Annotated in this window: 45 protein-coding genes, 4 tRNA genes and 3 other annotated features; of the genes, 47 read left to right on the top strand and 2 right to left on the bottom strand. The window is 50.0% G+C overall.

Going from position 1 to position 50954, the window contains the following annotated elements:
• Positions 1–473: 473 nt before the first annotated feature.
• From HPY81_07210 to HPY81_07165, 10 genes are all read left to right on the top strand, one after another.
• Positions 474–550 (top strand) — tRNA-Arg (locus tag HPY81_07210).
• A gap of 175 nt (positions 551–725) precedes the next feature.
• Positions 726–801, top strand: a tRNA-Gln gene (locus HPY81_07205).
• Between the two features lie 206 nt (positions 802–1007).
• Positions 1008–1090, top strand: a tRNA-Leu gene (locus HPY81_07200).
• Positions 1091–1136: 46 nt separating this feature from the next.
• Positions 1137–1211 (top strand) — tRNA-Gly (locus HPY81_07195).
• A 192-nt stretch (positions 1212–1403) separates the two neighbouring features.
• Positions 1404–2762 carry a trigger factor gene (locus tag HPY81_07190; protein NPV27221.1) on the top strand — a complete coding sequence of 453 codons (1359 nt, stop codon included), beginning with the start codon at positions 1404–1406 and terminating at the stop codon, positions 2760–2762.
• Positions 2763–2866: 104 nt separating this feature from the next.
• Positions 2867–3469: an ATP-dependent Clp endopeptidase proteolytic subunit ClpP gene (gene clpP, locus HPY81_07185; protein ID NPV27220.1), complete on the top strand. Its 603-nt coding sequence runs from the start codon at positions 2867–2869 to the stop codon at positions 3467–3469.
• Positions 3470–3486: 17 nt separating this feature from the next.
• A complete protein-coding gene (gene clpX, locus HPY81_07180; GenBank protein NPV27219.1) occupies positions 3487–4746 on the top strand; it encodes an ATP-dependent Clp protease ATP-binding subunit ClpX in 1260 nt (419 codons plus the stop codon).
• 141 nt (positions 4747–4887) lie between these two features.
• Complete coding sequence (gene lonB, locus HPY81_07175) at positions 4888–6579, top strand: ATP-dependent protease LonB (GenBank protein NPV27218.1); 1692 nt, start codon at positions 4888–4890, stop codon at positions 6577–6579.
• Between the two features lie 209 nt (positions 6580–6788).
• On the top strand, positions 6789–9146 hold the full coding sequence (lon, locus tag HPY81_07170) for an endopeptidase La (protein NPV27217.1): 2358 nt from the start codon (positions 6789–6791) through the stop codon (positions 9144–9146).
• Positions 9127–9717, top strand: coding sequence for a YihA family ribosome biogenesis GTP-binding protein (locus HPY81_07165; protein ID NPV27216.1), 591 nt, complete (start codon positions 9127–9129; stop codon positions 9715–9717). Before lon ends, HPY81_07165 begins: the two co-directional genes overlap by 20 nt.
• A gap of 74 nt (positions 9718–9791) precedes the next feature.
• Here HPY81_07165 and HPY81_07160 read toward each other — a convergent pair whose 3' ends face one another.
• Positions 9792–10736, bottom strand: a complete 945-nt coding sequence (locus HPY81_07160) for a DMT family transporter (protein ID NPV27215.1) — start codon at positions 10734–10736, stop codon at positions 9792–9794.
• A gap of 107 nt (positions 10737–10843) precedes the next feature.
• Between HPY81_07160 and HPY81_07155 the strand changes: the two genes are divergently transcribed.
• The 37 genes from HPY81_07155 (at position 10844) to holA (ending at position 50418) form a co-directional block, all read left to right on the top strand.
• Positions 10844–11308, top strand: coding sequence for a hypothetical protein (locus tag HPY81_07155; GenBank protein ID NPV27214.1), 465 nt, complete (start codon positions 10844–10846; stop codon positions 11306–11308).
• Between the two features lie 201 nt (positions 11309–11509).
• Positions 11510–11734, top strand: a binding site (T-box leader).
• Positions 11735–11788: 54 nt separating this feature from the next.
• Positions 11789–14437 (top strand): valine--tRNA ligase, encoded by a 2649-nt coding sequence (locus HPY81_07150; GenBank protein NPV27213.1) that lies wholly within the window; start codon positions 11789–11791, stop codon positions 14435–14437.
• Positions 14438–14541: 104 nt separating this feature from the next.
• Entirely contained in the window at positions 14542–15858 is a 1317-nt protein-coding gene (locus tag HPY81_07145; GenBank protein ID NPV27212.1) for a bifunctional folylpolyglutamate synthase/dihydrofolate synthase, read from the top strand.
• A 93-nt stretch (positions 15859–15951) separates the two neighbouring features.
• Positions 15952–16581, top strand: coding sequence for a DUF47 domain-containing protein (locus HPY81_07140; protein NPV27211.1), 630 nt, complete (start codon positions 15952–15954; stop codon positions 16579–16581).
• Positions 16574–17569 (top strand): inorganic phosphate transporter, encoded by a 996-nt coding sequence (locus HPY81_07135; GenBank protein ID NPV27210.1) that lies wholly within the window; start codon positions 16574–16576, stop codon positions 17567–17569. The genes HPY81_07140 and HPY81_07135 overlap by 8 nt, the downstream gene beginning before the upstream one ends.
• Positions 17570–17788: 219 nt before the next feature.
• Positions 17789–18424: a redox-sensing transcriptional repressor Rex gene (locus HPY81_07130; GenBank protein ID NPV27209.1), complete on the top strand. Its 636-nt coding sequence runs from the start codon at positions 17789–17791 to the stop codon at positions 18422–18424.
• A 163-nt stretch (positions 18425–18587) separates the two neighbouring features.
• Complete coding sequence (locus HPY81_07125) at positions 18588–18848, top strand: DUF4321 domain-containing protein (GenBank protein ID NPV27208.1); 261 nt, start codon at positions 18588–18590, stop codon at positions 18846–18848.
• Positions 18849–18906: 58 nt separating this feature from the next.
• Positions 18907–19446, top strand: coding sequence for a septum formation inhibitor Maf (maf, locus tag HPY81_07120; GenBank protein ID NPV27207.1), 540 nt, complete (start codon positions 18907–18909; stop codon positions 19444–19446).
• A 38-nt stretch (positions 19447–19484) separates the two neighbouring features.
• Positions 19485–20174, top strand: coding sequence for a DNA repair protein RadC (gene radC, locus HPY81_07115; protein NPV27206.1), 690 nt, complete (start codon positions 19485–19487; stop codon positions 20172–20174).
• 85 nt (positions 20175–20259) lie between these two features.
• The gene (locus HPY81_07110) at positions 20260–21282 is read left to right on the top strand and encodes a rod shape-determining protein (GenBank protein NPV27205.1); all 1023 of its coding nucleotides are present in this window, start codon (positions 20260–20262) and stop codon (positions 21280–21282) included.
• Between the two features lie 6 nt (positions 21283–21288).
• Positions 21289–22149, top strand: a complete 861-nt coding sequence (gene mreC / locus HPY81_07105; GenBank protein NPV27204.1) for a rod shape-determining protein MreC — start codon at positions 21289–21291, stop codon at positions 22147–22149.
• Entirely contained in the window at positions 22149–22700 is a 552-nt protein-coding gene (mreD, locus tag HPY81_07100) for a rod shape-determining protein MreD (GenBank protein ID NPV27203.1), read from the top strand. Before mreC ends, mreD begins: the two co-directional genes overlap by 1 nt.
• A 72-nt stretch (positions 22701–22772) precedes the next feature.
• Complete coding sequence (gene mrdA, locus HPY81_07095) at positions 22773–25025, top strand: penicillin-binding protein 2 (protein NPV27202.1); 2253 nt, start codon at positions 22773–22775, stop codon at positions 25023–25025.
• A gap of 250 nt (positions 25026–25275) precedes the next feature.
• Positions 25276–26097 carry a septum site-determining protein MinC gene (gene minC / locus HPY81_07090; GenBank protein NPV27201.1) on the top strand — a complete coding sequence of 274 codons (822 nt, stop codon included), beginning with the start codon at positions 25276–25278 and terminating at the stop codon, positions 26095–26097.
• A 38-nt stretch (positions 26098–26135) separates the two neighbouring features.
• Entirely contained in the window at positions 26136–26939 is an 804-nt protein-coding gene (gene minD / locus HPY81_07085; GenBank protein NPV27200.1) for a septum site-determining protein MinD, read from the top strand.
• A 22-nt stretch (positions 26940–26961) separates the two neighbouring features.
• Positions 26962–27237 (top strand): cell division topological specificity factor MinE, encoded by a 276-nt coding sequence (gene minE, locus HPY81_07080; GenBank protein ID NPV27199.1) that lies wholly within the window; start codon positions 26962–26964, stop codon positions 27235–27237.
• 110 nt (positions 27238–27347) lie between these two features.
• The gene (locus tag HPY81_07075; protein NPV27198.1) at positions 27348–28088 is read left to right on the top strand and encodes a M23 family metallopeptidase; all 741 of its coding nucleotides are present in this window, start codon (positions 27348–27350) and stop codon (positions 28086–28088) included.
• A 98-nt stretch (positions 28089–28186) separates the two neighbouring features.
• Positions 28187–29077, top strand: a complete 891-nt coding sequence (locus tag HPY81_07070; protein NPV27197.1) for a peptidase M50 — start codon at positions 28187–28189, stop codon at positions 29075–29077.
• A 101-nt stretch (positions 29078–29178) separates the two neighbouring features.
• A complete protein-coding gene (locus HPY81_07065; protein ID NPV27196.1) occupies positions 29179–31089 on the top strand; it encodes a TIGR03960 family B12-binding radical SAM protein in 1911 nt (636 codons plus the stop codon).
• On the top strand, positions 31061–31768 hold the full coding sequence (locus HPY81_07060) for a DUF2344 domain-containing protein (protein ID NPV27195.1): 708 nt from the start codon (positions 31061–31063) through the stop codon (positions 31766–31768). The genes HPY81_07065 and HPY81_07060 overlap by 29 nt, the downstream gene beginning before the upstream one ends.
• 30 nt (positions 31769–31798) lie before the next feature.
• The gene (locus tag HPY81_07055; GenBank protein ID NPV27194.1) at positions 31799–33499 is read left to right on the top strand and encodes an Rne/Rng family ribonuclease; all 1701 of its coding nucleotides are present in this window, start codon (positions 31799–31801) and stop codon (positions 33497–33499) included.
• 77 nt (positions 33500–33576) lie between these two features.
• Positions 33577–33651, top strand: a sequence feature (ribosomal protein L21 leader region).
• A gap of 9 nt (positions 33652–33660) precedes the next feature.
• Positions 33661–33972 carry a 50S ribosomal protein L21 gene (gene rplU / locus HPY81_07050; protein NPV27193.1) on the top strand — a complete coding sequence of 104 codons (312 nt, stop codon included), beginning with the start codon at positions 33661–33663 and terminating at the stop codon, positions 33970–33972.
• A gap of 6 nt (positions 33973–33978) precedes the next feature.
• Complete coding sequence (locus HPY81_07045; protein ID NPV27192.1) at positions 33979–34317, top strand: ribosomal-processing cysteine protease Prp; 339 nt, start codon at positions 33979–33981, stop codon at positions 34315–34317.
• Positions 34317–34607: a 50S ribosomal protein L27 gene (rpmA, locus tag HPY81_07040; protein ID NPV27191.1), complete on the top strand. Its 291-nt coding sequence runs from the start codon at positions 34317–34319 to the stop codon at positions 34605–34607. The genes HPY81_07045 and rpmA overlap by 1 nt, the downstream gene beginning before the upstream one ends.
• Before the next feature lie 89 nt (positions 34608–34696).
• A complete protein-coding gene (locus HPY81_07035; GenBank protein ID NPV27190.1) occupies positions 34697–35257 on the top strand; it encodes a hypothetical protein in 561 nt (186 codons plus the stop codon).
• A gap of 148 nt (positions 35258–35405) precedes the next feature.
• Positions 35406–36680, top strand: a complete 1275-nt coding sequence (obgE, locus tag HPY81_07030; protein NPV27189.1) for a GTPase ObgE — start codon at positions 35406–35408, stop codon at positions 36678–36680.
• A 102-nt stretch (positions 36681–36782) separates the two neighbouring features.
• Positions 36783–37931, top strand: a complete 1149-nt coding sequence (proB, locus tag HPY81_07025) for a glutamate 5-kinase (GenBank protein ID NPV27188.1) — start codon at positions 36783–36785, stop codon at positions 37929–37931.
• A 72-nt stretch (positions 37932–38003) separates the two neighbouring features.
• Complete coding sequence (locus tag HPY81_07020) at positions 38004–39278, top strand: glutamate-5-semialdehyde dehydrogenase (protein ID NPV27187.1); 1275 nt, start codon at positions 38004–38006, stop codon at positions 39276–39278.
• A 104-nt stretch (positions 39279–39382) separates the two neighbouring features.
• Positions 39383–39994, top strand: coding sequence for a nicotinate (nicotinamide) nucleotide adenylyltransferase (gene nadD / locus HPY81_07015; protein NPV27186.1), 612 nt, complete (start codon positions 39383–39385; stop codon positions 39992–39994).
• A gap of 98 nt (positions 39995–40092) precedes the next feature.
• Positions 40093–40359, top strand: coding sequence for an RNA-binding protein (locus HPY81_07010; GenBank protein NPV27185.1), 267 nt, complete (start codon positions 40093–40095; stop codon positions 40357–40359).
• Between the two features lie 77 nt (positions 40360–40436).
• Positions 40437–41021: an HD domain-containing protein gene (locus tag HPY81_07005; protein ID NPV27184.1), complete on the top strand. Its 585-nt coding sequence runs from the start codon at positions 40437–40439 to the stop codon at positions 41019–41021.
• A gap of 136 nt (positions 41022–41157) precedes the next feature.
• A complete protein-coding gene (gene rsfS, locus HPY81_07000; GenBank protein ID NPV27183.1) occupies positions 41158–41493 on the top strand; it encodes a ribosome silencing factor in 336 nt (111 codons plus the stop codon).
• Positions 41494–41550: 57 nt separating this feature from the next.
• Positions 41551–41776: a binding site (T-box leader), on the top strand.
• Between the two features lie 56 nt (positions 41777–41832).
• Positions 41833–44319, top strand: coding sequence for a leucine--tRNA ligase (locus HPY81_06995; protein NPV27182.1), 2487 nt, complete (start codon positions 41833–41835; stop codon positions 44317–44319).
• A gap of 134 nt (positions 44320–44453) precedes the next feature.
• Positions 44454–45083, top strand: a complete 630-nt coding sequence (locus HPY81_06990) for a hypothetical protein (protein NPV27181.1) — start codon at positions 44454–44456, stop codon at positions 45081–45083.
• A 173-nt stretch (positions 45084–45256) separates the two neighbouring features.
• On the top strand, positions 45257–46888 hold the full coding sequence (locus HPY81_06985; GenBank protein ID NPV27180.1) for a hypothetical protein: 1632 nt from the start codon (positions 45257–45259) through the stop codon (positions 46886–46888).
• 65 nt (positions 46889–46953) lie between these two features.
• Entirely contained in the window at positions 46954–49326 is a 2373-nt protein-coding gene (locus tag HPY81_06980) for a DNA internalization-related competence protein ComEC/Rec2 (protein NPV27179.1), read from the top strand.
• A 48-nt stretch (positions 49327–49374) separates the two neighbouring features.
• Positions 49375–50418 carry a DNA polymerase III subunit delta gene (gene holA / locus HPY81_06975; GenBank protein ID NPV27178.1) on the top strand — a complete coding sequence of 348 codons (1044 nt, stop codon included), beginning with the start codon at positions 49375–49377 and terminating at the stop codon, positions 50416–50418.
• 48 nt (positions 50419–50466) lie between these two features.
• Here holA and rpsT read toward each other — a convergent pair whose 3' ends face one another.
• Complete coding sequence (rpsT, locus tag HPY81_06970) at positions 50467–50730, bottom strand: 30S ribosomal protein S20 (GenBank protein ID NPV27177.1); 264 nt, start codon at positions 50728–50730, stop codon at positions 50467–50469.
• Positions 50731–50954: the final 224 nt, after the last annotated feature.

Raw genomic sequence — 50954 nt, 5'->3', positions numbered from 1 at the left:
AAAAAGAAGTAAGTGGCCTGGTCAAAAAAGCGATGGAACGTGCACAGAAAGCATTCTATGGAGTCGGTATGGAAACATTGAGAAACGTTACGGCAAAAAACATAGGAAAGGTAACCCCATTGTTTAGAATATTGCGTTCCATCCAGCATGAGGGCTTGATTACGCAATAAAATGGCTGTCAAGGGCCGTCAGAGACGGGGAGCGAAGCGACCTTGCCCTTGACAGCCCAGAAAAAACACCCTATTGCTAAACGGGCGGGCAAAGCCTGACCGTCTGCCTCCCGGCGAGGGCGGGGGTGCGGGGGCGGCGCCCCCGCTAATCCAAAGAGGGGAATTTTTTAATTAAAAAATCCTACAACAAGTTGACACCGTCTTTACTTACAACAACCTTGCCAAGTCCCTGATTTTTCAGTATAATATTCACCGTAATAAGGAACACCATAAGGTGGAGGTGCCTTACCTTATTCATGATCGGCGCCCGTAGCTCAGCTGGATAGAGTGATGGACTTCGAATCCAGAGGTCGCAGGTTCGAATCCTGCCGGGCGCGCCAGCCTTAATTATCAAGGCTTGAAAGATACTGAACAAGATCCGTAGGACTTATCATGGGTGAGTCCAAAGGATTTAGGCTTCTTATAAGTGTTTCCAGAGATTGAAGGGACCTTGACAGAACGTGAAGATTTTTGTATAATATCTCTTGTCATTGCTCTGGTTAAGTTAAAGCTTATTGGGGCGTAGCCAAGTCGGTAAGGCACGGGACTTTGACTCCCGCATTCGTAGGTTCGAGTCCTGCCGCCCCAGCCAATTTAGTAAATCTGGTGTGAAGGAGCTTATTCCGGCACACCTTTTTTGTTTCCAGGAAATGATAAAACCCCAGGATTATATGGTTAATTTTCCTGTTTGCTTAGTCTTGACACCGATTGATAATTTTGTTAGTATAATCCTTGCGGCAGATGAGTAGGTACCTGGGAACGAGATTACTCGTCATAACTCGCATTGGGTCTAAACTGGCGGGAGTGGCGGAATTGGCAGACGCACCAGACTTAGGATCTGGCGGGAAACCGTGGGGGTTCAAGTCCCTTCTCCCGCACCAGCTCGAAATTTAGTCTACTATGATGATAAATAACAACCATTATCTTGCGGAAGTAGCTCAGTGGTAGAGCATCGCCTTGCCAAGGCGAGGGTCGCGGGTTCGAATCCCGTTTTCCGCTCCACTTTTAGACATAGTGGCTGCCCAGAGGGGGGCGGCTTTTCCTTTATTCTTTTTAGTTAGCAGAAGGAAATAATGAATGATTGTAGAATAACTGTAAAAAACAGTTATTTTTTCGAAACTGGCTGGAAAAACTATGGTGGTACGATTCATTTACTTCTGTCATAAAATAAACCAAGAACAAGGGGGAGCATAAATGAAAACAACCGTGGAAAGAATACAGAAGAATCAGGTGGCCTTAGAAGTTGAAGTAGATGAAGCGAAATTAGAGCAGGCACTGGAGCAAGCTTACCGAAAAGTAGTGAAGAAAGTCAATATTCCGGGTTTTCGCAAAGGTAAGGTGCCGCGACCGATTCTGGAGGCTAGACTTGGCAAAGAAGTCCTGTATGAGGATGCGATAGAACTTATTATCCCGGAAGCCTATTCCCAGGCGGTTAAAGAAGCGGCGATCGACCCGGTTGACCAGCCCGACATCAGCATTGTCCAGCTTGAATCAGGCCGGCCTTTTATTTTTAAGGCGACAGTGACTGTTAAGCCGGAAGTTGAATTGGGGCAGTATAAGGAGATCGAAGCCGAGAAACTAGACATTGCGGTTACTGATGAGGATGTGCAAAATTACCTCGAGAGACTGCAACAGCGGCATGCCAAGCTGGTCGCTTTAGAAGAAGGGACGGTTGAAAAGGGCGATCAGGTGACAATTGATTTTGTCGGGACAATCAATGGTGAACCTTTTGCGGGCGGAAAGGCTAATGAATATAATCTGGAAATTGGTTCGGGGACATTTATTCCTGGGTTTGAGGAACAGCTAATCGGGGCAGCCATCGGGGAAGAAAGAGAGGTCAAGGCGACTTTTCCCACGGATTATTACGTTCAGGATCTGGCCGGCCAGGATGCGGTATTCCAGGTGACGGTCAAAGGAATTAAGCGCAAGGAACTGAGTCCAATTGACGATGAGTTTGCCAAGGATGTCAGCGAGTTTTCCACCCTGGAAGAACTCAAGGCCGATGTGGCTAAATCCTTGCAGCAGGGGGCAGAAGCCAGGGCCAAGCGGGCGTATGAGGAAGAAGTGGTTCGCAAGGTGGTTGAAGCAGCTCAGGTGGACATTCCAACGGTGATGATTGACCAGAAAGCAGAGAGCATGGTCGATGAGTTTGGCCAGCGCCTGCGTTTTCAAGGGATCTCGCTGGAACAGTACCTGCAGTTTTCCGATTTGACCAGAGAACAGTTGAAGCAGCAGTTCTGGGCACAGGCCGAACAGGCGGTTAAAACAAATCTGGTGCTTGAACAGATTGCGAAAGTTGAGCAGATCGAAGTATCTGATGAAGACTTCGAACGAGAGGTAGTTCAGATGGCCGAACAGTATCAACGTGACCCGGTGGAAATGCGCAAAACCATGCTGGGGATCCGGGATTCACTTGATTATAGGATCAAATTGGACAAAGTCGTTAAGTTTTTAGTAGAGCAAAGCAAGTCCGTTGTTAAACCGGTAACAATTGAAGGTTTGACCAAAGCAACCGAAGAAGAAAAGGAGATCGAGGCGGGGGCTACCGAATAGAAAAATAGATTAAGAAGTATATTTAACTTCGGACAACGATAGATTTATAGTAATAAATTCAAACTTGAAGTCACTTTTCAGGTGCAAAGGCAGGTGTTTCAAACATGTCATATTTAATTCCAATGGTTGTTGAACAGACTAACCGGGGAGAAAGAGCGTACGATATCTATTCCAGGCTTTTAAAGGACCGGATCATCTTTTTGGGCAGTCCAATTGATGACCATGTAGCTAATTTGGTAATCGCGCAGATGTTGTTTTTAGAAGCGGAAGATCCGGACAAAGATATCCAGCTCTACATTAACAGTCCGGGCGGCTCCATCACCGCCGGGATGGCGATTTATGACACCATGCAGTATGTTCGTTGCGATGTAGCCACGATTTGTGTTGGCTTAGCGGCGAGTATGGGAGCATTTTTGCTCGCGGCTGGAACGAAAGGTAAGCGGTTGGCTTTGGCCAATGCTGAAGTAATGATCCACCAACCACTTGGTGGTACCCAGGGCCAGGCAACTGATATTGAGATTCATGCCAGACGGATCGTGAGAATTAAAGAACGATTAAATCGGATCTTGGCAGAAAGAACAGGGCAACCCTTAGAGAGGATCGAAAAGGATACTGAGAGAGATTTCTTCATGTCGGCAGAAGAAGCGAAAAAATATGGAATTATTGACGAGGTGATGGTCTCGAGGGTTTCTAAAAGTAAAGTTTAGGGCAGAGAGGTGATAACATGTATAAATTTGGTGACGAAAAAAGCCAGCTCAAGTGTTCGTTCTGTGGAAAGCTCCAGGATCAGGTCAAAAAACTCGTTGCCGGGCTAGGTGTGTATATTTGTGATGAATGCATCGAGCTATGCAACGAGATCATCGAAGAAGAATTAAACGAAGAGGTAAGTTTTGAACTCGGTGATATTCCCAAACCGCGTGAGATTAAAGAGATCCTCGACCAGTACGTAATTGGCCAGGAAAAAGCTAAGAAGTCGCTGGCAGTCGCGGTTTATAACCACTATAAGCGTATCAACCTGGGGATGAAAATTGACGACGTTGAGCTGCAAAAAAGCAACATTGTGATGCTTGGCCCAACTGGTAGCGGAAAGACTCTCCTTGCCCAGACTCTAGCGAAAATTCTCAATGTACCATTTGCCATCGCTGACGCTACGTCTTTAACGGAAGCGGGTTATGTTGGGGAAGATGTAGAGAATATCTTGCTCAAGTTAATCCAGGCCGCCGACTATGACGTGGAAAAAGCAGAAAAAGGGATTGTGTATATTGATGAGATCGATAAAATAGCCCGTAAGTCGGAGAATCCTTCAATAACGCGCGACGTTTCCGGCGAGGGTGTGCAGCAGGCGTTGCTGAAAATTCTGGAGGGAACAGTAGCCAGTGTGCCGCCCCAGGGTGGACGAAAGCACCCCCATCAGGAATTCATTCAGTTGGATACCACCAACATTCTTTTCATCTGTGGTGGTGCCTTTGACGGCATCGAGAAAATTATTCAGAACCGGATCGGACAAAAGGGGTTAGGTTTTGGGGCAGAAATTCAGTCCAAGGGTGAAAAGAAAATCGGGGAGATCCTGGAACAAATCCTCCCGGTCGATCTCCTGAAGTACGGCTTAATTCCCGAGTTTGTTGGGCGTTTGCCGATTATCGTTACCCTGGATGCCCTGGATGAGTCGGCTTTGATTCGGATCTTGACTGAGCCCAGAAATGCTCTGGTCAAACAATACCAGAAGCTGTTTGAGCTTGATGGAGTTCAGCTAGAGTTTAAAGAAGATGCTCTGGTTGCGGTGGCAAAAGAGGCAATCAAACGGAACACTGGAGCCAGAGGCTTGCGGGCAATTTTTGAAGACATTATGCTAGATGTCATGTATAACATTCCTTCACGTAGCGATGTAACCAAGTGTGTTATCACGAAGGAAGTTATTTTGAAGAAGGAAGAACCGCTTTTAGTGACGGTCGAGCGGAAGAAAAAGAAAGAAGAATCGGCTTAGGTGGATATCAAGAAGGATATTCAAAAGCAGGCTAAACGGCCTGCTTTTTAACTCCCCCCAATCGATTAAAAATGGCGCGCCTGGTAATACTAACAAAGGTAAAAGGTAGTGAACCCAAACAGTGGGGGGAGTGTGAAGAAGATGGATTTTTTAAGCGGTGTTGGTGGTTTTCTGACTTTTATTCAGATCTTTTTTGGGATTATTATCGGTCTATATTTTTGGAATCTCTTGAAAAGTCAGCAAGGTAACCGGGTAGCTGTGCAGCGTGAGTCTCAGAAGGAAATGGATAAACTCCAGAAGATGCGGCAGATTTCCTTAACAGAACCCCTCTCAGAAAAAACCCGTCCCAGCAAGTTTGAGGAAATCATTGGGCAGGAAGAGGGACTGAAAGCATTGAGGGCGGCTCTCTGTGGCCCTAATCCGCAGCATGTGATTATCTATGGACCCCCGGGCGTAGGTAAGACGGCGGCAGCACGCCTGGTTCTGGAGGAAGCCAAGAATAATCCCTTTTCACCGTTTGGTGAAGAGGCCAAATTTGTGGAGATTGACGCGACAACCGCCAGATTTGACGAAAGAGGAATTGCCGATCCTTTGATTGGTTCCGTGCATGACCCGATCTATCAAGGGGCTGGTCCACTCGGCATGGCGGGGATTCCCCAGCCCAAGCCGGGGGCGGTAACGAAAGCCCACGGCGGGATGCTTTTCATCGATGAAATCGGTGAGTTACACCCTGTGCAAATGAATAAACTTCTTAAAGTTTTGGAAGACCGAAAGGTTTTTCTGGAAAGTGCCTACTACAGTTCGGAGGACACGAATATTCCGAGCCATATTCATGATATCTTTCAGAATGGTTTGCCAGCGGATTTTAGAATGGTGGGGGCGACTACCCGGATGCCGCAGGAGATTCCTCCGGCGATTCGATCCCGCTGTTTGGAGGTATTCTTTCGGGCCCTGTTACCCGACGAGATCGGCCTGATTGCGGCGAATGCGGCTAAGAAGATTGACTTTTGCTTGGGCCAAGAAGCGATCAATGTAATCAAGAAATATGCAACCAATGGCCGGGAGGCAGTCAACATTGTCCAGATTGCGGCGGGGTTGGCGATCACCCGCGGAAGTCGAACCATTTGCGTCGACGAGGTGGAGTGGGTGGTCAACAGCGGCCAGTATTCACCCCGGCCGGAAAAGAAGATTCCTCAACAGCCGCAGGTTGGACTCGTCAATGGGCTGGCGGTGTACGGGCCAAATTTAGGGACACTGGTTGAGGTTGAAGTCAGTGCTATTCCAACTGTGAAAGGGACCGGTCGTGTCACTGTCACCGGGATGATCGAGGAAGAAGAACTGGGCGGACCAGGGAAAACTGTCCGGCGGAAGAGCATGGCCAAGGGTTCGGTTGAGAACGTAATTACCGTTTTAAGACGGTATCTGGAAGTAGACCCCCGAAATTATGACATTCACGTCAACTTTCCCGGGGGAGTGCCGATTGATGGACCATCAGCCGGGGTTACCATTGCTACGGCGATTTGTTCTGCTATTCTGAATAAACCAGTAGACAATCGTTTGGCCATGACGGGTGAGGTCTCTGTGCGGGGAAACATTAAACCAATTGGCGGGGTGGTCGCGAAAATCGAGGCCGCTCGTCAGGCCGGGGTAAGACGGGTGATTATACCGAAAGAAAACTGGCAGGAGATGTTCAAAGGGTACAAGGAAATCGAGGTTATTCCAGTAGAACGGTTGGATGAAGTTTTAGAGTTGGCCTTGTTGCCGGCTGAGAAGAATACCGAACTGGATCTCTTGCCGACTAATGTGGAGTTTCTTAGTGCTTCTCAGTTATAGCATCGTTTAAATATGTAAATATATTTTTGCTGTTGCTCAAACAATTGTGGGTTGGGATTTAACCAGCCCTGTATTATTTATTCTCGGTGAATGCTGCGTCCAATAACTCCCAGGACCGAAGTTGCAGGAATGGTAAGGCCATAGTAGAATATAGTTACTAGTATTCACGAAAAAAGAATTATGATGAGACGAAGGAGGTGCACACCAAGATGATCGAGGAGCGCAGTGAAAGCACCATGACACGCCAGTTACCACTTCTTCCTCTCAGGGGGATCTTGGTATTTCCATATATGGTGATTCATCTTGATGTGGGGCGAGAAAAATCAGTCAACGCGATCGAAGAGGCGATGATTCAGGCGCGCGAGATATTTCTAGTTACCCAAAAGGAGGCGCAGACCGATGACCCGCAGGAAGAAGACATTTACCGAATCGGCACGATTGCCGAAATAAAGCAATTGTTGAAACTACCGGGCGGGACGATTCGGGTTCTCGTTGAGGGATTGTCCCGAGCAGAGATTGTTCGGTACGTTGCCTACGAGCCTTATATAAAAGTGGAAGTGAGAGAATACTCGGAAGAACAGCCCAAGACCTCAGAAATTGAAGCCCTGATGCGAAGCCTGGTCTACCAGTTCGAGCAATATGTGAAGATGAGTAAAAAAATCCCGCCGGAAACCGTTGTATCTGTGATTTCGCTGGAAGAACCGGGACGGTTGGCTGATATTATCGCTTCGCACCTGGCTCTCCGTATTGCTGACAAACAGATGATCCTGGAGGCACTTGATGTTAAGCGGAGACTAGAGGCTCTGTGCGAAATCCTGGCTAAGGAAATGGAGATCCTGGAACTCGAACGGAAAATTAACATCCGCGTGCGAAAGCAGATGGAGAAGACCCAGAAAGAGTATTACCTTCGCGAGCAGATGAAGGCAATCCAGAAGGAACTAGGAGAAAAAGACGAACGAGTTGCTGAGGGAGAGGAACTGCGCGAAAAGATCGCCAAAGCAGAGTTTCCCAAAGAAGTAGAAGAAAAAGCCCTCAAAGAAGTCGAACGCCTGGAAAAGATGCCGCCGATGGTGGCGGAAGCCGTGGTAGTACGTAACTATCTGGATTGGCTACTGAGCTTACCCTGGCAAAAGGAAACCCGCGATCGTTTGAACCTGGACGTAGCAGAAAAGATCTTGGATGAAGATCATTACGGACTGAAGAAGCCTAAAGAAAGAATATTGGAGTATTTGGCTATTCGTAAACTGGCGAATAAAATGAAGGGGCCAATCATTTGTTTTGTGGGCCCACCCGGGGTCGGAAAAACATCGCTGGCTAAATCAATTGCGCGAGCCCTGGAAAGAAAATTCGTCCGTATGTCACTTGGCGGCGTGCGCGATGAGGCGGAAATCCGCGGCCATCGACGGACATACGTTGGGGCGATGCCCGGTCGAATCATTCAGGGGATCAGACAGGCGGGTTCACGTAATCCGGTTTTTTTGCTTGACGAAATTGACAAGATGAGTATGGACTTCCGAGGTGACCCTTCGGCAGCTTTGTTAGAAGTTTTAGATCCGGAACAGAACCATACATTCAGTGACCATTACATTGAAGTTCCCTTCGATCTGTCGAGGGTGATGTTTATTACTACCGCCAATTCTCAATACAATATACCACGTCCACTCCTGGACCGGATGGAGCTCATTTACCTTTCCGGCTATACGGAGGAAGAAAAGGTCCGGATTGGAACGAACTACTTATTGCCGAAGCAACTCAAGGAACACGGGCTAAAACCAGAACAGATCACTTTGTCGGAAAATGTCTTCCGCAAAATTATCCGGGAGTATACTCGCGAAGCCGGGGTACGTAATTTGGAAAGGGAAATTGCGGCAATCTGCCGGAAGGCTGCCCGTCAAATCGTTAAAGACAAGCAGAAAAAGGTTAAGGTAACGGTCCAAAACCTGGAACAATATCTGGGGATACCCCGTTATCGTTATGGTGTTGCCGAGAAGGATAGCCAGGTTGGTGTGGCTACTGGTTTGGCTTGGACCGAAAGCGGCGGGGATGTGATGGCAATTGAGGTAGCTTTGCTGCGCGGGAAAGGACAGCTGACCATGACGGGTAAACTGGGTGAAGTAATGAAGGAATCCGCTCAAGCCAGTTTTAGTTATGTCAGGTCCAAAGCGACTGAGCTGGGTATCGATGAGAAGTTCCACGAAAACTATGATATTCATATCCATGTGCCGGAAGGTGCAATTCCGAAAGATGGCCCATCAGCAGGGATAACCATGGCAACAGCACTGGCTTCAGCCTTAAGCAACCGGCGAGTCAGACCAGATCTGGCGATGACAGGCGAGATTACCCTCCGGGGCCGGGTGTTGCCGGTTGGCGGTATTAAAGAAAAGGTTCTGGCGGCACACCGTGCCGGTATAAAAACTATTCTGCTGCCCCGTGACAATAAAAAGGATCTTGAGGAAATCCCGGTTAATGTTAAACGTAAGTTGCAGTTTGTCTTGGTTGAGCATATGGACGAAGTTTTAGCCAGAGCACTAGAGGAGACTGGTACCAATGAAAATCAAGTCGGCTGAATTTGTGGCTTGTGCCGTTAATCCACAACAATACCCCACCAGCCAGCTTCCAGAACTGGCCTTGGTGGGGCGTTCTAATGTGGGTAAGTCATCCTTAATTAACCGGTTTACCAATCGGCGGTCATTAGCCCGCACCAGTAGCACCCCGGGCAAGACCCAAACGCTTAATTTTTACTTAATCAATGGCCTTTGGTATTTTGTCGACTTACCTGGATACGGTTATGCCCGGGTTGATCCGGGAACAAAAGCCCGCTGGGAGAAGATGATTACCAGCTATTTGACCAAGCGGCCTAATTTACGCGGTGTGCTGCAACTCATTGACTTGCGACACCCGCCAAGTCGGGAGGACCAACAGATGTTTGAATGGTTAGTCCATTATCAGCTTCCACGGATTATTGTCGCCACCAAGGCCGATAAACTTTCACGTGGACGCTGGCTCCAGCACGTCAAGATACTGCGGCAGAACCTGGGTTTATCGGAGCAGGAGGAAGTTGTTGTGTTCTCGGCGGAAACGGGACTCGGCGTCGAGGAGTTGGGTCAGCGAATCGAGCAATTAATAAGTAATAAGTAAGGGGTATGTTCTTTAAGGAACACTTCCCTTAGTTTTGCCGAGCCAATTTGTTCTATTTAGCAGACTCCCGCGTATTATTTACTGTATTGGTCGCTGTGCTGATTTTTTGCCGTCAACCAGCTTGAAGTGCTACTAGAAAGAAGTTTGTTCAATGGAGGAAGTTTGGCTTCGGCCAGCACCATGCCCAGCAGAATTAGACCGCAGCCGACCAGACTTCTCATGGTTAAGACTTCGCCAGCTAGGTAATAAGCGAAGATGGCTGAGAAAACGGGCTCCATCGAAAAAACAATCGCGGTTCGGGTAGCGGTGGTAAACTTTTGCATGGTGTTTTGAATCAAGAAGGCCAAGGAAGTGGCCGGGATAGCCGTAATCAACCAGGCCATCCAGACGTTTTGCGCAATCCGCTCAGGCCAGGTTTCAAAGAAGGTAGCACATAGTCCAGACAGAACGGCGACCGTGGCAATTTGTACGACGGCTAGAGCAACGGTATCCAAGTTGGGCGCGTATCGACCAACAGTCACGATGTGTAGGGCGAAACCAAAAGCACACAGCAGAACCAGTCCGTCACCCACATTTATTTGCCAAGTATCCCCCAGAGATAGCAAGCCCAAGCCAGTAGTGGCGCTGATCACACCCAGGGTGGTTGGCCATGCCGGCATCTGGCGCGTGATTACTGTCATTATCATCGGGACGATCACAACCGAAAGACCAGTGATAAAACCAGCATTTGATGCTGTTGTGTAAACAAGTCCAAAGGTTTGAAACCCGTAGCCCGCGAACAGGAAGACGCCAATTAAAATCCCTGCTCTGAGAGTGCGGCGGTTTAAAGCCTTAACTCGCGAAGGGTAGATGGCGGCCAAGCATACTGCGGCAATCAAAAAACGCACGGCCAGGAAACTGAAGGTTGGGATGTACGGTAAAGCGTTTTTTACCGTAACAAAAGTGGCGCCCCAGATGGCGGTAACTCCCAGCAGACAGAGATCCGCAGTCAGGGGAGAGAATCTCGAATTATTCATCATCTTTTCCTTTCTTGAATCGATAATTTCCATCTTATTGTTTCATATAGGCAGCCGGTCAGTCAAGCCATGGGTAAAATAGGGGCAAACAAAGTTGAGGGGGTGTTTAATTGAAAAGGGTGGGTTTGTTGAGGACCCCGATTAATGATTTTTATGAGGTTATTAATCCCGTTAAAATTACGGTTGGGTTAATCACCGCTGCTTGCGCGTTAGCAGCTGGGCTGATACTGGCCATTGCTTATCTGCTCATCAAGGGAGGGGGGGACTATAACCTGAGTGCCTACTTTCTTGCCTTAGGAACTCTCAGCCCTATCCTGGGAGGATTTGTTGCCGGCAGAGGTATTCTGACAAATTGGCACAATGGATTTCTGGTCGGGTTATTTTTAGGTCTGGCTTTTCTCTGGTTGTTGTCGGTGATAGCGCCGAGGCTGCTGACCATTGCTGAGATGCTTATCGTTGTCGGTTATTGCGGTTTGCTCTCAACCATTGGCGCGATTGCGGCCGGTCAGCTGGACCCCGGCTACCTTTCCAACAAAAAAACTGGCGAGGGCAAAGAGCTCGGGGATAACTCGTGAGTAATAAAAAAGGCATCCTTATGGTTTTAGAAGAGTACGGAATAAGCCAAAAATGTATTGTGTTTTAAGAATTGAATGGTGCAAAAAGTGGACCAAGGGCCAGCTCAATAACAGAAATTGGTATATCCGAGTTGACAAAAGTCAATATTATGCCTAAAATTTTATTAGTTTAGGCTATTATAAGATTTAAAGGGTATAAAGACAAAAACAATGAAGGTAGGAGTAGATTCCTGGCCCCGACAGAGAGGGAAGCCCCTGGCTGAAAGGCTTCTTGCGGGTAGGCGGGAATTGAACGTCAACTGGAGTAAGAAGGTCGAACCTGGTAGGCTTTCTCGGGTCAGCCCGTTACAGCCCAAGAGTGCATATCCCCAGGCTGGGGGTATGAATAAAGGTGGTACCACGGAAGAGGCTCCTTTCGTCCTTTTTGGACAAAGGAGTTTTTGATCTTTTTTCATGATTATCTTGGAAAGGAGCGATTCAATGTCAAAGGGACCAACAATTTCTACAACGTATGATCCTAAACAGGTGGAACAGAAGTGGTATCAATTCTGGTTAGACAAAAACTTTTTTCGGGCTGAGGTTAAACCGGACTGCGAGCCGTTTACGATTGTTATGCCGCCGCCCAATGTAACTGGTTCGCTGCACCTGGGACATGCTCTGGATAACACGATGCAGGACATTCTGATCCGTTTCAAGCGGATGCAGGGGTATAATGCCCTGTGGGTGCCGGGAACCGACCACGCAGGGATTGCTACCCAGGCCAGGGTCGAGGAGCAGCTGGCTTCTGAAGGCTTGAGCAAGTATGATCTGGGGAGAGAGAAATTCCTGGAGCGGGTTTGGGATTGGAAACACCAGTATGGCAACCGGATCACTAATCAACTAAAGACTCTGGGCGCATCCTGCGATTGGTCGCGCGAGCGGTTTACCATGGACGAGGGTTGCTCCCGGGCGGTACAGGAGGTCTTTATCCGGCTGTATGAGCAGGGCCTGATTTACCGAGGTGATTATATTATCAACTGGTGCCCCAAGTGTCAGACGACTATATCAGACATTGAGGTCGAGCACGAGGACAAGCTCGGACATTTATATTACATAAAATACCCGTTGAAAGACCGGGACGAGTTCATTACTGTGGCGACGACCCGACCGGAAACGATGCTTGGTGATACCGCGGTCGCAGTTCACCCTGAGGATGACCGCTACCGGGAGCTGATTGGCCAAACAGTGATTCTGCCGCTGATGAACCGGGAGATTCCCATTATTGCCGACCCCTTTGTGGAAAAAGAGTTCGGAACGGGTGCCGTCAAAGTGACCCCGGCCCATGATCCCGATGATTTTGAAATGGGCCTGCGTCATCAGTTGCCGCAGGTGGTAGTCATTAACAAACAGGGGCAGATGAATGAAAATGCCGGCCGCTATGCGGGACTGGACCGGGACGAGTGCCGCCGTCAGGTTACCCATGACTTGGAACAGCTTGGGTTGCTGGTGAAAGTCGAGGAACACCAGCACGCCGTTGGACAGTGCTACCGGTGTGATACGGTGGTGGAGCGCCTGGTTTCCAAGCAGTGGTTCGTGAAAATGAAGCCGCTGGCTGAACCAGCCATGCGGGTGGTCAGGGAAGGGCGGATTCGCTTTGTGCCGGAACGGTTCACCAAAATCTACCTGGGTTGGTTGGAGAATATTAGAGACTGGTGTATTTCCCGTCAACTGTGGTGGGGGCACCGGATCCCGGTCTGGTACTGTCAGGACTGTGGTGAGATTATTTGTGCCAAAGAAGAGCCCACCTGCTGCCCCAACTGTCAAGGCAAGCATCTGAAGCAGGATCCCGATGTGCTGGATACCTGGTTCAGTTCGGGTCTGTGGCCATTTTCGACCCTGGGCTGGCCGGATCAGACCCCGGAGCTTGAGCATTTCTACCCGACGTCAGTGCTGGTTACGGGTCGCGATATCATTTTTTTCTGGGTTGCCCGGATGATCTTTATGGCCCTGGCGTTTATGAACGATGTACCTTTCCGGAAGGTACTGATCCACGGTCTGATCCTGGATGCACAGGGCCGCAAGATGAGCAAGTCTTTGGGGAACGGAGTTGACCCGATCGAAGTTATTGACCATTACGGGGCTGATACCCTCCGCTTCATGCTGGTGACGGGAAACACGCCCGGGAATGATGTTCGTTTCCACTTCGAGCGTTTGGAACAGACACGTAATTTTGCCAATAAAATCTGGAATGCGGCGCGTTTCGTCATCATGAACTTGACTGACTTTGACCCGGCCAGGAAACCCGACCAGTTGGCTCTGGCGGATCAGTGGATTCTCAGTCGTTACCATCGAACCGTGGCGGAAGTAACCAGCTTCCTGGAGGCTTTTGAACTAGGTGAGGCTGCGCGGGCTCTTTACGAGTTCATTTGGAATGAATACTGCGACTGGTATATTGAGCTAGTTAAGCCGCGTCTCTATGGCCGGGAAACCGCAGAGTCGAAGGCTGCTGCCCAACATGTTTTGTACACAGTCCTGCTGGGGACGATGAAACTGCTGCATCCGTTTATGCCTTTTATTACCGAAGAGATCTACCAGCACCTGCCCCACCAGGAGGAAAGCGTGATGATTTCATCCTGGCCGCAGGCACTACCGGAGCAGATTAATGTGACCGCGGAAGCGGACATGAATCTGATTATGGAAGTGATCCGAGCTATCCGTAACCTGCGGGCTGAACTCAACCTCCCGCCGGGTCGCCAGGCCGAGGTGATCCTGGTTACCGAGGAAGCGGACCTTCACCGGGTACTGGAAACGGGGCGTCCGTACATTGTCAACCTGGCTAACGCCAGCCAGGTTGAGATTCAACACCACTTCTCGACCAAACCGGCCCAGGCCATGACGGCCCTCGTTGATCGCGTGGAGATCTATATGCCGCTCAAGGGTTTGATTGACTTGAATAAAGAGATCGAACGCCTGGAGAAAGAAGTGGTGACTCTGGAGCAGGAACTGGAGCGGGTAAATGTTAAACTAGCTAACGCCGGTTTCCTGGCCAAAGCCCCGGCGGCGGTAGTGGAGAAAGAAAGAGAGAAGCAACGGGAGTTTCAAAAGAAAAAAGAGGCGATCCTGGCCAGATTGGCCATGTTGCGGCCGTAGAACAACAGCTGCATCTCTGCGAGCGGATAATAACCTATCCCCGCTAGATGTTTTAGCTAAATCTGTTGACGAACATGGTCATACTAGACGGGAGGCAACTGCTTTTGGATTATCAAGAAGCCCTGGCTTATTTAAAGCAGCTGAATAAATTTGGTATGAACCTAGGGCTGCGCCGGATTGAGCGTTTACTCGAGCTTCTCGGCCAACCCCACCGGCAATTGCGCGTGATCCATGTGGCCGGCACAAATGGCAAGGGTTCAACCTGTGCCATGATCAGCCAGATCCTGCAGGCCGGGGGTTATCGAGTTGGTTTGTATACTTCCCCTCACCTGCACAGTTATACGGAGCGGATCCGATTGGATGGGCAGCCGGTCAAGGAGGCTGATTTTGCCCGGTTGCTTACCACCATCCAGCCACTGGTGGACCAGATTTTGGCCGAGGGTTACGACCACCCGACGGAGTTTGAGGTTTTGACTGCCGCCGGTTTGCTGTTTTTTTGTCAAGAAAGGGTTGATCTGGCGGTTATTGAGGTTGGCCTGGGCGGGCTCCTTGATTCAACGAATGTAGTCAAACCCCTGGTTAGTGTAATTACCAATGTCTCGTTTGACCACCTGGATCAACTGGGAACAACATTGCCAGAAATTGCCCAGGCCAAGGCGGGCATTATTAAACCTGGGGTACCGGTGGTGGCCGCGGCTGACCAGGTGGAGGTATTGCGGGTGATCGAAAAAAAATGCGCCGCCCAACGGGCTCCCCTGATTCGAATTGGGCAAGACGTTCGGTGGGTAGGTGTGGCCAGCTCAATTAAGGGGCAAACTTTTAATGTGTCAGGACGAGAATTCAATTACGATAATCTTTTTATTCGGCTCCTGGGTAAACACCAGCTTGTCAACGCGACTACCGCGGTTACAGTAGCTCATCTGTTGAATCAGCAAAACATTACCATACCCGAACCAGCGATCCGGCGAGGGTTAGCCGAGGCTACCTGGCCGGGTCGTTTGGAGATCATCAGAACTCACCCCTGGCTGGTGGTGGACGGTGCGCACAATCAGGCCGGTGCTGAAACTCTGGCTGTTAGTTTGCAGGAATATTTTGCTTACACCAAACTGATTCTCGTCATTGGTATGCTTGATGATAAGGAACGAGACAAGGTGTTAGCGATCCTGGGCCCGTTGGCGGACACGGTGGTGGTTACTCGGCCGCCCAGTACGCGAGCGGTAGAGTGGCAGACATTGGGCAGTCTGGCCCGGCGGTACACTGAGCAGATTTATTTAGAAGAAAATGTTGAGAAAGCGGTGCGGCTTGCGCTGCAACTGGCAGGTCCTGACGATCTGGTTTGTTTTACCGGCTCACTCTATTTGATCGCAGAAATCAGAGCGTTACTCCTGAGGGGAGGCAATATGGAGCCCAGTGATAATTAGAATTAACATAGATTTAACATCGGACAGGAATACAGTATGCTATAATAACACTGGTAATAAAGTGATCAGCCACTTCTCTAGGAGGGGTTTAACTTGGGATGGAACTTAAAACCGAAAGAAGATAAGTTTTATGAACTTTTTCGTGATAGCTCGGAAATTGTTTGTTCAGGAGCAACGGTCTTGCTGGACGCGATGGATGAATACGAGCGCATGCCGGAAAAGCTAGTGGAGATCAATCGACTCGAAGATGAGGGGGATAGCGTCATTCAGACGATTCTGGATAAACTGAATCAGACCTTTCTTACTCCCTTTGACCGGGAGGACATTTACACTTTAGCCAGAGAGCTTGACCGTATCCTGGACCATATTCACGGTACCATTGAGAAGATGGTTCTCTATAGAACCGGGCGGCCAACGTCTGATGTTCGGGAATTGGCTGCGGTGTTGCTTAAAGCAACGGAAGAGATCAAGCAGGTTATTTTAAAACTTGAGGATCTCAAAGCGAATTACGATCAGGTCTTACAAAGGTGTGAAATGATTAAACAGTTTGAGAATAAGGGGGATCACCTCTATCGGCTGGGTGTGGCTACTCTCTTCGACCAGGTTAAAGACCCGATTGAAGTGATTAAGTGGAAAGAAGTCTACGAGCACCTGGAGACTGCCCTTGATCACTGTGAAGACGTGGCGAACTTGCTCAAAGGAGTGGCGCTGAAATATGCTTAGCGGTGTTGGCGTGATTCTGGTCATAATAATTTTTCTCGCCCTGCTTTTTGACTACATCAACGGATTTCACGACACCGCTAACGCGATAGCTACTTCTGTTTCCACCAAGGCGATGTCACCGCGTACAGCGGTGACAATGGCAGCGATCTTAAACTTTGTGGGTGCCTTGAGCGGTACCGAAGTGGCGAAAGCAATTGGCAAAGGTATTGTGGAACCCCAACTGGTTACACCTGATGTTTTGGTGGCGGCAATGTTGGGGGCCATCTTCTGGAACATTTTTACCTGGCTGCTTGGTATTCCCAGCAGCTCTTCCCATGCCCTGATCGGCGGGACGGTCGGGGCGGTGGTAGCCGGTCACGGTTTTGGGGCTTTAAATCTTAAGGGCCTCACGAAAATTATTGAGTCTTTGATCTTTTCCCCGATTATCGGTCTGATCAGCGGTTTTCTGGTCATGACGTTCCTGTTCTGGCTGGTTGGCCGGTTGTCTCCGGCTAAGGTTAACCACTTCTTTCGGAAACTTCAGATCTTATCGGCAGCGATGATGTCTTTTTCCCACGGCTCAAATGACGCCCAGAAATCGATGGGTATCATTACCATGGCTTTGGTCAGCGCTGGCGTGCTCAGTGACTTCCGAGTTCCTTTTTGGGTTATTGTCAGTTGCGCGACCGCGATGGCTCTGGGGACTGCAGCAGGGGGCTGGCGGATTATCAAGACCATGGGGGGAAAAATCTTTAAATTGGAGCCAATTAATGGTTTCGCTGCGGACTTAAACTCATCGCTGGTGATCTTGACCGCCACCCACTTCGGCGCTCCGGTCAGTACCACCCACGTTGTGTCTTCTTCAATTATGGGTGTGGGTACGGCTAAGCGGATGAAAGCCGTCCGCTGGGGAACGGCAAAAACAATTGTAACAGCGTGGGTTTTGACTATTCCTTTAAGCGCATTGGTGTCGGCAATTATACACTATCTGACGGGGTTTTTTTTCTAACCTGAATGGTTTTTATAGGAGAAACATGGTTTTCAGTGAAGCGTGTTTACATTAAACCCTGTAAGAGTCTTGGGATGTTCCCAGGGCTTTCGCTATTTTTTTGCAAAAAATTGTGAAACAAGGAAAATTAGAAGGTTTTTTCTCGGCTAAAGTAGTATATATATAAATTTAAATTTTCCTAATCTTTAGGATGAATGACTAAAAAAAGGAGGGAACCTATTGAAAACCCTGAAAATACCAGAAGCGACAATTATACGCCTTTCTGTTTATTCACGCTTTTTAGCTCAGGTTGAACGAAAAGGCATCGTGACGATATCATCAGGTGAAATTGCAAAAGGAGTGGGTGTTGGGTCAGCCCAGGTACGCAAAGATCTAGCCTACTTTGGCGAATTTGGTACCCGGGGTGTAGGATATAATGTTTCTGAACTTTATGGTCATTTGATGAAGATCCTTGGTCTGACTACCCAATGGAATGTGGTGATCGTTGGTGCCGGTAAACTTGGTTCGGCTCTGGCAATGTACGGCGGATTCCTCGAGCGTGGTTTCAAGGTGGTGGGGATCTTTGATAATGACCCCAAGAAGATTGGTCAAAAATTAGCGGACGTGGAGATCATGGGTGTAGACCGACTCCGCGAAGTGGTAAGCAAGCAGAACGCGCATATTGGCATCATCACGGTTCCAGCGGATGAAGCCCAGGAGACAGCAAATGAACTGGTAGCGGCTAATGTGCGGGCGATCTTAAACTTCTCGCCCCGGGTATTAAATGTTCCTGATGATGTGGTTATCCGCCACGTGGATCTTTCAGTTAATCTCGAAATCTTAAGTTTCTACCTTGGCTACCAAAGGAACAGGTAAGTTTAACGGGCTTGTTGATTGATAACGTCTTCTGCTCGGAAGGCGTTATTTGTCATAGATATTTACCCCTCAGTAGTGCTAGAGAATAGGATTAGGGGCGTGGGGAAAGATAAGCATTAGATTTTTGCACTCCTAATCTAACATCAGACAGGAGGCAAGAAGGATGAGCTACAAGAATTATAAAAGTCCCTGGGTATTGTTGATACTTTTTGTTGTTGGTGGCATTGTTGGGACCTGGTTAGGTGAGACTTTTGGAAAACTCCTCCCCAACTGGACCATTCTCAAACAGAGCGAAACTATTGGTTTGCCCTCAGTGACCCTTGACCTCAACGTGTTGAAAATTACCTTCGGGTTTTTGTTGAAATTGAATATTATGACGGTTTTAGGCTTTGTGTTAGCCTTTGTAGTCTACCGTCGCCTTTAGGAGATTGAAAAAAGTGAAGATCATATTAGCTTCAGCATCACCCAGACGGGCACAACTAATGGAACAATTAGGTATAAATTTTCGGATTATGGTCAGTGAAGTTGATGAGCAGATTACCCCGGGCCAGTCACCAGAAACTTTGGTCCAGGAACTGGCTCGGCGGAAAGCTGAGGCTGTTGCCCTGGGAGAAGACGAGGGCCTGGTGATTGCCGCGGATACCCTGGTTATTTCTGATGGGCATATTTTTGGTAAACCAACCTCGCCAGATGAGGCGGTGGCTATGCTTCAGCAGTTAAGCGGTAAAAGCCATACCGTGGTGACTGGTGTGGCGGTAGTTAATGCAGCGACTGGTGAAGTTCTGACCGGGGCGGAAAAAACGGAAGTATATTTTCGTCCCTTGACCGAGGAAGAAATTTGGGCTTATGTACGGTCCGGTGAACCGCTCGATAAAGCAGGCGCTTACGGGATTCAAGGCCTGGGCTCTCTACTGGTGAGCCGGATTGAAGGGTGTTTCTTTAATGTGGTTGGGTTGCCGCTAGCGAAACTGGCCGAGATGTTGCGACACTTTGGGGTGGATTTGCTTAATCGTCCGAACTAGTTGGGGGATGTAGGGGGTTATCCAGTATGATAAGGGAAATGGAGTACCGCTATACACTGAAAGACCTGCCAGCAAACTGTCGACCGCGGGAGCGGCTGGCCCAGTATGGGCCACAATCTTTATCCAATAGTGAATTACTGGCGATTTTGTTACGGACTGGCACCCCGACCGAAACGGTCCTCGAATTAGCTAATCAACTCCTGGCCCAACCAAAAGGTTTACGCTTTCTCGCCGAGGCGAGCGTCGAGGAGCTGAGTGCGTATCGCGGAATCGGGTTGGCCAAGGCGACGCAGATTAAGGCGGCGGTTGAATTGGGACGCCGTGTCGCCTCGGTATCGCCGGAGATCCGACCTGTCATTAAATCGCCTCAGGATGTTAGCCTCCTGGTGATGGACGATATGCGCTTCCTGGATCGCGAGCATTTTCGCACGATTGCTTTAAACAGCAAGAATCAGGTGGTCGGGATTGATACAATTTCTATAGGAAGTCTTAACTCATCCCTGGTCCATCCCCGGGAACTATTTCGTACGGTGATCAGCCGCTCTGCGGCGGCGATTGTGCTTGTGCATAATCACCCCAGTGGGGACCCGTCCCCCAGCCGAGAAGACCTGGAGGTGACCAGACGCATCGTGGAGGTAGGTAAGCTTTTGGGCGTCGAGGTGCTCGACCATATCATTATTGGCGATGGTTGCTTTATTAGCCTGAAAGAGAAGGGAATTATTAGTTGACAAATATTGGTCCGGATAACCTATTCCATATGCGTTGATATATTTAATAAAGTTCAATATAATTAGTTGGGAAGGAGTTGGACCAATGATATTTGCTAAAGATCTCGGCATAGATTTAGGTACGGCCAATACCCTGGTGCACTTACGCGGGAAAGGAATTATTCTCAGGGAACCGTCAGTAGTGGCAATTCAGCGGGATACCGGCCAGGTACTGGCAGTGGGCGAAGAAGCGAAGGAAATGATTGGGCGGACGCCAGGCAACATAGTCGCGATTAGACCGATGAAGGATGGTGTAATCGCAGACTTTGATGTTACTCAGTCCATGCTCAGACACTTTATTACCAAGGCTTTAAAAAAACGAAGTTTTATATTTCGGCCGCGGGTGATTGTCAGCGTGCCTTCAGGAGTTACAGCGGTCGAGGAAAGAGCCGTCCGGGAGGCGGCTCTGCAGGCTGGAGCGAAGGAGGCTTATTTAATCGAGGAACCGATGGCGGCGGCTATTGGCGCCGGTCTTCCCGTACATGAACCAACGGGCAATATGATCGTAGATATTGGGGGTGGGACGACGGAAGTTGCAGTTATTTCCCTGGGGGGGATCGTGAACAGCAAGTCGATCCGCATCGCCGGAGATGAAATGGATGAAGAAATCATTAATCATTTGAAAAAGTACTACAATCTTTTAATCGGTGAACGGACGGCGGAAGATATCAAGATTAAAATCGGTTCGGCTGTTTGGGATGGTCAGCTCGAAACTTACGAAGTTCGTGGTCGGGACCTGGTCACTGGCTTACCGAAGACGGTGCAGATTACAGCCGAGGAAATTCAGAAAGCCCTGGCCGAGCCGGTGGGAGCCATTATCGAGGCGATCAAGATCTGTCTGGAAAAAACCCCCCCTGAGCTCGCGGCTGATATTATGGACCGAGGCATTGTGATGGCCGGTGGTGGTTCCCTCCTGCGTGGCCTGGATCAGGTGGTCGCTGAGGAAACCGGGATGCCCGTGCATATCGCCGAGGAACCGCTCTCGGCGGTAGCCCTGGGGACCGGTAAGGTTTTGGAAAACATCGATTTTTTGAAGCGCGTGTTAATTAACCCCAAGAAAGTTAGTTAGAAGGGCGTGAAAAATTTGAGCCGGGCGCATTGGTCTAAAGCGGTAGTGATCATCGTACTGATTGTGGGTGGATTGCTGGCGATGATGAGATATACTGCCGTAGATCGGCCAGGAGTCGCCGCCTTAAGTAATTTTGTTCGAGGTGCATTTACCCCGCTGCAAGGCGGGGTTAGTGCGGTTATTCGGGGTGTTAACAACCTGACGGGAATATTTATCAGTAAAGAAAAGTTGAAACAACAAAACGATGCGCTAATCGCCGAAAATAATCAATTGCGCCTCGAGAACAACCGGTTACGTGAAGAACAACAGGAATTAAAGCGCTTACGAGATTTGCTGGGGTTTAAAGAGTCCAACGCCGCTCAGTACGAGCTTCTGGCAGCGAGAGTGATTGCCCGCAGCCCCTCCAACTGGTACAGCACCTTAACCATTAACCGGGGAGCCCGGGACGGATTGACCAAAAATATGGTCGTTATAACGGGGGCGGGATTGGTGGGGCGAATTAATGCGGTCAGCCAGAATACAGCGGAAGTCCTGCTTATCACTGATGGTGAGGGAGCCGTTGGCGCAGTTGTTCTCATGCAGGACACGCGAACCCCGGGTATTGTTGAGGGTGCCGGGGATGGGCTTTTGCAGATTAAACACATTGCTTATGATGAACCGCTGGAGGTTGGTCATACAGTCATTACTTCTGGCTTGAGCGAGATTTTTCCCGGCGGCTTGCCGATTGGGACGGTTGTGGAGGTAGGCCGAGAGGCGGAGCCGAGCGGCCTCTTGAAATATGCTCTGGTGCGGCCCAACGTCAATTTTAATCACCTGGAAGAGGTCTTTGTTCTCAAACGGGAACTGAGATCCAGAGCGGTACCATAATGTGTTGGAAACCAATATTGCCAACAAATGTCGCCGAAGATGGGGTGTACCGATTGCTTTATTTCAGGTTATTTTTCCTGGTGTTTTGCAGCATACTTCTCCAATCGACTGTTTTTGAAGTGATTGAAATTGGTGGAGTCAAGCCTGATTTAGTTTTAATCTGGGTTATCCTGATGAGCTTGCTCCGGGGTTCGCGTTGGGGAGCGGTTTTTGGGGCCCTTTCGGGAATACTGCTGGATATCCTGGCTGGTCGACACGTGGGGCTCAACGCATTGGCGCTGTTCTTAACCGGGCTGGTGGCTGGTCAACTGGAGGGGAAGGTCTTTAAAGAGAATTATCTGGTACCGATAGGCGCGGTGTTCGTTGGTACCATTTTTCATGCCCTGTTGATGGCTTTGCTCGGTTGGATGGCCGGATTACATCTGTTTGTGGCTGGCTGGCTGCGCAGTCTCATCCTTTACTCAGCGGTTTACAATACGGTTCTGGTTCCCTTTGTGTACGGAAAATTCTATCGGTTCTGCGCGAACGGGATGTTCAGAGCGAAGCAGTAATTGATAGAGGGTCGGTACCCCAAAGCTGGTAGCGACAGATCGGAATGGTTTTATTGTATAGGGGTGGGACACATGATTACCAAGCAGATCGAACATCGACTAAAAGTATACTGGATAATGGTTATCATCGTGTTCAGCGTGATGCTTTTGCGCCTGGCCATGTTACAACTTGTCCAGACCAGCCGGTGGAAAATGCAGTCGGAGGACAACCGCATCCGCATGATCGCGGTTCATGCCCCACGGGGTGAAATTCTCGACCGTAACGGCCAGGTTCTGGCCAAGAGTCGCCTGGTTTACACGGTATATTTGACTAACCTGGGGACCAAGGAGCAAGAAGGGGTCATTAACCGTCTGGTTGAGGTGCTGCAGGACCCGCAAATTACTGTGGATTCAATTAAGGAGCAGTTGAAAAGCCCTAAACTGCGACCGTATGAGCCGTTAGTAATTAAACGAAATATCGACTGGCAAACCATGGTCCGGCTTGAAGAACGCCGACAGGAATTGACCGGGGTCTATATTGATGTTGAACCAGTGCGTTATTACCCGGGAACGAGCGCGGTGGGAGAAACTCTGGCCGGTCACTTATTGGGCTACGTCCGGGAGATCAGTGCCAAAGAACTGGAGGCGATGCCCGATGGTGAATACCAGATGGGAGACATGATTGGCAAAGATGGGCTGGAAAAGACATATGAATCTTACCTGCGTGGAAAAGACGGGGCACGTCAGGTGGAAGTGGATGTAAAGGGTCGCCGAGTAAAAGATTTACCTACCCTGGCGGCGGTCCCTGGCAATAATCTGGTCTTGACCCTGGACGCAAAGCTGCAGGAAACCCTGGAGAAAAGCATGGATGAGACCCTGGCCCGGGTACAGAAAAAGTATCCTAAAGCCAAGGCGGGGACGGCAGTTGTGCTGGATGTCAAAACGGGTGGGGTCTTGGCCATGGTCAGCCGGCCGACGCTTAATCCCAATGATTTCATTGGTCCGATTCCGCAAGAGAAGGTTGACTTCTATTTTCGTACCAAACCACCGGCCATCTTAAACCGGGCCATCGCGGCCAGTTACCCGCCAGGTTCGACGTTTAAGCCTATTACTGCCATGGCGGCAGTTGATTCGAAAGCTGTTGACCCGAAAACGGTTTTGGTAAATTGTACGGGGAAGTACTGGTTACCGCCGTACATTAACTGTTGGGGGGTGCATGGACGACGTGACCTCTACGGAGGAATGGCCGTTTCGTGCAATACCTACTTCCAGGAAGCAGGCCGGCTGGCTGGTGTTGATAACATTGTCAAGGTGGCGTCGGAATTTGGCCTGGGCTCCAAAACCGGGATTGACCTGCCCGGGGAAGTCAAGGGACTATTACCCTCACCGCAGTGGAAACAGGACCTAAACAGTAAACTGATTAACGACCGGTACCAAAAGAAATTTGCCAACCTTGACGCTACTTACCAGACGGCTTTGCAACAAGCGGCCACGGATGCAGAAAAGCAAAAACTGCTCAAGCAAAAAGAAAAGGAACGGCAGGCCCTGGAAGCGGCCTATCGGGAAGAATACCGCTTCTATACCGAATGGAAGCCGTATGATACTTTTAACATGTCCATTGGTCAGGGAAACAATGACTACACGATCATTCAGCTGGCGAACTACGTGGCTACATTAGCCAACGGCGGGAAAAGGATGAAGCCCTACCTGGTGGACCGAGTAGTAGCTCCGGATGGGAAAGTGATCAAGCAGTTTGAGCCGACTCTGCTGAATAAGGTTTCCGTCACGCCAGAGACCATGGCTGAGGTGCGACGGGCCATGCTGGCGGTGACGGAGCCAGGAGGCACAGCCTACTGGTTGTTTAAGGATTTCCCTGATAACATAAAAGTGGCGGCCAAGACGGGTACTGCCCAGACCGGCCGACAGGGCGATGATAAACTGGGTGACTTCCATGGGGTGTTTGTGGCTTTCGCCCCGTACGACAACCCGCAGATTGCCTTTGCAGGGATTATCGAGTATGGATACCACGGGGGTGAGTCTACCGGTTATTTGGCTAAAGCCGTTTTCGAAGAGTATTTTGGCCTGAAGAAAGACCCGGCGGCCAGCCTCCCTAAGGAAGTGCCGCCAGCATCGGTGACTGGTGATGAAGTGCCGCCGACTGGTGGTTCGCCTGAGCAAATCCCGCCAGGTGAGGTTACCCCACCGGTTCCGCCGGAAGAGGGTGACGGAACTGCTCAATCCAGTCCGACTCAGCCCGGACAAACTAATGCTCCAACAAGCGGTGGTTTACCGCCAGCCGCTCCGTTGCCTTCTGTACCGCCAGTTAACAGGGAACGGGCACCGTAAAAGTGTTGTTCATACGACACTATCTGAGCCAGTGGGCTTACCACTTTTTCATGATCATGAACCTCTCGACATCATTGTCTGATTCTGAAGGAAAAATAAATAAAATGCGGCATAAACGAGGAAAAACGAGGAAAAAAGACCTCGTTTTTTTCTTGCCAAATGAAGGAATTAGTCAGTGGGTGGCGAATTTTTTTAGACGGACAAGCTAGAAGACTATTAATCTGGCGAGTGGGGGGCAGCTCAAGCTCTAATGAAAAAAGAGGAGATAATACTTAAAGGAACTAAGGACGGTTTACTGGTTTGCCTGAACAGTCAAGGAAAATTTGCTGACCTGAAAACAAAATTGCGGGATAGGCTCCGGCAAGCTGACGACTTTCTAACAGGGGCGTCGGTGACCATTGACCTGGGGGCTCAGTCCTTGTCTGAAGTCGAACTGGGTGAACTGCAGCAAATCTGTTCGGAGTTTGGTCTAACATTGAAACGGATTCTGGGGGGACCAACTGGTTCAGCGCGTTCACTTGATGGCGCCAGTTCTGTTGAACAGAGTAGTAATGGCCGTAAAAACGTGGCAGTGAAATCTGCCTCTTCAGCGGAGAAGCCCCAGAAAGCAGTCAAGCGCCGGGCCAAGGACGCAGTGAAACAGACCACACCGGAAGTGGTTACCGCGACAGATAACCCGATTGATAACCGTATGGGATATCGCCGGGATGACCTCACGGACTGGATGAAGGAACAAGAAATCGCGAATGAGAATACGGTCTTGATTCAGCGAACACTGCGCTCTGGCCAGTCGATTCAGTATCCAGGGAATGTTGTTATTTTGGGTGATGTTAATCCGGGGGCAGAAGTAATTGCCAGTGGAAACATTGTGGTGATGGGATGTTTTCGGGGAGTAGCCCATGCTGGGGCTACGGGCAATGAGCAGGCGATAGTGACCGCGTTTCGCCTCAAGCCTACTCAATTAAGAATTGCAAACCATATCACTCGCGCTCCTGATGGCGAGTACCCGGAACCTGACCAGCCCGAGATTGCTCGGATTCGTGATGGCATGGTCGTAATCGAAAAGTACTAAAAGGAATCGAACTTTAATTTGAAGAGGGAGGAAACATAATGGGTGAAGTAATCGTCATCACTTCGGGTAAGGGGGGAGTAGGGAAAACTACTACCACAGCCAACATTGGGACGGCTCTGGCCAGTTTTGGCCGAAAGGTGGTTCTGGTGGATACGGATATTGGCCTGCGTAATCTGGACGTGGTTATGGGTCTGGAGAATCGAATTGTTTATGATCTGGTTGATGTCACCAGTGGGGTCTGCCGTTTAAAACAGGCATTAATTAAGGATAAGCGATTTGACGGGCTGTACTTGTTACCAGCCGCCCAGACCAAAGAGAAGACAGCAGTTAGTCCCAAGCAAATGGAAGAATTGTGTGAAGAACTCAAAAAGGAGTTCGATTATGTAATCATTGACTGTCCAGCCGGTATCGAGCAGGGTTTTAAGAATGCCATTGCCGGGGCACAGCGGGCGATCGTTGTCACGACCCCAGAAGTATCTGCTGTCCGTGACGCTGACCGGATCATTGGTCTGCTAGAAGCGGCTGAACTGCGCGAACCCAAGTTGATTGTCAATCGGATTCGACCTAAAATGGTCAAAAAAGGCGATATGATGGATATCGATGACATGATTGATATCCTGGCTATCGATCTTTTAGGCGTGGTTCCCGAAGATGAAACCATCGTTGTCTCGACCAACCGTGGTGAGCCAGCGGTACTCGATCCCAATTCTCGAGCCGGCGAAGCTTACCGCAACATTTCTCGGCGAATTATGGGTGAAGAAATTCCCTTAATGAACCTGGATGTGGACGATGGCCTGGTGGACAAATTGATGCGGTTTTTAGGTATTAGGAGCAGTAAGTAGTTAAGGGAGAGGGGGAAGGACGTTGTTAGAGTTCTTAAATCGGGTGTTTGGAAAAGACCCCAATACCGGGAGCAAAAGCGTGGCCAAAGAACGACTACGACTGGTTTTGGTTCACGACCGGGTAAACGTATCACCCCAACTGCTGGAAGCCCTAAAAGAAGACTTGATCCGGGTGATCTCCGAGTACATGGAAATAGACCAATCGGCCCTGGAGGTTAGTTTCAATAATTCTGATAATTCGGTGGCCTTGATCGCCAATATTCCAGTATTGAAGATGAAGCGTATCTTTAAAAACTAGGACGGAAGCTAAGCCTTTCGTCTTTTATGGTATTATCAATTTGGCCGAGAAATGGGGTACGTCAGTCATATCTTGCCAAATCCGGCATATATTTTAAGCAGAACTACAGGATGCTGGAAAGGAGCCCGTTGAAGTTGACCTGGCCGTATAATGACGGACAACTTCCTCTTCCTTCTTCGTGGTCCCGGGTTTGGCCGAAACACTGGCTAAAAAATAAACAGATTGTCCGTTCACTGATCTGCGGTGGAATCTTCGTATTGGTGCTTGCCTTTTCCCGATTGGATTATTCATGGGCCAGACCGGTACAAGCTGGAATTGCCTATGCGTTCTCGGCAGACTACGATCTAACCCCGTGGCTACAAAGATTATCTCAGACAATGCTGTGGGAGTCGGATAGTGAACGACCAGTATTCTCTATCCAAGCAAAAGCAAAGTCGACTATGGTCAAACAGCCAATGATCTACCCCGTGGCAGCAGGAAAAATTAGCCGCGAGTTTGGGTGGTATGTGTCAACCATCGATAACCAGCAGCGCTTCCACGAAGGAATTGATATTGACACGAGTCTGGGTAAACCTGTTCGCGCAGTGTTAGCGGGCGAAGTGATCAAGGTAGGTGAGGATAAAAATTTAGGACGGCTGGTCCAACTTGATCATGGACAGAATGTCTTCACACTTTACGCCCATTGTCAGGAGATTCTGGTCAAGCCGGGGGACCGGGTAGCCCAGGGAGATATTATTGCTAAAGTCGGCCAGACCGGGGCAGTTGACCGTCCCCAATTGCACTTTGAGATGAGGATTGACGGTCGCCTGATTGATCCTTTGGCCCAGCTTAGGGGATCAGCTACAAAATAAAGCAGAGGTCTAGTATTTTCCCCGAAGGCTAGAAGTGAGAGACAAGCGGTTGGTATGCCAGCAAGGGAGCATAAAGAAAGAGAGGCAGGAAAGATGGCATGAAGCTGGGCAAGGCGTTGGGGGTGCAGGTTACCTTCAACAACTTTTTCTTGCTCCTGATTTTTATTTATATCTGGCTAGGTAAGTTTCCCCAAGTTTTATCAATCTTTGCTCTGGTATTCCTGCACGAATTGGCCCACGTGGTTGTGGCGCGAGGTTACGGCTTGAAAGTTGTCGAAATCGAGTTATTGCCTTTTGGGGGAGTTGCCAAAATCGTCGATCTTTTCGATGCCGATCTAGTGGTCGAAACGTACATTGCTCTGGCCGGGCCCATGAGCAATTTTTTTATGGCTGGACTTGCTTGGTCACTCCAGCGGTTCGGCCTGACCGAGCATCCCCTGCTTCCCTGGTGCTTCTACACCAATCTGGTCCTGGGCTTGTTTAATCTTTTGCCAGTGTTGCCTTTAGATGGAGGGAGAATTTACCGCGCATACTTGGCCAGAAGGCTTGGCTGGAAACGGGCGACGGAAAAAGTAGCGGGACTTGGCCAGTTGCTCGGCGTGGTTTTTGCTGGTCTTGGTGGGTTAATTTTTGCGTGGGACATCAGTCAATTTCACCTGTTGCTGCTGGCCGGCTTCCTTTTTTATGCGGCAACCAGAGAAAAGAATCTGGCCATTTACTTGCTCTGGCGTCACCTTACGCGCAAGAAGCGAGAACTGGCGCAAAGAGGGGTATTAGAAGTGAGACAACTGGCGGTTTGTGAAAACGTCCCCCTGCAGGAGATCGTGAAGACTTTTGTTCCCAATAAATTTCACTTGATTGCGGTAATTGAGCCAAACGGCCGATTAATGACAACGCTCACAGAAATTGAGGTGATTGATCAAATATTTGGTTTGGGCAGTCACCGGACCATCGCTGAGCTAATACGGGGGAACAAGGTTAATTCATGAAATGATGAGGGCATAATAATGAGGATAGAAATAAAAGGAATAAACAGAACAATGTAGAAAAAAGAAAACATCATAAATAATCAAGTTTAACACTTATTAGCATAGGGGGACTGAGGTTGCCACTACGCAGTATACTAACTGACCAGATTCTGTCGAAAGTAACCAAGCCAACTCGCTATATCGGGACTGAATGGAATACGGTCCATAAGTCCTGGGAAAAGACCCCAGTCAAGATGGCCTTTGCTTTCCCTGACCTGTACGAGGTTGGTATGTCCCATTTGGGTCTCCGCATTTTATATGGATTGGTCAACGAGCAGCCGGATTTTTTGCTGGAGCGAGTCTTTGCTCCCTGGGTGGACATGGAGGAAGAATTAAGACGACGCGGGTTGCCCCTCTTTAGCTTGGAGTCGTATGCTCCGCTGCGTGAGTTTGATCTCATTGGTTTTACGCTACAGTACGAAATGAGTTATACCAACATCCTGAATATGCTGGATTTAGGGCAAATCCCCTTGAGAAGTGCCGACCGGACAAACGACGACCCGTTAGTAATTGCTGGTGGTCCGTGTGCTTTTAACCCCGAGCCATTAGCTGATTTCATTGACTGTTTTGTTATCGGCGAAGGTGAGGAGGTCCTGCTGGAAATCCTCGGCGCGATTCGGGAACTCAAGAGTAGCCGGCCGGGCCGGCCTGACCGAGCGGTATTGCTTCGCCGGCTGGCGAAAATTCCGGGGGTATATATCCCAGCCTTTTACCAGGTTGCTTACGGAGAAAATGGGCAGGTTGAGGAGGTAAAGGCACGGGAACCGATGGTTCCACCTCGAGTAATAAAACGAGTGATTGCTGACCTGGACCGAGTCTACTTTCCAACCCGGCCGATCGTTCCATTTATGGAAATCGTCCACGACCGCATCATGTTAGAACTGTTTCGGGGATGTCAGCGCGGCTGCCGCTTCTGCCAGGCTGGCATGATTTACCGCCCGGTGCGGGAACGCTCGCCGGAGATTCTCCGCCGGCAGGCTGAAGAACTGGTCAAGAGCATCGGCTATGAGGAGATGTCCCTGACTTCTTTAAGTTCAGGTGATTACTGCGCGATTGAATCACTCATTAAACAGTTGCTTAATGATTATGAGAAAGATGGGATAAGTATTTCACTGCCTTCTTTAAGGATTGATTCCTTTTCAGTCAACTTGGCGCAGGAGGTCCAGCGAGTCAGAAAAAGCGGGCTGACCTTTGCTCCCGAAGCCGGGACCCAACGCCTGCGCGACGTAATCAACAAGAATGTGACCGAAGATGATCTGCTTCAGGCAACAAATGCGGCCTTTGCCGCCGGTTGGTCAGCTGTCAAGTTGTATTTCATGGTCGGCTTACCTACCGAGGAACGGGCCGATTTGGATGGAATTGCCGATATTGCCCTTCGGGTAGCTGATCTGGGCACCAGTTGGCAGAAGCGGGGGCACATTAAGAAGAGGATTCAGGTAACGGTGAGCACTTCCTGTTTTGTCCCCAAAGCCCACACCCCATTTCAGTGGGAAGGGCAGGACCCGATTTCTGTTTTGCAGGAAAAGCAGGATTATCTGCGCCAGAAACTGCGAGATAAACGAATCACCTACAATTGGCACGATCCTTCTTTAAGCTTTTTAGAGGCGGTATTCGCCCGGGGAGATCGCCGACTGGGACGGGTGTTAACAGCGGCCTGGCAGAAAGGTTGTAAGTTTGACAGTTGGTCCGAACATTTTAAGTGGGATTACTGGATGGCGGCCTTTGCTGAGTGTGGCCTTGACCCCGTTTGGTATGCCCAGCGGCGGATTCCATACTCAGAAAGGCTTCCCTGGGACCATATTGACAGCGGTGTCTCGAAAAGGTATCTGCAGCGTGAGCATGAACAGGCCCTGGCGGGTATTGTTACCGCTGATTGCCGTTATGATGCCTGTACCGGCTGTGGGGTATGTCCTACCCTGGAAGTGGATGTTCAGTTAAAAGGGGGTGGACAAACTGCCGCGTTATCGCGTTGAGTATGCCAAAGGCCAGCCGGTAGCGTATATTTCCCACCTCGACCTGGCCAAGACATTGGAGCGGGCGGCCCGTCGAGCCGGCCTACCTCTCGCTCTATCAGGAGGTTTTAATCCTCACCCGAAGGTTTCCTTTGGCTCAGTTTTACCGGTAGGAATTACGGGGGAACATGAGTATTTAGATGTCGAATTACTTTCGGAGCTACCGCCACAGGAGTTGAAAGCCCGATGGCAGGAAAAGCTGCCGCCGGGACTGGAGCTGCGAGAAGTGCGTCTGGTGCCGACTAATGCCCCAGCTTTGATGAGTGTTATTGATTGCGCCCGTTATCACGTCAGGGTGGCACTGCTGACGTCAAATACGCCGGACGAAATACAGACAGCGATCCAGAAGATATTGGCCCAGGAGAGCCTGGTCATTGAACGCGACTCCAAGAAGGGAGTTCGTCAAGTTGATATCCGGCCGGGAATTCTGGCTTTAGCTGGTCGGATTGACAACGGGAGGCTTGATTTGGACATGCTCCTGCGGACCGGCAGCCAGGGGAATGTCCGGCCGGAAGAGGTAATCCAGGCCATTAAGCATTACGCGGGTTTATCAGTCCAGACTGAAGGATGGCGAATTACCCGGACTGGCCTATATATCGGAGCGGATAAACTAGTTTCTCCGCTTGAACTAACCAGCTAAGGTCAGTGGATCAGGGAAAGGCGGTTTAGCATGTTGAAAGAGATTATCGTACATGTATTTGAAGGCGAAACCCGGGTGGCGGTCATGGAAAACCAGCAACTGGTGGAGATCTTTATTGAGCGGGCGGTCGACCACCGCTTAGTTGGTAATATTTACAAAGGCCGTGTAGAGAATGTGCTGCCAGGGATGCAGGCGGCGTTTGTCAACATCGGGTTAGAAAAGAATGCCTTTCTTTACGTTGAAGATGCTATTCCGTTGCGCCAGTCTGATGAGGAGCCGGGAAAAACAAGGGGGGAACCGAGGGTAAACATCGGCAATGTGTTGAAAGTGGGCCAGGACATTTTAGTCCAGATTACCAAGGAACCGATTGGGACAAAAGGGGCGCGGGTGACTACGCACATAACCATCCCTGGCCGCTACCTTGTTTTAATGCCAACAGTTGATTATATAGGGATTTCGCGCCGAATCGAAAATGAAGAAGAACGGGAGCGGATTAAGAACCTGGCGGAAAAGGTGAAACCGGCCGGTATGGGACTGATCGTGCGTACGGTGGCCGAAGGCGTGGGGGAAGAGCAACTCGAACTGGAAGTGAGAGGGTTGGTCAAACTGTGGAAACGTATTCAGCAGCGCAGTCAGGTCGGCCCATCACCTCAGTTAATTCACAAGGAACTGGAGTTAATTCAGCGGATATTGCGTGATATTTTTACTGATGATGTTGACCGTCTCCTGATCAATTCCCGATGGGCCTATAAAAAAGTGCAGGAGTGGCTGGAAATAGAGAGCCCTAACTTAAAGAACAAAGTATTTTTGGTCGAACAGGATTTGTTTGAAAAGTACGGTCTGGATCTGGAACTGGACCGCGCCCTCAAGCGAAAAGTCTGGCTCAAGTGCGGTGGGTACCTGGTGATCGACCAAACCGAAGCCCTGACGGCGATTGATATTAATACGGGAAAATACGTAGGGAGCACCAATCTGGCTGATACCGTGTTAAAGACCAATTTGGAAGCTGCGGTGGAAATTCCCAGGCAACTGCGCCTGCGTAATATCGGTGGGATTATTATTATCGACTTTATTGATATGGATAACCCTGAGGACCAGGCCCAGGTATTGAAGACATTGGAGATGGAACTCAGCAAAGATAAAACCAGGTCTAAAATCCTTGGGCTCACGCAGCTGGGACTAGTAGAAATGACCCGTAAAAAAGTCCAGCAGGGCCTTGACAGTATACTGCAAAGAGCTTGTCCCTATTGTGAAGGCAAGGGACGCGTTTTGTCTGAAGAGACGGTGATGATTCAAGCCAAGAAAAGGATCATGGCCCTGGCCGAGCTGACCGATGCCCCGGCGATTCTCGTTGAGGCTTACCCGACGGTGGCTTCCTTGTTGATTGGGAGTGGTGGTTCGCAACTCCGGGAATTAGAACGACGAACGGGTAAACAGTTAATTATCAAGGGGGTTGAAGGATTTCACCTGGAAAACTTCCAGGTCCGCGGGATATTTGCGCAGCGGGAAATTGATGAGTTAGCGGTGCCGGTTAAAGTTGGGCAAATTTTGGAGGTCAAAGTTGAAGAGCCTCATGCGATTAACCCTTATGACGGAATTGCCCGCCTGCACGGGTTTGTCCTTGATATCGAGGGCGCAGGTACCTATATCGGCGAGCAGGTACTGGTGGAAATAACTAAGGTTTTTCGTACCTATGCCCGGGCAAAACTGCTGGCTAACGGAAGTTTTTAGGGGGAGCGTTGTTCGCAGGCGATTTTGTTGACACTCTTTTTGGGGTGTGATAGAATATTATACTGTAGGCAGAGTTTGCGTTGCCGTAACCGCTCAGATTCAGGTGTTAAATGCCATTTAGGCTACCTGAACTGGCGAGACTTCGAAAGGGAGGTGTTTTAATGTACGCAATTATTGAAACAGGTGGAAAGCAGTACCGGGTTAAAGAAGGGGACATCCTGAGAGTTGAAAAGCTGGAGGCGGAAGAAGGTCAGGTCGTGGAACTTGATCGCGTGCTGGCGATCAGTAAGGAGGGGCAATTAATTTGTGGTACACCCCTGGTAGCCGGCGCAAAAGCGGTGGTTAAAGTGCTTAGCCACGGTCGAGGTAAGAAGATCATTGTGTTCAAATACAAGCCAAAGAAAAACTACCAGCGTAAAAAAGGTCATCGTCAACCCTTCACCCAGGTGCTCGTCGAAAAGATTGAGGCTTAAATACTCATGGTTAATGTTCAGTTCTTTTATAATGAGCAGGGGGAAATTATTGGTTTCGAAGTAGAAGGGCATGCCGAGTACGCTCCTTACGGAGAAGATATTGTCTGCGCGGCGCTGTCGGTTTTAGCGCAGACCACGGTTTTAGGACTGCAGTATCATCTGCCCGAGCCGCCAGACTTTAAGATAAGCGATGGCTTTGTGCGCTGCTTTCTGCCGGAGCGCTTAAAACAGCGTGACCAGGAGAATGCCAAGATTATTGTGGAAACAATGCGATTAGGTATGGAAACGATTCAAAAAAGCTATCCCCGGAACGTAAAAGTGTTTAAGAGGAGGTGGACTGCGTGATCACCGGATTTAACTTGCAGCTTTTTGCCCATAAGAAAGGGGTCGGTAGTTCCCGCAACGGGCGTGATAGTGAAGCCAAACGTCTTGGTGTCAAGCGGCATGATGGTCAATACGTTACTGCTGGCAATATACTGGTGCGTCAGAGAGGAACCAAGATTCATCCCGGCCTGAACGTAGGGATTGGCAAAGACGATACCCTGTTCGCTCTGGTTGATGGCTATGTGAAGTTTGAGCGCAAGGGTCGGGGCAAAAAGCAGGTCAGCATTTACACGGAGATTGCCGCAGTTTAAGAACAGTGAATTGACGACAAAACCCCCCTGGAATATTCCAGGGGGATTTGCTTAGTTTGGATAATTAGGGAAATGGGGGTGAATAACCAATGTCGGGTTTTCTTCCGTTAAATGAGGTAGTGGGCCTATTGAGAGTTCAGCGCCATGATTTTCTCAATCACCTCCAGGTCATCATGGGTTTCCTCCAACTGAACAAGCCAGAACAGGCTTTAGCATATCTCCGAAAAATAAGTGCTCAACTTCAGGAGGCAGGCAAGGTGATGCGTCTGCCCTGGCCGGAACTGGTAGCGGTCTTGCTTCTAGCCGAAAAACAGGCGGAACAGGACCAGGTCGATTTGACTATAGAGGTAGCCGTAAATATGGCGAACGCGAAAGTCGATGGGATGACTCTGGCCCAATCTCTAGGCCAACTTTTCAAAGCCATATTTCCCGAATTGCTCAAATACCCGGTAGAAAGCCGTCTGTTGCGCGTTCGTCTTGCCGAAGAAAAAGGTGGGTGTCTGGTCACGCTTGTTTGGCCAGCGGGAGGTGAAAGCGATTTCTCCCTTCCAGTGGTTAACGTGGCGAAACAGGTTAGTGGTCCATCCATAAAACATGTGAATTGGGACATTAACGAAGGGTACTGCTATATTGAACTACTGATTCTTTAATATTGTTTGAGGCACTAGTTAAAGAGGTGGCTATGTTAAAGTAAAGCGATTTTGTAACCGAGTAGATATTCTGCTTCTCATAAAGTGGTATTACCGAGGTAGTAATTGACAATAATGTAAGCAAACTGGTTTATGATGGGTGATGGAGATGTTTTACGATACGGCAAGGATCTACGTCAAAGGTGGCGATGGGGGTAACGGCATCGTCGCTTTCCGGCGCGAAAAGTACGTTCCAGAAGGCGGGCCTAGTGGCGGGGACGGTGGAAGGGGAGGCAATGTCATCCTGGTTGCTGACCCGGGCTTGCGGACCCTGGTAGATTACCGGTATAAAAGGCATTACAAGGCGGAACGCGGTGAACACGGCCAGGGGAAAAACATGCACGGGCAAAATGCGGAGGATATCCGTTTGCGGGTGCCGGTCGGCACCGTGGTCAGAGACTCTGAGACGGGTGAGATTCTAGCTGATCTGGTTGAGCCAGGTCAGGAGGTGATTGTAGCCAGGGGAGGTCGGGGTGGCCGGGGCAACGCCCGTTTCGTCAGTGCCCAGAACCGAGTTCCCACTTTAGCCGAAAACGGGGAACCGGGTGAGGAACGTTGGATTGAACTTGAGTTAAAACTATTGGCTGATGTTGGGCTGGTCGGGTTTCCCAATGTTGGTAAATCAACGCTTATCTCTAGAGTTTCAGGGGCTAAACCGAAGATCGCGAACTATCCGTTCACGACCCTGGCCCCTAACCTGGGAGTAGTCACCCTGGGAGAAGGAAAGAGCTTTGTGGTAGCCGATATCCCCGGTCTAATCGAAGGGGCCCACGAGGGTGCCGGTTTAGGACACGCTTTCTTACGGCATACTGAGCGGACAAGGTTACTGATCCACGTGCTGGATATAGCCGGCAGTGAGGGGCGAGACCCGGTCAGGGATTTCACGATTATCAACCAGGAGTTGGCTCTGTATAGTCCGACGCTGGCGGAACGCCCCCAGGTGGTGGCGGCTAACAAAATGGATCTACCCGAAGCGGCGGCCAATCTTGAACGCCTCAAGGCGGCTATAAGCGCCGACTACGAAATCTTTCCCATTTCCGCGGTGACCGGAGAGGGCGTTCAGGCTTTAATGTACCGCGTTGGCAAGATCTTAGACGAACTGTCGACGAACAGCCCGCCAGCCCCAGCTGTGGAACAGGTACGCCGTGTCCAGGTTAAAAATGAGCCAGGCTGGCAGATCACGGTTGAGGACGGGGTTTTTGTGGTGAGTGGTAAAGACGTGGAACGCTTGAGCGCGATGACCAATCTGGACAATGAGGAGGCGGTTCGGCGGTTCCAACGGCTCATGAAGAAAATGGGGATCGACGATGGTCTGCGGGCCCGGGGAATTAAAGAAGGAAACTTGGTACGCATCCGTGGCAACGAATTTGAGTGGGTGGATTGAGAGGCGGTAACAACTTCCGGTTAAGGTGGTATTTTTAATTAATTAGAATCATGATATAATACAAGAAACTTTAGGTATTTCTTATGTTGAGCGGTGATATAAATGGATGACGTTGGCTTAGATTACGGCCAATACTTTGCGAAGCTGACCGATGTCCGAAGGCTGGTGGTTAAAGTGGGCACCAGCACCCTGACCTATTCGACTGGTAAACTTAATTTTACCCAACTCGAGCGTTTGGTCCGGGAACTGGCTGATTTGCAAAACCAGGGCAAAGAAGTTCTTCTGGTTACCTCAGGCGCGGTCGGGGCTGGGGTTGGAAAGCTTGGCCTGGGGCGGCGGCCGAGGACCATTCCAGAAAAGCAGGCCGCAGCGGCGGTTGGGATGGGGATCCTCATGCACATGTACGAAAAGTTGTTTGCCGAGTATGGTCAAACGGTGGCCCAGGTACTCCTGACTAGAGGGGATATAGGCGACCGGCGCCGCTACCTCAACGCGCGGTACGCTCTCTGCACTTTACTCCAGCACGGGGTCATCCCCATTATTAACGAAAACGATACGGTAGCCGTGGAAGAACTGCGCTTTGGGGATAATGACACGCTTTCTGCCCTGGTGGCCGGACTGGTGGATGCTAATTTATTGATCATCCTTTCTGATATCGATGGGCTTTACACAGCAGACCCGCGGACTAACCCGGAAGCGGTGCGTATTCCCGTGGTCAAAGAGATCACCCCAGAGATAGAATGTCTGGCGCACGGGAAAGGCTCGGAACTGGCGTCAGGGGGGATGATTACCAAGATTCAAGCGGCCAAGATCGCTTGCAGTTCTGGTATCCATCTCGTCGTAGCACATGGCCAGGAAGAGCGCGTCATCGGACGGTTGCTGCAGGGTGAACCGATTGGAACCCTGTTTTTACCCAAAGAAAATAAGTACGGAACAAGACAGCGGTGGATTGCCTTCGGAACAATGGTGCAGGGAACGCTCACGGTAGATGCTGGAGCAGAAGACGCGATTGTCAATCGGGGAAAAAGCCTGCTCCCCAGCGGGATCACCCGGGTGGAGGGGAACTTTGAAGCGGGTAATGTGGTCAAACTGGTCTCTTTGACCGGCGCGGAAATCGCGCGGGGCATTGTTAACTATTCATCCGAGGAAATCGAACAGATCAAAGGGAAGCATACGCGGGAGATTGCCAATGTGCTTGGTTACAAGGACTATGATGAGGTCATTCACCGCAATAATCTGACCCTGTCATGAAGGGTAACCCGCAAGGCGGAGTTTTTACATAGCCCGCAGCGGATATTCTTTGATGTTTGTTTCTCGGAAACCATGATGCAGGGAGGGACAAAGGTGCTGAAAAGTCAATTAGAAGAAATGGGCCGGCAGGCCAGGGCGGCGGCCCGACAGCTCGCCGGGGCCTCGACGCAGATCAAGAATGAGGCTTTACTGAAGATGGCAGATGCACTTGAAGCCAGGGTCGAGGAGATCCTGGCGGCCAATGCCGTGGATATGGAGGCTGGGCGGGCGAAAAATATGTCCCGGACACTGTTAGACCGCTTACTCTTGAATAAGAAACGCATCGCGGAGATGGCTGAAGGGTTGCGAGCGGTGGTGGGGTTACCCGATCCAGTTGGTGAAGTTGTGCACATGTGGACGCGGCCCAATGGCTTGCAAATCGGGAAAATGCGGGTTCCACTTGGCGTGGTGGGCATGATTTACGAGGCTAGACCGAACGTCACGGTTGACGCGGCTGGACTCTGTTTAAAAACCGGTAACGCGATTATCTTACGCGGCGGTTCCGAAGCGATCAACTCGAACCGGGCGATCAGTCGGATCATTCAGGAAGCGGTAGTGAATTGTGGGCTCCCCGCCGGGTCGATCCAGTTAGTGGAGACCACCGACCGAACAGCGGTAGACATAATGCTAAAGATGAACGGGTATCTGGATGTCTTGATTCCGCGGGGTGGAGCTGAACTGATTAAGAAGGTAGTTGAAAATGCGTCTGTTCCGGTGATCGAGACCGGGGTTGGTAACTGTCACGTTTACGTTGACGATGAGGCCGACCTGGCCATGGCGACCGAAATTGTGGTGAACGCCAAAACGCAAAGGCCAGCGGTGTGTAATGCCATGGAAACCCTTCTCGTTCATCGTGCGGTGGCGCGCCAGTTTCTACCGCTGGTGGCCAGGGAACTGGAAGCCCGGGAAGTGGAGTTGCGCGGCTGCCCGCTGACGCGTGAGATCCTGCCCCAGGCCAAGCCAGCCACGGAAGACGACTGGTACGCCGAATACCTGGATTTGATTTTAGCTATTAAAGTGGTGAATGGACTGGAGGAGGCTTTGGACCATATTGACCACTACGGCACCAAACACTCTGAAGCCATTATAACTAATAATTATCAGAAAGCCAGACGCTTCCTCAACGAAGTTGATGCTGCTGCGGTCTACGTTAATGCCTCGACCCGGTTCACCGATGGATTTCAGTTTGGCTTAGGAGCAGAAATCGGGATCAGTACACAGAAGCTACACGCGCGTGGGCCGATGGGTTTGGAAGAACTAACAACTATTAAGTATATTGTTTACGGAAATGGGCAGGTCCGGCGTTAGACGCCAGTTTCTCGGGGATGGTGCTGGAAAGTAATTGCACAAACTGCCGCATTTTGTTAAGATTAACTAAGAAAGTCGGAAATGATAGGGTAAGGAAGAGATAAATGCGGATTGGCTTGTTCGGCGGCAGTTTTTCTCCCATCCATATGGGTCATTTGGCCGTTGGCGCCTTGGTGAAGGATTTTGCTAATCTAGACAAAGTGGCTTACCTCCCGGTTGGGGTTCACACGGAAAAGATCCGGCTACTTCCTAAGGAGCACCGGGTCAACATGGTTAAGTTGGCGATTGAAGACAACCCTGATTTTGATATTTGTTTATACGAGGTCGAAAGAGAAACTTATTCTTATACATACGAGACGCTCAAAGCTTTGTCGACTCAGCACCCTGACTGGGAACTGTATTTTATAATTGGCTCGGATATTTTACCCCAAATCCCCAGGAAATGGTATCAAGGGAAACAACTTTTAAGTGAATTTAAGTTTCTGGTTTTTGGTCGCAGCAGTCAGAGCCAGATAGCCAGAGTCATCGCTAGAGATCCACAATTGAAAAATTTTCAGCATAACTTGATTCCAGTCCCAATGCGTTTTTCATTTAACATTAGTTCAACTTTAATCAGGGAACAGGTCCAACAGGGTCGAACCATTCGGTATTTGGTGCCCTGGAAGGTTGAGGAGTATATTTATCGCCACAATTTATATCAAGACGGTAGTGAATGATTTTCCATAATACCGCTTTTCTTGCCAGGTATATCTGCTTATTAAATGAACATACTAAAATTAAAACAACAGCAGACAAAAATATCTGGCGAGGTGAGATGGTATTGGTTCGGACATTGTACGTAGGTAATCTTCCCTGGGCAACCAAGGCCGAGGACCTGACTGAAGCTTTTTCCGCCTATGGCGAAGTGATAAGCAGTCGCGTCATCACGGATCGGGAGACCGGTCGTTCGCGAGGGTTTGGTTTTGTTGAGGTCAGAGATGAGGATGCCGATAAAATGATTAAAGCGATGAATGGTACAGAACTGGGTGGACGGATTCTTACCGTTAATGAGGCTAAACCCAAGCAGCAAGAGATGGCTTAACTTTTACTCTTGATGAAAGCCTCCTATATCAGCTAATGGATAGGGGTTTTTTATATGGGGAAATGGGGGTTTGGGAAATGCAGGATCTCCAGAAACTACAAGATCAGGTCAAACGTAAGCTCACGCCCTTTCGTTTTACCCACTCCCTGGGTGTGGCGGAGGTGGCCAGCCGATTGGCAGAGAAATATGGCGAAGACCCTGACCTAGCCGTGATAGCAGCTTTACTGCATGATCTGGCCAAAGATTTGCCATTGGAACAACTAGTAGCCCTGGCTGACCAACATCGGCTCTGGACACATCAGGTAGAACGGCTTGTGCCCGATCTCTTGCACGGCCCGGTTGCGGCTTGTTTGATTCCAGAAGAGTTTGGAATTACAGACTCCCGGGTTTTACGGGCGGTGGCTGTTCATACCGTAGGGGCGACCGAGATGAGTGTTCTTGATAAAATTATCTATCTTGCTGACATGATTGAACCCCAGCGCCTTTTTCCCGGGGTGAAAGAACTACGCCAATTGGCTGAAGAGGATTTGGATACGGCTCTGCTCGCCAGTTTTGATTTGACCATTCGTTATTGTTTGAAGCAAACCCTGCTTATCCACCCGCAGACCATTGATGCCCGCAATCAATTGCTACAAACATCAAAAAATTGCCGACAGATTTAATTATAAGCCAGAAAATATAAGCCAGAAACTTTTTACCTGACCAGTAAATATGGTAGAATATATAAATAATACTCATAATACTCAAGTTTAATACTGGGAGGGAAATGGATTGACCGATAGCCGGGCGTTAGCCGCCATGGTGGTGGAAGCGGCAGAGGAAAAGAAAGCCCAGAACGTGGTGATTCTTGACCTAGCGGGTATTTCTCTAGTTGCTGACTATTTTGTTATCTGCAGTGGCCGCTCCCGTATTCAGGTTCAGGCGATCGCCGAACACATTGAAAAGGAGCTTAAGGCCAAAGGGGTTAATTCTTTACGCCGTGAGGGTTATCGGGAAGCTAGGTGGATCTTGCTTGACTACGGGTCGGTAGTGGTTCACATTTTCCGGGAAGAAGACCGCAGTTTCTATAATTTGGAGCGTCTCTGGAGCGATGCCGAACTAATTGAGTTTCGTTCTCAACAAATTTTTAGCTGATTGACATTTTTCTTCCTTTAAACTATAATATAAGCCGTATTTGGACAACCATATACGATAAAAGTGATGAATGGGAGCAGTAAGCCAGAACAACGTGACAGAGAGCTGTTGGTTGGTGGAAAACAGTACGTGAATATGGCCGAACTCACCCAGGAACAGAACGGATGAAGGTAGTAGTCCGTTTCGTTGGTAAACGTTATTTACCAATGAGTGGAGCTAAACTTTCGTTTTGTTGTTTAGCTAATAAGGGTGGTACCGCGGGAAATAGCCTCTCGTCCCTTTTGGAATGAGGGGTTTTAATTTTATATCCAAGTATATCCAACTCAAGGAGGCAAGTCTGTGAAAGAGAAGTATGTTTTTTCTGAGATCGAGCCGAAATGGCAGCAAGAATGGGTGGCCCAAGACTTATACCGGGTGACCGAAGACCCGGACAAGCCCAAGTACTATAACCTGGAGATGTTCCCTTATCCTTCAGGAAACCTGCACATGGGCCACGTTCGCAACTACGCCATTGGTGACGTGGTGGCTCGCTTTAAAACCATGCACGGGTATAATGTTTTACACCCAATGGGTTGGGATGCCTTCGGTTTGCCCGCTGAAAACGCGGCGATCAAGCACGGCGTTCATCCCGCCAAATGGACCTGGGATAACATTGCCAACATGCGGCGCCAGCTCAAGCAAATGGGGATCAGCTACGACTGGGACCGCGAGGTTGCTAGCTGTCATCCTGAATATTACCGCTGGACGCAGTGGCTGTTTTTGAAACTATACGAAAAAGGTCTGGCTTATAAGAAAACAGCGGCGGTGAACTGGTGTCCGTCTTGCGCCACGGTGCTGGCCAATGAGCAGGTGGTTGACGGTGCCTGTGAGCGTTGCGAAACCGTTGTTGAGAAAAAATCACTGGAGCAATGGTTTTTTAAGATCACCGATTATGCCGACCGGCTTTTAAACGACCTGGATAAGCTGCCCGGATGGCCGGAAAAAGTCAAAATCATGCAGAGAAACTGGATCGGCCGCAGCGAAGGAGTGGAGATCAACTTTACCGTGGCCGGCTCTGATGAGCCAATCCCGGTTTATACAACGCGTCAGGACACGATCTTTGGCGTGACCTATTTAGTCTTGGCTCCTGAACACCCCCTGGTTTTTAAGCTCACGGCTGGAACCGAGTTTGCAGAGCCCGTCCAGGCTTTTGTGAAAAAGATTCAACACCTGAATGAAATTACCCGGACCTCGACCGAGACGGAAAAAGAGGGGATGTTCATTGGGGCTTACGCCATAAACCCGATGAACGGGGAACGGGTGCCCATTTGGATCGCCAATTATGTGTTAATGGAGTATGGGACAGGGGCAGTCATGGGGGTGCCGGCGCATGATCAGCGGGACTTTGAGTTCGCCCGCAAGTATAACTTGCCGATCCGGGTGGTCATTCAACCGACCGGGACAGTATTGCGTCCGGAAGAAATGGAAGCCGCTTACGAGGCAGAAGGCTATCTGGTCAACTCCCGGCAATTTGACGGACAACCTAATGAGGAAGCGAAGCGACACATCGCTGCCTATATGGAGGCCAATGGGATCGGGAAGCGCAAGATTAACTTTCGCTTACGTGACTGGCTGATTTCCCGGCAGCGCTATTGGGGGGCGCCGATCCCGATCGTCTACTGCCCTGAGTGTGGGACCCAACCGGTACCCGAAAATGACTTGCCGGTGATTCTCCCTATGGATGTCAGGTTTAAACCGCAGGGAGACTCTCCCTTGAAGGAATCGCCAAGCTTTGTGAAAACCACTTGCCCGTGTTGTGGAGGCCCAGCCGAACGAGAAACCGATACCATGGATACCTTTGTGTGTTCTTCGTGGTACTTCTTGCGGTTTACCAGCCCGCATGCAACCGAGGTCCCTTTTGAACGGGACAAGGTTGACTACTGGATGGCTGTTGATCAGTACATCGGCGGAGTCGAACACGCCATCCTCCACTTGATGTATGCACGATTCTTTACCAAGGTCCTGTATGACCTGGGATTGGTTAACGTTGACGAACCGTTTACCAACTTGTTAACCCAGGGAATGGTACTGAAGGACGGCTCCAAGATGTCCAAGTCCAAGGGGAATGTGGTCAGTCCGGAGGAAATCATCTCTACCTACGGCGCTGATACGGCCCGGTTGTTCATTCTCTTTGCTGCGCCACCGGAAAAAGACCTGGAATGGAGTGACCAAGGTGTAGAAGGTTGTTACCGCTTCCTGAATCGGGTTTGGCGTCTCTTTGTGGCTTATGCTGACCAAATGCCGGGAGTTGAAATCGGTCCGGGGACAGCGGACCTGAATGGTGTGCATCGAGAACTGCGCCGAATCACGCACGCGACCATCAAAAAGGTAACCAGCGATATTGAAACCCGGTTTAACTTCAATACGGCGATCAGTGCGATCATGGAACTGGTCAACGCCCTCTATCAGTACAAGGACCGGGTGGCGCCCGCGGAGCAAAACCTGAGTTTAGTGAAAGAGTCGCTCACTAACCTGGCGCTCCTGCTGGCTCCCTTTGCTCCGCATATTACCGAGGAACTGTGGTCAGTCTTAGGAAAATCCGGGAGTGTTCACCGACAGTCCTGGCCAACCTTTGACCCAGCGGCCCTGGTGGAGGATGAGGTAACCGTGGTTGTCCAGATCAATGGACGGGTGCGTGACCGCGTGCAGGTGCCGGCCGGTCTGGAGCAGCCGGAAATGGAACGGTTGGTCATGAAACAGGAGCGGGTGCGGAATTTCTTGGTGGGTAAAGAGATTGTCAAAGTTGTTTCAGTCCCTGATAAGCTGGTCAATATTGTCGTGAAGTAAGCTGAGGAAAAAATTTTCGGCCGTTGGCTTTTGCCAGCGGCTGTCTTTTCTAGTCGATTTATTTGTTGGTAGAGGCAGGAAATAACTGGATAGTTGTCGTATTAAAATGATATCATGGGAATGAGGTGGTAAATATGCCAACCTTTGACCGACGTACGCAATTCATCTTACTACTTTTTTTGGCGGCTTTGCTTTTTGGGGCTGGGGTTAAATATGCTCAGCTTAGAGACAAAGAAAACAGTGGGATGTCCCAGATGGTTGGTCAGTTGAATGAGGCGAGGGTTGTTGAATCTCGTAAAGCTGATGCTTCAGGCACTGAAAAGGTACCAGCCAGGGTAACAGTTCACGTGGTCGGAGCTGTGGAAAAGCCGGGGGTCTACCAATTGCCGGCTGGGACGCGGGTATTTGAGGCGATCGAACAGGCTCGTGCCTTGCCAGAAGCGAATCTGGAGGCGATCAATCTAGCGGAACCACTGAATGACGGACAAAAAGTGACTGTACCCCGAAAAGGTGAATCTCTACCAGGAACTACGGCAGATGTTCAGGTGTCGAGCACCCGCCCGGGTAGTAAGGTGAACTTGAACACAGCTACCGCCGCTGAACTGGACGCGCGTCTCCCAGGGGTCGGGCCGACCCTTGCCCAGCGTATTGTTGATTATCGCAACCAGCATGGGAAATTTCGCTCCATCGAGGACCTGAAAAATGTATCGGGAATTGGGGAAAAACGCTTCCAGGAACTCAAGGATCTGATTACTGTTTATTAGGGTATTCTGTCTTCTCCTCAAAATATGCGGGCAAACCTCAATTTGGCAGGAAGTTAGGGGAAATCTGTCGAACAAGGTTATAAATTACCCATTTTGTTCCGGAATGCGAGTTGGGGTTTGTGGATGGATTTAGGGAATCAATCCAGAAAATCCGGCAGTCCTTAAGCAATCGAATGGACCACCTCAATTTAAAGTTAATCGTGGCATTTGTTGTATTCTCAACTCTGCCGTTAATTATTTTGAACCATTTTGGACTTAAATATAACGAAACGGTAATCGTACAGAGTGCCCAGGAGACCTACCAGGCCAACGCCAAGGTTATCGCTCAGCAAATTGATATTTTTGTGAAAGATTTAATCTGGCAAATCAAGACTTTAGCCGATAATCCGGCTATGCGGCGCCTTGATCCTCAGCGACTTGAGCAAGTTTTGGGTTATTATCTTGAGTACAGTGAGAATTTTGAGAAAGTCTGGGTGGTTGATCTGACTGGTAAGCAGATCGCTAAAGCCCCGGACAAAGAATATGTTTCGCTAGCCGACCGGGATTACTTGCATGAGACCCTGCGGACGGGGCTACCCACTGTCAGTTCGGCTTTGATTAGCAGGACCAGCAAGCAGCCGATCTTTGTCATTTGTATCCCAATTACAGACGAAGCTAGCCGTATTATTGGTGTCCTGGGGGGAAGCGTCAGTTTCCGGGTGCTGGATAAACTGGTCAAACCGCAGGAAATTCACAGTCGCGGCAGTGTTTTCTTAACCGACCAGCGGGGAATTATGCTGTGGCATCCCCGGGAATCTTTAGTCGAGGAACAGTTTAATGCCAGTGGTTTGCAGATCGTACAGCAATTATTGAATGGGCATGCCACCGGTGTTGATCAATTTGCGTGGGATGGAGAGAATTATATAGGTGGGTACGCTCGGATCACGACCACCGGCTGGGGTGTTTTTGTCACCCAACCTTATGTGGCGGCTACCCAGGTGCTGGTATCCTTCCGCTACGGGAGCCTCCTATTCTTAATCTATGCAGTTTTGTGCTTCGCCGTCCTGGCGGTCTTCATCAGCCACCGGATTGTGCAAATTGAAGAAGAAATAAGGCAGGCTGAAAAGTTGGCTGTGGTCGGTCGTTTTGCGGCCGGCATGGCCCACGAAGTCCGGAATCCGTTGACTTCAGCTCATGGCTTCCTGCAACTGTTAAAGAAAGATTTTGCAGAAGGCTCTAAGGAGAGCAATTATATCAATATTGCCCTTGCGGAAATCGCTCGGGTTAATAGGATTATTCGGGACTTCTTAAGCCTGGCTAAACCACAAGAACCGAGGTTAGAGGTAACGGATCTTAATTCGATTTTATCAACAATTGTTTTATTAGTTGACAATCAAGCCTTTTTACAGGGCTGTGAAATCAGACTGGATCTTGGTTCAGATTTACCTCCAATAATAGCAGATCCCAACCAACTGCGGCAGGTTTTTCTTAATTTGATCCGTAATGCCTTGGAGGCTATGCCTACCGGAGGTCTCCTGAAGATTTCCAGCCGTTATTATCCGGAGGGGAAAAAGGTAGAACTCTGCTTTCAAGATACCGGCCCAGGCATACCCAAAGCTGTTTTAAAGAATATTTTTCAACCCTTCTTTACGACTAAAGAGGGGGGAACAGGCCTCGGGTTGCCAATTTCCCACCGCATCATTATCAGCCACGGAGGAGATATCCGGGTGAGTAGTTCTCACCAGGGAACGGAATTTGTGATTTCTCTGCCCATATATCAAGACCAGGGGCCCAAGCCAGAGCAAATATCCGACCAGTGTGTTTGAATGCGTGTCGACACGTGTTTTTATTACGCTGAGAAGACCCCTTGGCTTACTTAGGGGTGAAGCTGATGAGGCGTCCCCTTTTGGTTCTAATAACCTTATTTATTCTTGGGATCGCAGTGGCTAAATGTCTGAGCTTGTCGTTGGCGACCATGGAAGTTGCGTTATTCCTCTCAGGCGTTTTGGCAGGGGTCGGCTATTACCGCCGGTGGCCGCAAACCACCGCGATCATTATGTTTATTTGTTTCGGGACGGGGATATTCTGGGGCGGCCTGGCGTGGGAAAATAAGAAATCATCTCTCCTGAGTAATCTGGAGACCTACGTGACGCTTACGGGTTGGGTGGCCGAGGAACCGCAGCGTTACCCGGACCGGTTGGTCTACCGACTGGCGGTTGAGCAGATCATCACCCCGGACGGGGTCCAACCGGTAAATGAACTGGTGCTCCTCAAGCTTTACACCAAGAGGCACACGGTGGTTACCTACCGTTATGGTGATATTTTACGGGTTCATGGCCAACTTCAACTCCCCAAAGCGGCCAGTAATCCCGGTGAGTTTGATTACCAGGCTTATCTGGCCCGCCAGGGCATCTTCACCCAGGTCAGTGCGACTGAGCCTGAGCAGGTGGTGCGGGTGGGAAGCGGGCGAGGAAACCCGTTGACCCACCTGGCTTTGTCGATCAAGGTGCGGGTGGTTGAACAACTTGAACGGGAACTGCCTGGGAATCAGGCGGCGATCCTGCAGGGGATTATCTTTGGCGATCAGGAGCAACTGCCTGCGGAAGAGGTTAAGGCCTATCAAGCCACCGGGTTGTTCCATGTCTTTTCTGTCTCGGGGCTGCATGTTGGCTTCGTCCTTTTGTTCGGGCTGAGTTTGGCCAACCTGTTTCGGTTTTCCTATGGTATTTCCAGCCTGCTGACGGCCGGCCTTCTCATCATATATGGCTTCTTAACAGGTTGGCCGGCCTGCGTAGCGCGGGCGATTCTGATGGGTTTGCTGGCTCTCGGTGCTAAGGGGCTCAACCGGGATAATGACTTATTGAACAGCCTGGCGGTGGCGGCCTGGCTGATCTTGTTGTGGGATCCCCTCGCTCTTTATGACCTGGGATTTCAACTGTCTTTCGCGGCGACTTGGGGGTTAGTTTATTTATACCCGGCGCTGGACTATCGGCTTGCGCACTGGCCTCGCTGGCGGACCTTGTTCCTGGTCCCTCTAGCTGCCCAACTCGCTACCCTGCCCCTGGTGGCTTACTATTTCAACCAGGTATCCCTGATCAGCCTGGTGGCTAATGTGGTCGTGGTGGGCTTGATCGGCGCCGTGGTGCTGCTGGGCCTGGGAATTATACCATTAACCTTTGTCTGGCCAGCCGTTGCTGGATACTTAACCAGCGCCACCGGTGGGTTGATCTGGATAACCAACCTGATTATTCATGGCCTGGCCCGGTTGCCGGGAAGCACCTTAACGGTCGCGACGCCCCATTTAGTTTTAGTGTTCGCTTACTACGGGCTGCTTATGGCTATTGTTAGTGAACACTTCCAACCTGTGGTTGGATTATTCAAAACTCTGAGCCCGCGCCAGCGGACAGGTGTGATTGTTGGAACTATTGCTGTTACGCTGGTGGTAGCTCTGGTTTGGGCTAACTGGCCTCGCCCCCTGCGGATGGTGTTTCTCGATGTCGGTCAGGGTGACTGCATCTTTATTGAAACTCCCGGCGGCAAGCAGCTGCTGGTTGATGGGGGTGGACGGCCAGCGGCGGCCGGCGGGACATTTGATGTCGGCGAACGAGTTGTGCTGCCCTTCCTGCGCCGGCAGGGGATTAACCACCTGGATGCGGTAATTAATACCCATGCTCACGACGACCACCTGCAGGGGTTGATCCCCATCATAGACGAGATACGGGTAACAGTCGTGGCTGTAGCTGCCTATCCTTCGTTACCCAAAAATCTTTCGGATTACCTGACCGCTGCTCAGCAACGAGGAAGCACGGTTATAACTTTAGCCCGCGACCAGGTCTGGGACGTGGAGCCTGGGGTGACCCTGGAGGTTCTCCACCCCGGTCGTTGGTTGACCGGGACGCGTTCCGACTTAAACAACAATTCTCTGGTCCTGCGATTGCGTTATGGTCAGACCGAGATTATGTTACCGGGTGACATTGAACGTGAAGCCATGACTGAACTGCTTCAAGCTCAAGTCAGCCTGGCGGCTGATGTCTATAAGCTGTCCCACCACGGCAGCCAGTATGCGCTAGAACCGCGCTTCCTGCAGGCGGTCAACCCGCAAGCCGTGGTCATCCAGGTGGGCAAGAACAGTTTCGGTCATCCTGCCCCTGAGGTTATCCAGTACTGGGAGCGACAGGGAGTGCCGATTTACCGGACGGACCGGGATGGCGCGGTGACACTCACCAGCGACGGGAGGACAATTAGGGTGAGAACGTTCAAATGAAGGGAAGCTGCCGAAAAACAATGAAAGTGTTCAAAATGAGGTGTACTAATGGACTATCAAACGGCAATCAAACAAATTAACCAAAAACAACTTGCCCCTGTTTACCTCCTTTTTGGGGAAGAAAAATACCTGGCCGATTCCTTGTTGGCCCAGCTCAAAGCAGCGGTCCTCGATCCGGCAACCAGTGATTTCAATTACGATCAGATCGATGGTGAGACTGCTTCTGTGGAAACGATTGTATCCGCGGCCAACACTCTTCCTGTCCTGGCTGAGTGCCGACTGGTCATCGTCAAGAATACAGGACTGTTCGGGCTGAGGGGGAAGGGCAATCTAAATCCGGAGGAAGAAACGGGTTCCTCCGCTGAGGAAATACTAAGCAATTATTTGCGCGACCCCAATCCCAGTACGGTACTGGTTTTTATCGCTGAAGGAGGGGTTGAACGCCGCCACCGTTTGTTTAAACTGGTCGAACAGCGGGGGGCGGTGGTGGAACTGGCTTCATTCAAGGGGAAAACTCTCACTGATTGGGTGGAACAGCAGGTTAAACAGAAAGGTAAAACGATCAAGCGCGATGCGCTTCAGTATCTGGTCGGCCTTGATGGAGCTGATTTGTCTCAACTTTCCCAGGAGATCGAAAAGGCATGCCTGTTTATTGGGGAAAAGGAAACCATTGATCTGGCGGTGGTGCAGAAACTACGACCGCCTTCAAGCGAGACTCGGGTGTATGCGGTGGTCGACGCGGTTATGGAGAAAAAGCCCGCGGCGGCGATCGGTCTGGTGCGGCGGATGTTGTTCGCTGGAGAGCAGCCGACCAGGGTTTTCTACCTGCTGGTTCGCCAGTTTCGTTTGCTGGCCCAGGTTAAGTCCCTGGAGGACCAGGGTTTGAGCGCGCAGGAAATTAGGACACAGGTACCAGGGGTGTCAGCTTACGTGGTGGGCAAGTGCCGGCAGCAGGCGGGCAATTTCTCCTGGCCGGAACTGAGCCGTGCTTTTCAATTATGCCGTGAGGTTGACCTGGCCTTAAAGACCAGCACCGGGCAGCCAGCACTGTTGCTGGAAATGCTCATTATTCAGCTGTGTGGGAAAAATTGAAGATAAATAGAAAAACCTGTTGCCTCGACGGTAACAGGTTTGTTTCATTTATTTTTGAGCATTGAGAAGGCGCGCCAGTCTGGACTTTTTCCGCGCGGCGGTGTTTTTGTGGATGATTCCTTTAGCAGCGGCTTTATCAATGGCGCTAACCGCTTTCACGAATGCTTCCTGGGTTTTTTCCGGTGACGGGCCGCCCACCGCCTCCTTGAAGCGCTTGATCGCCGTCTTCAGAGCGGACTTTCTAGCCATGTTTCTTAAGGTGCGAATTCTAGCCACTTCCACCCGCTTGATGGCCGACTTGATATTGGGCATCTCATGTCACCTCCTTTTAAACCGAAGAACCTCTTGAGCAATTAACAAGCTATATCATAACACGGAAATTTCCAAAAAGCAAGCAAAAACCCAGGTGGTCCGTGTCAAGATTCAGTAGGTGACCCCCACACACTAGCGAATTTCATATTTTAGGCAACAATTGGTAACTTCTTTGTAAGTACACGTAGCACGTACTTGACCCATGGCTCATCTGCTGCTGGGCC

The sequence above is a fragment of the Bacillota bacterium genome (genome assembly GCA_013178045.1).
Lineage (GTDB): Bacteria > Bacillota > Ch66 > Ch66 > Ch66 > Ch66.
Note: the sequence above shows the minus strand (reverse complement) of the source record. Positions and strands in the feature narration are given on the sequence as shown.

What these genes read in the sequence shown, in the direction of transcription:
- nadD (NPV27186.1), top strand. Translation starts at nt 39,383, where the DNA reads ATGCGGATTGGCTTGTTCGGCGGCAGTTTTTCTCCCATCCATATGGGT.
- HPY81_07110 (NPV27205.1), top strand. Translation starts at nt 20,260, where the DNA reads ATGATATTTGCTAAAGATCTCGGCATAGATTTAGGTACGGCCAATACC.
- HPY81_07160 (NPV27215.1), bottom strand. Translation starts at nt 10,736, where the DNA reads ATGATGAATAATTCGAGATTCTCTCCCCTGACTGCGGATCTCTGTCTG.
- mreD (NPV27203.1), top strand. Translation starts at nt 22,149, where the DNA reads ATGTGTTGGAAACCAATATTGCCAACAAATGTCGCCGAAGATGGGGTG.
- rplU (NPV27193.1), top strand. Translation starts at nt 33,661, where the DNA reads ATGTACGCAATTATTGAAACAGGTGGAAAGCAGTACCGGGTTAAAGAA.
- clpX (NPV27219.1), top strand. Translation starts at nt 3,487, where the DNA reads ATGTATAAATTTGGTGACGAAAAAAGCCAGCTCAAGTGTTCGTTCTGT.
- maf (NPV27207.1), top strand. Translation starts at nt 18,907, where the DNA reads ATGGAACAATTAGGTATAAATTTTCGGATTATGGTCAGTGAAGTTGAT.
- HPY81_07010 (NPV27185.1), top strand. Translation starts at nt 40,093, where the DNA reads ATGGTATTGGTTCGGACATTGTACGTAGGTAATCTTCCCTGGGCAACC.
- HPY81_07070 (NPV27197.1), top strand. Translation starts at nt 28,187, where the DNA reads ATGAAGCTGGGCAAGGCGTTGGGGGTGCAGGTTACCTTCAACAACTTT.
- HPY81_06980 (NPV27179.1), top strand. Translation starts at nt 46,954, where the DNA reads ATGAGGCGTCCCCTTTTGGTTCTAATAACCTTATTTATTCTTGGGATC.
- HPY81_07125 (NPV27208.1), top strand. Translation starts at nt 18,588, where the DNA reads ATGAGCTACAAGAATTATAAAAGTCCCTGGGTATTGTTGATACTTTTT.
- HPY81_07055 (NPV27194.1), top strand. Translation starts at nt 31,799, where the DNA reads ATGTTGAAAGAGATTATCGTACATGTATTTGAAGGCGAAACCCGGGTG.
- lon (NPV27217.1), top strand. Translation starts at nt 6,789, where the DNA reads ATGATCGAGGAGCGCAGTGAAAGCACCATGACACGCCAGTTACCACTT.
- holA (NPV27178.1), top strand. Translation starts at nt 49,375, where the DNA reads ATGGACTATCAAACGGCAATCAAACAAATTAACCAAAAACAACTTGCC.
- HPY81_07020 (NPV27187.1), top strand. Translation starts at nt 38,004, where the DNA reads ATGATGCAGGGAGGGACAAAGGTGCTGAAAAGTCAATTAGAAGAAATG.
- rsfS (NPV27183.1), top strand. Translation starts at nt 41,158, where the DNA reads ATGGTGGTGGAAGCGGCAGAGGAAAAGAAAGCCCAGAACGTGGTGATT.
- minD (NPV27200.1), top strand. Translation starts at nt 26,136, where the DNA reads ATGGGTGAAGTAATCGTCATCACTTCGGGTAAGGGGGGAGTAGGGAAA.
- HPY81_07045 (NPV27192.1), top strand. Translation starts at nt 33,979, where the DNA reads ATGGTTAATGTTCAGTTCTTTTATAATGAGCAGGGGGAAATTATTGGT.
- HPY81_07150 (NPV27213.1), top strand. Translation starts at nt 11,789, where the DNA reads ATGTCAAAGGGACCAACAATTTCTACAACGTATGATCCTAAACAGGTG.
- HPY81_07165 (NPV27216.1), top strand. Translation starts at nt 9,127, where the DNA reads ATGAAAATCAAGTCGGCTGAATTTGTGGCTTGTGCCGTTAATCCACAA.
- minC (NPV27201.1), top strand. Translation starts at nt 25,276, where the DNA reads ATGAAAAAAGAGGAGATAATACTTAAAGGAACTAAGGACGGTTTACTG.
- obgE (NPV27189.1), top strand. Translation starts at nt 35,406, where the DNA reads ATGTTTTACGATACGGCAAGGATCTACGTCAAAGGTGGCGATGGGGGT.
- lonB (NPV27218.1), top strand. Translation starts at nt 4,888, where the DNA reads ATGGATTTTTTAAGCGGTGTTGGTGGTTTTCTGACTTTTATTCAGATC.
- HPY81_06985 (NPV27180.1), top strand. Translation starts at nt 45,257, where the DNA reads ATGGACCACCTCAATTTAAAGTTAATCGTGGCATTTGTTGTATTCTCA.
- radC (NPV27206.1), top strand. Translation starts at nt 19,485, where the DNA reads ATGGAGTACCGCTATACACTGAAAGACCTGCCAGCAAACTGTCGACCG.
- HPY81_07005 (NPV27184.1), top strand. Translation starts at nt 40,437, where the DNA reads ATGCAGGATCTCCAGAAACTACAAGATCAGGTCAAACGTAAGCTCACG.
- HPY81_07035 (NPV27190.1), top strand. Translation starts at nt 34,697, where the DNA reads ATGTCGGGTTTTCTTCCGTTAAATGAGGTAGTGGGCCTATTGAGAGTT.
- clpP (NPV27220.1), top strand. Translation starts at nt 2,867, where the DNA reads ATGTCATATTTAATTCCAATGGTTGTTGAACAGACTAACCGGGGAGAA.
- HPY81_06990 (NPV27181.1), top strand. Translation starts at nt 44,454, where the DNA reads ATGCCAACCTTTGACCGACGTACGCAATTCATCTTACTACTTTTTTTG.
- HPY81_07190 (NPV27221.1), top strand. Translation starts at nt 1,404, where the DNA reads ATGAAAACAACCGTGGAAAGAATACAGAAGAATCAGGTGGCCTTAGAA.
- proB (NPV27188.1), top strand. Translation starts at nt 36,783, where the DNA reads ATGGATGACGTTGGCTTAGATTACGGCCAATACTTTGCGAAGCTGACC.
- mrdA (NPV27202.1), top strand. Translation starts at nt 22,773, where the DNA reads ATGATTACCAAGCAGATCGAACATCGACTAAAAGTATACTGGATAATG.
- HPY81_07075 (NPV27198.1), top strand. Translation starts at nt 27,348, where the DNA reads ATGCTGGAAAGGAGCCCGTTGAAGTTGACCTGGCCGTATAATGACGGA.
- rpsT (NPV27177.1), bottom strand. Translation starts at nt 50,730, where the DNA reads ATGCCCAATATCAAGTCGGCCATCAAGCGGGTGGAAGTGGCTAGAATT.
- HPY81_07135 (NPV27210.1), top strand. Translation starts at nt 16,574, where the DNA reads ATGCTTAGCGGTGTTGGCGTGATTCTGGTCATAATAATTTTTCTCGCC.